General features: G+C 48.1%; 60 protein-coding genes (2 of these 60 running past the window's edge). 30 read left to right on the forward strand and 30 right to left on the reverse strand.

From position 1 onward, the window contains the following. Positions 1 to 10 carry the beginning of a hypothetical protein gene (locus RJ53_RS00930; protein WP_211529726.1) on the reverse strand. The gene continues 164 nt to the left of window position 1, outside the view, so the window shows 10 of its 174 coding nt (coding positions 1-10); the start codon lies at positions 8 to 10; the stop codon falls past the left edge of the window. 340 nt (positions 11 to 350) lie between these two features. Between RJ53_RS00930 and RJ53_RS00935 the strand changes: the two genes are divergently transcribed. The 6 genes from RJ53_RS00935 to RJ53_RS00960 all read left to right on the forward strand — a co-directional run bounded on the left by RJ53_RS00935 (position 351) and on the right by RJ53_RS00960 (position 4062). After that, positions 351 to 551, forward strand: a complete 201-nt coding sequence (locus RJ53_RS00935) for a hypothetical protein (protein WP_211529727.1) — start codon at positions 351 to 353, stop codon at positions 549 to 551. A 129-nt stretch (positions 552 to 680) separates the two neighbouring features. After that, a complete protein-coding gene (locus RJ53_RS00940; protein ID WP_211529728.1) occupies positions 681 to 872 on the forward strand; it encodes a type II toxin-antitoxin system HicB family antitoxin in 192 nt (63 codons plus the stop codon). A 278-nt stretch (positions 873 to 1150) separates the two neighbouring features. Then, entirely contained in the window at positions 1151 to 1573 is a 423-nt protein-coding gene (locus RJ53_RS00945; protein WP_343221797.1) for a nucleotidyltransferase family protein, read from the forward strand. Further along, positions 1563 to 1892, forward strand: a complete 330-nt coding sequence (locus RJ53_RS00950; RefSeq protein WP_211529729.1) for a HepT-like ribonuclease domain-containing protein — start codon at positions 1563 to 1565, stop codon at positions 1890 to 1892. Before RJ53_RS00945 ends, RJ53_RS00950 begins: the two co-directional genes overlap by 11 nt. Positions 1893 to 1976: 84 nt before the next feature. Continuing rightward, positions 1977 to 3080, forward strand: coding sequence for a DNA topoisomerase IV subunit A (locus RJ53_RS00955; protein ID WP_211529730.1), 1104 nt, complete (start codon positions 1977 to 1979; stop codon positions 3078 to 3080). A gap of 4 nt (positions 3081 to 3084) precedes the next feature. Further along, positions 3085 to 4062 (forward strand): glycosyltransferase family 4 protein, encoded by a 978-nt coding sequence (locus tag RJ53_RS00960; protein ID WP_211529731.1) that lies wholly within the window; start codon positions 3085 to 3087, stop codon positions 4060 to 4062. A 48-nt stretch (positions 4063 to 4110) separates the two neighbouring features. On the opposite strand, the gene RJ53_RS00965 is transcribed toward RJ53_RS00960, so the two are convergent. The 15 genes from RJ53_RS00965 to RJ53_RS01035 form a co-directional block, all read right to left on the reverse strand. Further along, the gene (locus RJ53_RS00965; protein ID WP_211529732.1) at positions 4111 to 5400 is read right to left on the reverse strand and encodes a hypothetical protein; all 1290 of its coding nucleotides are present in this window, start codon (positions 5398 to 5400) and stop codon (positions 4111 to 4113) included. Between the two features lie 33 nt (positions 5401 to 5433). After that, positions 5434 to 5499, reverse strand: a complete 66-nt coding sequence (locus RJ53_RS11885) for a hypothetical protein (protein ID WP_394357500.1) — start codon at positions 5497 to 5499, stop codon at positions 5434 to 5436. Beyond that, positions 5472 to 5945 (reverse strand): N-acetylneuraminate synthase family protein, encoded by a 474-nt coding sequence (locus RJ53_RS11565; RefSeq protein ID WP_343221801.1) that lies wholly within the window; start codon positions 5943 to 5945, stop codon positions 5472 to 5474. Before RJ53_RS11565 ends, RJ53_RS11885 begins: the two co-directional genes overlap by 28 nt. A 50-nt stretch (positions 5946 to 5995) precedes the next feature. Continuing rightward, complete coding sequence (locus RJ53_RS00980) at positions 5996 to 7018, reverse strand: UDP-N-acetylglucosamine 4,6-dehydratase family protein (protein WP_211529735.1); 1023 nt, start codon at positions 7016 to 7018, stop codon at positions 5996 to 5998. After that, positions 7019 to 8146 (reverse strand): DegT/DnrJ/EryC1/StrS family aminotransferase, encoded by a 1128-nt coding sequence (locus RJ53_RS00985; RefSeq protein WP_211529736.1) that lies wholly within the window; start codon positions 8144 to 8146, stop codon positions 7019 to 7021. A gap of 9 nt (positions 8147 to 8155) precedes the next feature. Beyond that, the gene (locus tag RJ53_RS00990) at positions 8156 to 8929 is read right to left on the reverse strand and encodes a formyltransferase family protein (RefSeq protein ID WP_211529737.1); all 774 of its coding nucleotides are present in this window, start codon (positions 8927 to 8929) and stop codon (positions 8156 to 8158) included. Between the two features lie 31 nt (positions 8930 to 8960). Next, positions 8961 to 10094, reverse strand: coding sequence for a UDP-N-acetylglucosamine 2-epimerase (gene neuC / locus RJ53_RS00995; protein WP_211529738.1), 1134 nt, complete (start codon positions 10092 to 10094; stop codon positions 8961 to 8963). After that, positions 10091 to 11143, reverse strand: coding sequence for an N-acetylneuraminate synthase (gene neuB, locus RJ53_RS01000; RefSeq protein WP_281412409.1), 1053 nt, complete (start codon positions 11141 to 11143; stop codon positions 10091 to 10093). The genes neuC and neuB overlap by 4 nt, the downstream gene beginning before the upstream one ends. 96 nt (positions 11144 to 11239) lie before the next feature. Beyond that, on the reverse strand, positions 11240 to 12046 hold the full coding sequence (locus RJ53_RS01005; protein ID WP_211529739.1) for a cytidylyltransferase domain-containing protein: 807 nt from the start codon (positions 12044 to 12046) through the stop codon (positions 11240 to 11242). 5 nt (positions 12047 to 12051) lie between these two features. Beyond that, the gene (locus RJ53_RS01010) at positions 12052 to 13101 is read right to left on the reverse strand and encodes an N-acetylneuraminate synthase family protein (RefSeq protein ID WP_211529740.1); all 1050 of its coding nucleotides are present in this window, start codon (positions 13099 to 13101) and stop codon (positions 12052 to 12054) included. Further along, on the reverse strand, positions 13098 to 14972 hold the full coding sequence (locus RJ53_RS01015) for a glycosyltransferase (protein ID WP_211529741.1): 1875 nt from the start codon (positions 14970 to 14972) through the stop codon (positions 13098 to 13100). The genes RJ53_RS01010 and RJ53_RS01015 overlap by 4 nt, the downstream gene beginning before the upstream one ends. Then, complete coding sequence (locus tag RJ53_RS01020; protein ID WP_211529742.1) at positions 14972 to 15553, reverse strand: HAD family hydrolase; 582 nt, start codon at positions 15551 to 15553, stop codon at positions 14972 to 14974. The genes RJ53_RS01015 and RJ53_RS01020 overlap by 1 nt, the downstream gene beginning before the upstream one ends. Positions 15554 to 15930: 377 nt before the next feature. Beyond that, entirely contained in the window at positions 15931 to 17757 is a 1827-nt protein-coding gene (locus RJ53_RS01025; protein ID WP_211529743.1) for an ABC transporter ATP-binding protein, read from the reverse strand. 165 nt (positions 17758 to 17922) lie between these two features. Beyond that, positions 17923 to 18081 (reverse strand): type II toxin-antitoxin system HicA family toxin, encoded by a 159-nt coding sequence (locus tag RJ53_RS11570; protein WP_343221798.1) that lies wholly within the window; start codon positions 18079 to 18081, stop codon positions 17923 to 17925. A 151-nt stretch (positions 18082 to 18232) separates the two neighbouring features. Then, the gene (locus RJ53_RS01035) at positions 18233 to 18466 is read right to left on the reverse strand and encodes a type II toxin-antitoxin system HicB family antitoxin (protein ID WP_211529744.1); all 234 of its coding nucleotides are present in this window, start codon (positions 18464 to 18466) and stop codon (positions 18233 to 18235) included. Positions 18467 to 18821: 355 nt separating this feature from the next. Between RJ53_RS01035 and RJ53_RS01040 the strand changes: the two genes are divergently transcribed. Next, a complete protein-coding gene (locus tag RJ53_RS01040) occupies positions 18822 to 19103 on the forward strand; it encodes a type II toxin-antitoxin system HicB family antitoxin (RefSeq protein ID WP_211529745.1) in 282 nt (93 codons plus the stop codon). 48 nt (positions 19104 to 19151) lie between these two features. Here the strand turns inward: RJ53_RS01040 and RJ53_RS01045 are convergent, their stop codons facing one another. Next, positions 19152 to 19481 (reverse strand): DUF4351 domain-containing protein, encoded by a 330-nt coding sequence (locus tag RJ53_RS01045; RefSeq protein ID WP_211529746.1) that lies wholly within the window; start codon positions 19479 to 19481, stop codon positions 19152 to 19154. 176 nt (positions 19482 to 19657) lie between these two features. Continuing rightward, positions 19658 to 20527, reverse strand: a complete 870-nt coding sequence (locus RJ53_RS01050) for a DUF4351 domain-containing protein (RefSeq protein ID WP_211529747.1) — start codon at positions 20525 to 20527, stop codon at positions 19658 to 19660. Positions 20528 to 20694: 167 nt separating this feature from the next. On the opposite strand from RJ53_RS01050, the gene RJ53_RS01055 reads away from it, so the two are divergent. The 8 genes from RJ53_RS01055 to RJ53_RS01090 all read left to right on the forward strand — a co-directional run bounded on the left by RJ53_RS01055 (position 20695) and on the right by RJ53_RS01090 (position 24983). Beyond that, positions 20695 to 21015, forward strand: coding sequence for a nucleotidyltransferase domain-containing protein (locus tag RJ53_RS01055; RefSeq protein WP_211529837.1), 321 nt, complete (start codon positions 20695 to 20697; stop codon positions 21013 to 21015). A 488-nt stretch (positions 21016 to 21503) separates the two neighbouring features. Beyond that, positions 21504 to 21731: a hypothetical protein gene (locus RJ53_RS01060; protein ID WP_211529748.1), complete on the forward strand. Its 228-nt coding sequence runs from the start codon at positions 21504 to 21506 to the stop codon at positions 21729 to 21731. A gap of 12 nt (positions 21732 to 21743) precedes the next feature. Continuing rightward, complete coding sequence (locus RJ53_RS01065) at positions 21744 to 22010, forward strand: hypothetical protein (RefSeq protein WP_211529749.1); 267 nt, start codon at positions 21744 to 21746, stop codon at positions 22008 to 22010. A 185-nt stretch (positions 22011 to 22195) separates the two neighbouring features. After that, a complete protein-coding gene (locus RJ53_RS11825) occupies positions 22196 to 22321 on the forward strand; it encodes a hypothetical protein (RefSeq protein WP_343221799.1) in 126 nt (41 codons plus the stop codon). After that, entirely contained in the window at positions 22318 to 22587 is a 270-nt protein-coding gene (locus RJ53_RS01075) for a type II toxin-antitoxin system RelE family toxin (RefSeq protein ID WP_211529750.1), read from the forward strand. Before RJ53_RS11825 ends, RJ53_RS01075 begins: the two co-directional genes overlap by 4 nt. 173 nt (positions 22588 to 22760) lie before the next feature. Beyond that, positions 22761 to 24452, forward strand: coding sequence for an IS1634 family transposase (locus tag RJ53_RS01080; RefSeq protein WP_211529751.1), 1692 nt, complete (start codon positions 22761 to 22763; stop codon positions 24450 to 24452). 94 nt (positions 24453 to 24546) lie between these two features. Beyond that, entirely contained in the window at positions 24547 to 24765 is a 219-nt protein-coding gene (locus RJ53_RS01085; RefSeq protein ID WP_211529752.1) for a type II toxin-antitoxin system HicB family antitoxin, read from the forward strand. After that, entirely contained in the window at positions 24762 to 24983 is a 222-nt protein-coding gene (locus RJ53_RS01090; RefSeq protein ID WP_211529753.1) for a type II toxin-antitoxin system HicA family toxin, read from the forward strand. Before RJ53_RS01085 ends, RJ53_RS01090 begins: the two co-directional genes overlap by 4 nt. On the opposite strand, the gene RJ53_RS01095 is transcribed toward RJ53_RS01090, so the two are convergent. From RJ53_RS01095 to RJ53_RS01105, 3 genes are read right to left on the reverse strand one after another with little or no spacing between them, the layout of a single operon-like run. Then, the gene (locus RJ53_RS01095; protein ID WP_211529754.1) at positions 24978 to 25526 is read right to left on the reverse strand and encodes a DUF2283 domain-containing protein; all 549 of its coding nucleotides are present in this window, start codon (positions 25524 to 25526) and stop codon (positions 24978 to 24980) included. The genes RJ53_RS01090 and RJ53_RS01095 overlap by 6 nt on opposite strands. Positions 25527 to 25547: 21 nt before the next feature. Further along, positions 25548 to 28184, reverse strand: a complete 2637-nt coding sequence (locus RJ53_RS01100) for an oligosaccharyl transferase, archaeosortase A system-associated (RefSeq protein ID WP_211529755.1) — start codon at positions 28182 to 28184, stop codon at positions 25548 to 25550. A 40-nt stretch (positions 28185 to 28224) separates the two neighbouring features. After that, on the reverse strand, positions 28225 to 29385 hold the full coding sequence (locus tag RJ53_RS01105) for a glycosyltransferase (protein WP_211529756.1): 1161 nt from the start codon (positions 29383 to 29385) through the stop codon (positions 28225 to 28227). A 252-nt stretch (positions 29386 to 29637) separates the two neighbouring features. Between RJ53_RS01105 and RJ53_RS01110 the strand changes: the two genes are divergently transcribed. From RJ53_RS01110 to asnB, 4 genes are all read left to right on the forward strand, one after another. Further along, positions 29638 to 30552, forward strand: a complete 915-nt coding sequence (locus RJ53_RS01110; protein WP_211529757.1) for a Gfo/Idh/MocA family protein — start codon at positions 29638 to 29640, stop codon at positions 30550 to 30552. A gap of 173 nt (positions 30553 to 30725) precedes the next feature. Further along, positions 30726 to 32183 (forward strand): nucleotide sugar dehydrogenase, encoded by a 1458-nt coding sequence (locus tag RJ53_RS01115; RefSeq protein WP_211529758.1) that lies wholly within the window; start codon positions 30726 to 30728, stop codon positions 32181 to 32183. Next, on the forward strand, positions 32184 to 33269 hold the full coding sequence (locus tag RJ53_RS01120; protein ID WP_211529759.1) for a DegT/DnrJ/EryC1/StrS family aminotransferase: 1086 nt from the start codon (positions 32184 to 32186) through the stop codon (positions 33267 to 33269). 62 nt (positions 33270 to 33331) lie between these two features. After that, positions 33332 to 35158: an asparagine synthase (glutamine-hydrolyzing) gene (asnB, locus tag RJ53_RS01125; protein WP_211529760.1), complete on the forward strand. Its 1827-nt coding sequence runs from the start codon at positions 33332 to 33334 to the stop codon at positions 35156 to 35158. Positions 35159 to 35397: 239 nt separating this feature from the next. On the opposite strand, the gene RJ53_RS01130 is transcribed toward asnB, so the two are convergent. The 6 genes from RJ53_RS01130 to RJ53_RS01155 form a co-directional block, all read right to left on the reverse strand. After that, positions 35398 to 35622 (reverse strand): type II toxin-antitoxin system HicB family antitoxin, encoded by a 225-nt coding sequence (locus RJ53_RS01130; RefSeq protein WP_211529761.1) that lies wholly within the window; start codon positions 35620 to 35622, stop codon positions 35398 to 35400. 177 nt (positions 35623 to 35799) lie between these two features. Then, positions 35800 to 36930, reverse strand: coding sequence for a hypothetical protein (locus RJ53_RS01135; RefSeq protein ID WP_211529762.1), 1131 nt, complete (start codon positions 36928 to 36930; stop codon positions 35800 to 35802). 23 nt (positions 36931 to 36953) lie between these two features. Further along, positions 36954 to 37907, reverse strand: coding sequence for a methyltransferase domain-containing protein (locus RJ53_RS01140; RefSeq protein WP_211529763.1), 954 nt, complete (start codon positions 37905 to 37907; stop codon positions 36954 to 36956). Positions 37908 to 37970: 63 nt separating this feature from the next. Continuing rightward, the gene (gene dnaJ, locus RJ53_RS01145; protein ID WP_211529764.1) at positions 37971 to 39104 is read right to left on the reverse strand and encodes a molecular chaperone DnaJ; all 1134 of its coding nucleotides are present in this window, start codon (positions 39102 to 39104) and stop codon (positions 37971 to 37973) included. 5 nt (positions 39105 to 39109) lie between these two features. Continuing rightward, positions 39110 to 40936, reverse strand: coding sequence for a molecular chaperone DnaK (gene dnaK, locus RJ53_RS01150; RefSeq protein WP_211529765.1), 1827 nt, complete (start codon positions 40934 to 40936; stop codon positions 39110 to 39112). 11 nt (positions 40937 to 40947) lie between these two features. Further along, positions 40948 to 41457 (reverse strand): nucleotide exchange factor GrpE, encoded by a 510-nt coding sequence (locus RJ53_RS01155; protein ID WP_211529766.1) that lies wholly within the window; start codon positions 41455 to 41457, stop codon positions 40948 to 40950. A gap of 280 nt (positions 41458 to 41737) precedes the next feature. Here RJ53_RS01155 and purH point away from each other — a divergent pair, with 280 nt between their 5' ends. The 8 genes from purH to RJ53_RS11830 all read left to right on the forward strand — a co-directional run bounded on the left by purH (position 41738) and on the right by RJ53_RS11830 (position 52307). Next, positions 41738 to 43222: a bifunctional phosphoribosylaminoimidazolecarboxamide formyltransferase/IMP cyclohydrolase gene (gene purH, locus RJ53_RS01160; RefSeq protein WP_211529767.1), complete on the forward strand. Its 1485-nt coding sequence runs from the start codon at positions 41738 to 41740 to the stop codon at positions 43220 to 43222. A 39-nt stretch (positions 43223 to 43261) separates the two neighbouring features. Next, complete coding sequence (locus tag RJ53_RS01165; RefSeq protein WP_211529768.1) at positions 43262 to 43954, forward strand: DUF4013 domain-containing protein; 693 nt, start codon at positions 43262 to 43264, stop codon at positions 43952 to 43954. A 159-nt stretch (positions 43955 to 44113) separates the two neighbouring features. Continuing rightward, entirely contained in the window at positions 44114 to 44755 is a 642-nt protein-coding gene (locus RJ53_RS01170) for a DUF4013 domain-containing protein (RefSeq protein WP_211529769.1), read from the forward strand. A 127-nt stretch (positions 44756 to 44882) separates the two neighbouring features. Next, entirely contained in the window at positions 44883 to 46349 is a 1467-nt protein-coding gene (locus tag RJ53_RS01175) for a 2-isopropylmalate synthase (protein ID WP_211529770.1), read from the forward strand. Continuing rightward, a complete protein-coding gene (gene ilvB, locus RJ53_RS01180; RefSeq protein WP_211529771.1) occupies positions 46333 to 48006 on the forward strand; it encodes a biosynthetic-type acetolactate synthase large subunit in 1674 nt (557 codons plus the stop codon). Before RJ53_RS01175 ends, ilvB begins: the two co-directional genes overlap by 17 nt. After that, entirely contained in the window at positions 48003 to 48503 is a 501-nt protein-coding gene (ilvN, locus tag RJ53_RS01185; protein WP_211529772.1) for an acetolactate synthase small subunit, read from the forward strand. The genes ilvB and ilvN overlap by 4 nt, the downstream gene beginning before the upstream one ends. Before the next feature lie 194 nt (positions 48504 to 48697). Further along, complete coding sequence (locus RJ53_RS01190) at positions 48698 to 50215, forward strand: sodium:solute symporter family protein (RefSeq protein ID WP_211529773.1); 1518 nt, start codon at positions 48698 to 48700, stop codon at positions 50213 to 50215. Positions 50216 to 50426: 211 nt separating this feature from the next. Beyond that, the gene (locus tag RJ53_RS11830) at positions 50427 to 52307 is read left to right on the forward strand and encodes a sensor histidine kinase (RefSeq protein WP_211529774.1); all 1881 of its coding nucleotides are present in this window, start codon (positions 50427 to 50429) and stop codon (positions 52305 to 52307) included. Here RJ53_RS11830 and RJ53_RS01200 read toward each other — a convergent pair. Continuing rightward, positions 52294 to 53718, reverse strand: coding sequence for an aldehyde dehydrogenase family protein (locus RJ53_RS01200; RefSeq protein WP_211529775.1), 1425 nt, complete (start codon positions 53716 to 53718; stop codon positions 52294 to 52296). The genes RJ53_RS11830 and RJ53_RS01200 overlap by 14 nt on opposite strands. Positions 53719 to 53752: 34 nt before the next feature. Here RJ53_RS01200 and RJ53_RS01205 point away from each other — a divergent pair, with 34 nt between their 5' ends. Genes RJ53_RS01205 through RJ53_RS01215 form a run of 3 tightly spaced genes read left to right on the forward strand, consistent with a single transcriptional unit; the run spans position 53753 to position 55897 of the window. Beyond that, the gene (locus RJ53_RS01205; RefSeq protein ID WP_246495929.1) at positions 53753 to 55330 is read left to right on the forward strand and encodes an MBL fold metallo-hydrolase; all 1578 of its coding nucleotides are present in this window, start codon (positions 53753 to 53755) and stop codon (positions 55328 to 55330) included. 31 nt (positions 55331 to 55361) lie between these two features. Continuing rightward, positions 55362 to 55571: a DUF5683 domain-containing protein gene (locus RJ53_RS01210; RefSeq protein ID WP_211529776.1), complete on the forward strand. Its 210-nt coding sequence runs from the start codon at positions 55362 to 55364 to the stop codon at positions 55569 to 55571. Positions 55572 to 55573: 2 nt separating this feature from the next. Continuing rightward, entirely contained in the window at positions 55574 to 55897 is a 324-nt protein-coding gene (locus tag RJ53_RS01215; RefSeq protein ID WP_211529777.1) for a DUF3784 domain-containing protein, read from the forward strand. 3 nt (positions 55898 to 55900) lie between these two features. Here RJ53_RS01215 and RJ53_RS01220 read toward each other — a convergent pair whose 3' ends face one another. Both RJ53_RS01220 and ftsA read right to left on the reverse strand, forming a co-directional pair. Beyond that, on the reverse strand, positions 55901 to 57565 hold the full coding sequence (locus RJ53_RS01220) for an AMP-binding protein (RefSeq protein ID WP_246495913.1): 1665 nt from the start codon (positions 57563 to 57565) through the stop codon (positions 55901 to 55903). Positions 57566 to 57610: 45 nt separating this feature from the next. Next, on the reverse strand, positions 57611 to 57671 hold the 3' end of the coding sequence (ftsA, locus tag RJ53_RS01225) for a coenzyme F390 synthetase (RefSeq protein WP_211529778.1). Its footprint extends 1295 nt past the window's final position; only the last 61 of its 1356 coding nucleotides appear in the window; its start codon lies beyond the right edge, outside the window; its stop codon occupies positions 57611 to 57613.

Consider the following 57671-nt stretch of genomic DNA (forward strand, 5'->3'; position numbering starts at 1 on the left):
CTTCAGACATAATCATATATCAACGTCAATAAAATTTAATCATCTCCTATTTTTATATATCCGGGTTTTGCCTTCCACGAGTGTTTTCCATATCTTTTCCACTATGGGGTCACCACGGTCCATCACATATTTCGGGTGCCGGCAACCCTCATATCATAGGCTGACATACCTGATCAACCAACATACGCCCGGCAGCGCTGATATTCTATCGGTGAAGGTATTCGCCCTGCTCGGTGACCGACAGGTCGTCCCCCCGCGGCGTCTGAGTGGGTTAAGGTTCAATGAAGACCTTTATGTGGAAAAAATCACCATTATTGTCAGGCTATGGGAGATGGCTGAGTGTTACTGTGATGAAATCAGATATCCAGTTCATCAAAGAAGAGCTTTCAGAGATAAAACAGATGCTCCATGAGTTGCTTCTGCGCTATGAAGCGGTAGGAATGATGAAGCTATCGAACCACTCCCTACACCAGTTTCTCCAGGATGAGCCGGATATATACACTCTTGATGATGCAAAGGTTGTATACCGGTGCAAGAAACAATACCAGTGAAGGAATTGTCTGGATCTTTTCGGGTGAGCGCATATCAGAGGATACGTTCTGCTGACATGGTGCAACCACAAAGTGTTTTTTCATCCAGACAAAAGCTTATTACTCTACAGAAAGGAGAGATCAACTATCATGACCAGTTTTGGTGTTATCATTGAAAAGGATGACAATGGCTATTATGCCCATATACCCGCAGTCCAGGGATGCTATGCGCAGGGTGACACCTATGAGGAGGCACGTGGGCGTCTCAATGAGGTATTTCACCTGATTCTTGAAGATGATTGCATCAGGTCAGCAGAACCCATACAAGATTTCACAACATGAGTGATTCGGGATCATACCTGTATTCCTGCACGAATAGAGCTGCCTTGATAGAGACTTTCTTCCCTATGATGTCCTTTTTTAAGATGAGATTTGATCGGGTCTCTTTTCACACGCAACAGTGGATGAGAAACAGTGTTTGATGGGGAGGGAGAGGAAGAGGTAGAGATATCAGTAACAAGATGTGGGCGCGATAGCGCCCTAATCCCAATGGCGGGTGCGAACAGCACCCGCTTGGTGACCGACAGGTCGCCCACCCCGAGGACGAAGCGGGGGTGGCGGTGCCCCCCGCGGAGTCAGAGTGGGTCGTATCAAATCCAGGTATCCAATCGAAGACTACTCCCCAACAGAGTTTTTATCTCCCAGTTGAATACAGATACTATGAGGACTTCCCTATGACAAATAACTCCAGGATACCCATCCCCTATAAGGAGATTGCAACCTTCTGCAGAAAGTATCATATCCGAAGCCTGGCCCTTTTTGGATCGGTCCTCAGGGAAGATTTTTCAAGGGGAAGCGATATCGATATCCTCATCGAGTTTGAGAAAGGGAAAACACCCGGATTCTTCACAATTTTCTCAATGGAAGAAGAACTGTCTGAACTCTTTGGAGGAAGGAAGATCGATATCAGAACACCGGAAGATTTGAGTAGATATTTCCGAGATGATGTCATAAGTTCGTGTGAAGTCTGTTATGCAACATAATGATACAGTGTACATTCGCCATGCAATTGATGCGGCTGAAAAAGCGATTGAAATCTCCCAACAGATTTGTAAAAAAGACCTCCATGGAGATGATGTCTATTCGCTTGCACTTATCAGACTTCTTGAGATAATTGGTGAGGCAGCTAATCTCGTTTCAAAAACATATAAATTAGATCATCCCGAGATCCCATGGAGTCAGATGATTGGTATGAGAAACAGACTTATTCACGGATATTTTGACATCAATATTGATATTGTCTGGGACACTGTAAAAAAAGATCTCCCGCTTCTGGTCGGATTACTCAAAAAGACATTATGATTTTATAAAAGTGGTATAACTCTATCTAACAAATCAATTAAGAGATAATTGCCAGCAGATTAAGATTTAACAGAGGCAACAGCATTGAAAAAACTATCAGAGAGCGATCAAAAGAAGAACACCCACACAATCGACCGCCTCGTCGGCATTGCCCGGCAGTGGTATGACCAGATCGCAGATGGCGAGATCCCCTCGATCAGTCTGCCGACCCGGACGAAGCAGAACATCACCTATGATGATGCGACCGAGGTCTGGAAGTACGGGGAGAAGGAGAGCACCCGTGCCGCATCGACCGCCCGGAGTGCGACACACCTGTTGAAGATGGCCTATACCATCGGTTTTCTTAAAGAACAGCTCCTCCAGAACCGGTCATCGACGCTGAGGGAGATGTACTATATCTCTGAGTCCTGGAAGAAGGCGAAGTTTGCTGCACAGGATGAGAGTAACTATCTCGTCGAGGATCTCGAGATCGTCACGCATGTTGAACGGGAGGCATTCCATCTTCGGCCTGAGGAGGACGGGGCGTCGATCTTTGGCCCTCTCAGACTCCGGGAGACGACCCGCCGTGGGGTTCGCGAGATCCACTGCCGGGATGATGTGGGGGAGGCCGGGTATTCCATCCCAAATAATGTCGGAAACGTTGATCTGATCGACCATGACGCGAAGTTCGTCATTGCGATGGAGACCGGCGGTATGTATGCCCGTCTCCAGGAGAACGGCTTTGATGAAGAGTTCGGTGCGATCCTCGTCCATCTCAAAGGCCAGCCGGCCCGGTCGACCCGGCGAATGTTGAAGAAGCTAAACGAGGATCTGAAGCTCCCGATTCTCATCTTCACCGACGGCGACCCCTGGAGTTACCGGATCTATGCCTCGGTCGCCTACGGCTCGATCAAGAGTGCCCATATGTCCGAGCTCTTGGCCACCCCGGCGGCGCAGTTTGTGGGCGTCCAGCCCTCGGACATCCGGGATTACGATCTCCCTGCTGATACGCTGAGCGAGCAGGATGTGGCGGCGCTGAAGGCGGAGCTGACCGACCCCCGGTTTGCCACCGACTACTGGCGGGAACAGATCAATCTCCAGCTCTCGATGGGGCTGAAGTCGGAGCAGCAGGCGTTTGCGGCGAGGGGGCTGGACTTTGTGACGGGGGAGTATCTGCCGAAGAGGTTGAGGGAGATGGGGGTTGTGTGAAGGGATGAAGCAACATCTAAATCAGGACAATATGCCTCGAATTCTTGAAATTGGTTTTTGTTGCTCGGGTATGCCAGAAAATTTTGCAGATGCTTTCGATACAGAGCATGTACGCTTTTCTACGCACCCATTTGGATATTCAGCAATAAAAGAGATCGACTTAACAAGCAAATATAATATTACTCAGCCATTGAAAAAATATGTAATTTCAATTTCAGATATGGAAAGTAGACTCAAAAATTTTTATAAATTCATAAAAATTATAAAAGACTATGATATACTACATTTCCATTTCAATTCAAATTTCCCATTATATTTTGATTTTATTATTTATAAAATGATGAAAAAGAAAATAATTCTTCACTATCGTGGAGATGATATCAGAAATAAATCCTACAAGAATTTTTTTTCATTTTTTGCGGATAAGATATTTGTTTCAACTGTCGATCTTCTAAAATATGCACCTAAGAGAGCGATTTGGATTCCAAATATAATCGATTTAGAAAAATACCAATTTATTGGTACGATCAAACGCAATAACACAGTGAAGATTGTCCATGCACCATCAAACTGGGTAACAAAAGGAACTGATATTATTCTTGAAAGTGTCGCCCTTCTCAAAGGAAAAGGATACAATATCGATTTCATATTAGTTGAAAACAAGACTCAAGATGAGGCAATCTCATTCTATAAGTCTGCTGACATCGTAATTGATCAGATTAATCCGAAAATTGGAGTTTATGGAAATGTCTCCATAGAGAATATGGCACTTGGAAAACCTGTGATCTGTACTATCAATACCGAGTATGATATTTTTTTTCCGGATCTACCAATTGTGCGTGCCACTGCTGAAAATTTAACAGAAAAAATGGAGTTGTTGATAATTAATCCGGATCTACGATTCGAACTTGGAAGAAGTGGAAGAGATTATGTTGAGAGATATCATAATATTAGAAAATTAAAGATTAATTTTAAACTATAATTGTCACCAAAAAATTTTAAATAGTGTTTAAGAAACCATTTTGTAGTCTCACTTCTTACCCCAATCTACTATTTCGTTGATAAAGGCATCCAGCTCCTGGCCGGTGGTGTCCATTGTTGGTTCAGCACGACCTTTTGCAAGGGTATGTATAATCCATTGTTTGATCAAATCAGAATCTTGAGGGATGACTTCAGCGATGCCTAGGGAGCGTTCGTGTACGTAGTAATTTTCGAAACCATCTCCATCCTTTATTCGTGGGTTTAAAATTCCACTACGGATTCCTCCCCATGCTGCTTCAATGACTATCATACTATTATAGGTAATATGCAAGTCCACGTTCCGAAGCACAAGTGGCAATGGCAGAAAACTATCATTCATCCATTTATTGGTGATTTCAGCACCGAAGGTTGAGGTTAGGTATGACGTAACCAGTTCCAATTCATATTTAACTCGCAATTGGACAGGATGTAATCTGAGAACCCAATTATATTGATCGTATGTATCAAGAATAACCCTTTCAAGGGATTCAATCATAACTCCATTTGAAACATCTTCATAAAAATCCATTAATCCCCATTGTAATGACACAAGAATGGAGGGTCTGGCTTCATCCCAAGATTCAGAGGCAGGAATTACATCCTGCACCAGTCTATCATCCTGATTCGCTTTCATAAAACGTAAAAACCAAGGATTCCCGATTTTTATAACTCGAATTCCCTTCTCAACAACCCACTTGGATAATGTGGCAACACTTTGATCATCCCAGCAGAGAAAACCAGTTGGGAGAATTTCGATAGGGGTGTCTATCCGATATTTCGCTCCATACCATGGATGATCATCTGAAATAACTCCGTGCTGGAGATCATATACAGGAATACCCAATCCATTTCCTGCTTGACATAAAAATTTATCTGGTAACGTACCGATCACAATCTTGGGATTTGCTTTTTCCAAAATTGTACGCCATAAGGCGACACGTTGGTGTTTTTCCCAACAAATAGAATATTCCTTACCTTTAATAAATTGTATTACTTGTTTAAAAATTGCCAAATAGATATAATATTGATTGAATGAAAATGGGTGGTTATATCCTCGCTCCCCTGTTAAAACAGATGGTGGTCTAGTAACCGTTTTTACGGTTAAAGAACGATTTAAAAATATATCTCCTAAAGAATCCGTTAAGTGTGCATAAGCCTTTTCATTATATGTATATCCACAATTATTATCATGACGAATCAAAAGAATATCGCATGAAGTTAAACTCTTCCATGTATCTTTAATCAAAATTCCGTGTATTATATCTCTGAGATACTCATCTCTTATTTTAATATTCAACATGTTTTCAATTTTTAAAAAAATAATATTTATAAATCATTCAACCATCCTCCACTCAACCGACTCACCTTTCCTCACATCCCTATTAACCTTCTTCCCCAATAAAACCTCATAATACTTCGGCGCAAGCCCCAGCCCCGGCCGCACGCACCGCAGTTTTCCTGTGTAAAGATATCCCCGGCCTTCATATCTTCAGCGACATACAGCGACCGGCGGAACATCAGGGATTTCTTCTCCGCCTCCGTCGGCCCATACACCACCCCGCCAAGCGACTGCCAGGCACGCTCCGTCTCCTCCCCAAGCATTTTCAGCTCAGCGGGCTCCATCGAAAAGGCGCTGTCCACCCCGCCGTCGGCGCGGGAGAGGGTGAAATGCTTCTCGATCACCGTTGCGCCATGGGCGACTGCCGCCACTGCGGCGCCAATGCTGAGGGTGTGATCGGAGAGCCCGACCTCGCAGCTGAAGAGCTCGCGCATGTGAGGGATGATGAGGATGTTGCTGTTCTCCGGGGTTGCGGGGTAGGTACTTGTGCATTTGAGGAGGGTTATGTCCTAGCATCCGGCATCGCGGGCGGTGTGGATCATGCCTCAATACCAATCTAATTGAGTAGATTAATGATCTCCTCTCTCGTCAACAACTGCGCATCCTTCGAAGAATACGAATCCATAGTTACGAGATGAAACCCATCAGGCACATGTTCATGAGGAACATAGTCCGTTGAAAACGGTTGCAGTTTGGGGACCACGACAATCATATCATCATTTTCATATACACAACTAGTTTCATCAGTTATCAGGAGTTCTTCATCGATCTTCTCACCAACCCTCATACCAATGATCTCAATGGCAATCTCTTCCGGCTTAAAGCCATACTGTGGAGCAAGGAGATCCCGCATAACCTCTGCAAGATCCATAATTCGGGCTGCAGGCATCTTCAGGATGAATATTTCATTACCCGTAGACAGCATCCCTGCTTTGAGGATAAGTCCTGTGGCAGAGGGGATATCCATAAAGAATCGTCTCATCTCCGGATGAGTGACGGTTATCGGTCCTCCTTTTTGAATCTGCTGTGTAAAGAGCGGTATGACAGATCCTCGTGAATTGAGGACATTCCCAAAACGCACACAGGAGAAAGCCGATCGCTTATGCCCACGGTACATATTTGCAGATATGGTTAGCCGCTCGGCGAGAAGTTTTGTCGCCCCCATCACATTTGAAGGGTTTACTGCTTTATCAGTGCTGATGGTGATGACTTTTTTAACACCCTGATCATACGCAGCGTCAAGCACATTCTGGGTTCCGATGACATTGGTCTTCACCGTATCATATGGATTGAACTCACAGAGAGGAACATGCTTGAGAGCTGCTGCATGGAAGACGATATCAACACCTTCCATTGCTACAGTAAGCCGCTCTTTATCGCGTATATCCCCAACAAGCAGGCGAATTCGATCTGATTGAAGAGCCTGTTCAAGATCGAAAAGGCCGGTCTCGTTATTATCGAGAACCCGGACACTCTTGGGCTCGTACTTGAGGAGTTCCCAAACCAGATAACTACCAATCGACCCAACACCACCTGTTACAAGGACCGTCTTTCCCTTATAAAAATCTGCTACATCCATCTATTCCACCGCATAGTATTCTGCTATTGTATCAACCACCCGGATTATTTCTTCTTCCGGCATCCCCGGGTAGATCGGCAGGCTCAGAATATCTCCAGCCACCATCTCAGTAACAGGAAGTGAGACTTCATATCCGGGCAGAGAACGGTAAAGGTGTGTCAGATGCACTGGATCGAAATAGATCTTGCTCATAATCCCCTGTTCTGCCAGATATTTCATGAGGACGTCCCTCTGTGGTACACGTACTGAAAATAACTGATTCACATGCATATAACCACCCGGAGGACTCATGACCGAGATCTCAGGCACTTTTTCCTGAAGCAGTGTTGTATACAATCCTGCAATAGCCTTTCGCATGGCAATGATCCCCTCCACTTTCCGAAGCTGTGCCCGGCCCAGGGCAGCAGCAATATTGGAGAGCCTGAAATTATATCCAAGCGTAATATAATCCATACTCACACATGAAGAGAAATAATCTGCGGTTTCCAGCCTGCCGTGTGAGCGGATCAGTTTTGACCTCTCATAGAGATCACGATCATCTGTGACAAGAGCCCCTCCCTCCCCAGTCGTAATCACTTTATTCTGGCAGAAACTGAGCATGGATGAGTCGCCATATGATCCAACCATTTCACCTTCGATAGAGGCACCTAACGCCTCTGCAGCATCTTCGATTAAGATGAGATTATGATCATCAGCAATCTCCCGAAGCTCCCGAATCATGCAGGGGCACCCTCCATAATGAACGGGCATGATGACACGGGTTCGTGGAGTGATCTGTGCAAGAACACTATCCGGGTCAAGGCCGAGTGTCGTCTTCTCAACATCAGCAAAGACCGGGCGGGCACCGACAAAGAGTGGGGCATTTGCCGTAGCAATAAAGGTGAATGACGGAACGATCACTTCATCCCCTTCGCCAATCCCATGCGCCAGCAGGGCTGTGTGCAATGCTGATGTGCCGGAGTTGAAGGTGAGGCAATATGAGGTCTCGATGTATTCTGCCAGCTCGTTTTCAAATGATGTGACTTCAGAGCCAACGGCCCAGTTCATGCCTGAGCGGAGAGCGGCGGAGACTGATTCGATATCGTCTTCATCGTAGTACATTTTGAAGAGAGGTATGTTCCAGGTCATTTTGAAAAATCACTCCATATTATCTTTTATTATTGAGATTTGGACACGATATCTATTCCCATTATCTTCAAAATATGCCGCTTCGTGAATGTTGTTTGTTGTAAGAGCTCGTAACACATTTATCAGGGCTTTTGGTTTAATTGGTTCATTCACATCAATTTTTTGTATACTATGAATGTCAGATTTGGTATGGGTTGTACCTCTCAATTTTTTTTGCGAAATTCTAGGTATATTTTTTGTTTTAATCATCTGCCACGCTTCTTTAAAAACTTCAATTTCGAGTGATAATACTCTTTGATACAAAGAATGAGCTGTATCATCGATATTTATTTCCAGCTCCTTTTGATGAATTATATCTCCGGTATCGAGAGAAGACTCCATAAAATGTAATGTTGCTCCATAAGGAGTATTATCGAGTATTGCCCATGTGGGTGTATGCCAACCACGGTTATATGGCAAATATGCGGGATGAAGATTCAAAACACCAATATTGACAGAATTTAAGATAGATTCAGGTATAATATAGGGAAAGTGTATACATATTACATAATCTAAGTTTAGTTCAGCAATTCTATTGACCATATCCATATCATTTAGCTGTAATCTGTTGAATATTAAATCATCAGGAGTATTTTTTACTAATTTTAATAATTCTTCAGAGTGTGGATTATTATTATCATCGGGTAAGATTAGGGTCAATGGAGTAATTCCATCATCAATAATGAATTTTAATAATTCTATGGCAATATCCCGATTACCTGCATAACCAATCCTGACTGACATGTTTTTCCCAAATTCTCTTTGTATTCACCATTTACTTTTCAAGGAGCTCATTGTTGATCGTAATAGAATGTAGTAACTGGACGATTCTTTCACCACAATGTCCATCACCATAAGGATTTAACTGTTTTTTTATTGCAATTAGTAACTTTTCATCTCCTAAAATTGATTGAATTTTAGTTTTTATCTGATTTCTATCATAAATGGCGTCAGTTACATTGATCCCTCTTTGTCGTCCTTGTTGTCTGGTACCAATATTTATTACCGGGAGGCCAAATGAGGCGGCCTCGATTATTCCACTACTAGAATTACCAACAAGAATTTTTATCTCCTTTAAAAGGCTGAGATAGTCTCTATGGCAAATGCTTTGAAATATTTGGATAAATGAGTATTGTGAATACTCCTGTATGACATTAATCATTGCCCGTCCACCCGCGTCAGCATTTGGATAAATGACAATAGTATGGCATTCTAATGATACTACAGCCTCCAATGTCTCACGAATCTGGATTCCGGCCTCCTCAACCTCTAGTGTTACAGGGTGTTGGATAACCATAACGACGGGTTTAGAAAAATCAAGGTGATATTTCTCTGCAAGTTCATCTTTAGACAGCAATCGCTCCTCAAGAATCTGATCCAGTCCTGGGGCACCAACAACATAAATTCGTGAAGGATTTTCCCCCATATTAAGAATACGCTGTTTACTCTCTTCTGTTGCAGGAAAATGTATTGATGCAAGTTTTGTGATTGCATGTCTGGCAGTGTCATCCACCGTAGAAGAGATCTCTCCCCCATGAATATGTGCGACAGGAATACTCAGATAAACACCAACAATCGCTCCAGCAAGCATCTCCCCCCGATCACCTAGAAGGAGAATAACGTCCGGTTTTATAGCAGAAACAATGGACGTAAGTTTTTCAATGAACCTTCCAATAAATATGGCCATCGCAGCTTGTGTATCATCCTCATACCGGACATCGACAGTATGGTAAGAATACCCATCATTCTGTATCTCGTCGATTGTGTGACCAAATTCATCCATCAGGTGCATTCCTGTAACCACTATGTCAAGAGATAGATCCGGATGTTCATGTATTCTCCTGAGTACTGATCGCATCAGGCCATAATCAGCTCGTGTTCCGGTGATATAGAGAATTTTCCTGGTCATTGCATCATATCCCAGGAAATAACCTGATCTTTGTAAATAGTTTCCCTTGTTTTTTTTCCTATCAATAGATCCATATATTTCGGCTCTATTCCGGTTCCAGGTCGTTTTATTGCCAGATCTTCTGATTGGATCAATGCTCCACCAGGGATGTCGATTTTCGCCACAATACTACGGCGGGCAACCTTCTTTATTGCTTTCTCCTCCTCACATGGACATTTCACACCATCCCCAAACGCCCGCTCCGAATTCCGAATCGCCTGAACCATTGCCTTCAATTCATCCGGCTCAAGAGATGCCCTATGATCTGGCCCCGGAAGTGATCGGTCAAGCGTGAAATGTTTTTCAATCACCTGCGCCCCCATGGTAACGGCTGCAATCGGAATGGTGATTCCTTCCGTGTGATCTGAATAACCTACAGGCACCTTGAATGCACAACTCATTGTCTCCATTGCCCGCAGGTTCACTGAATGGAAGGGGGCGGGATAGCTGGTTGTGCAATGGAGGAGAACAATCTCCTGCGCCCCATGCTGGCGAAGATAGGAGACTGCCTCCTCCACCTCACCGAGAGTTGCCATTCCTGTGGAAAGGATGATAGGCTTTCCTTTATCTGCAATCTTCTTCAGGAGGAGGACATTTGTGATCTCGCCTGATGGTATTTTAAATGCTGGAACTCCGAGCTGATCGAGGAAGTCAACACTCTCTTCGTCAAAAGGGGTGGAGAGGAAGATGATGCCCTTACTTCCGGCATAGTCATTTAGCTCCTGGAACTCCTGATAAGTGAGTTCGAGCTGTTTGATCATCTGATATTGGGATTCTTCAGAGCCTGTTGTTTCCTTCTGGTATGACGCTTTCTCAGCGGCGGAGGTAACAACAGCATCTGCCCTGAATGTCTGGAACTTGACAGCGTCTGCCCCGGCATCCACCGCGGCATCGATGAGCTGTTTTGCCAGTTTAATGTCGCCGTTGTGGTTAACGCCGGCTTCGGCGATGATGAAGCAAGGGTGTTCTTTACTTATGGTTTTGTCAGCGATGTGGATTGGGTACATCATTCTATCCAGCATTTTAATTCTGCACTCGACATTGTTTTGTTCTTCTGATTTATTCTTCTAACTTGAATATAAATCATATAAAGAACATCAATTCATTCAGATGTATGATCTATACACTCTTTCCTTAATATCCAAGATCTTTTGGAGATTATTACTATAATATTCATCAATGCTTTTTTTCACATCTTCTTTTATATCCAGTTGAATGCAGTTTTTATTTATATCTACAATGCCCGGGTGCATATCAAGATAATCAATGACGTCTGCAAGGTTTAACACATTGGTAAAGGGTACATTTGTATGAATAGCTCTCATCACCTCATAATCTTCCAGGTAGTCAAGGGTAAACCGTAATTCCGGACGGCACAGTTTTCCCTTTGCACTAATTGTTTTTATGGAAAAAACCTCCGGACGCCTGATCAGATATCCCCAAATTTCTGTATCCACTACCTGCTTAATCTCACAGATTGTTTCCAGTGCCTGAATCTTCATCCCATATGTTGCACTCCCAAGCGGGAGTCCGTCAACCTGTACGAAATCATAATGGCCTTTTTCAACCTCATCAATAATCAGGTTGGAATAATATATTGAGATCAAAGGATTATCGGCTGTTATTCCAAGAAAATAATCAATCCCAAAAAAACGGCCTGCATCATAAAGACGCTTGAGGACATCAACTTCATCTCCGCAGAAATAGTAGATATCATTTTTTTTTGCGATATCCACCAGAATTTTATCCTGTGGATGAGTTGAGGTACAGAGCACAATTTCCGAAATTCCCTGAATCTCTTTGATTCTATCGATGAGACGTTCGATCACAGTCTTACCATTCAGATCCATAATCACTTTGAGTGGAAGTCGGGATGACTTAAGCCGGGCAGTTATTAAAAAGCCAATTTTCATTCAAATTACCTTTTAATATTTGTAAAATCCTCTGCACTACTTGTTTCAAATATATATTCAACATCACTGAATGTAATACTATCATCTTTTTTCAGAGGATGAAGTGTCTTCAGACCAATGAACTTTGAAAAATCCATCTGCTTAATCGGACTTTCCGTTTCTGTTCTTTTGAAGGCAATATCTTCTGGAGCAATAATCTTTCCTTTTTGAATATCGTGTGCCGCTACGATAGCTTTTTTCATTGGACCAGTGTTTCCATACTTTTTCTCAGCAGCACTCATTTCAGGGGATCCATCTCCAACAACCTGTAGCGAGAGTGCCATCAACTCTTTGATCTTCTTCATCTGATCCCATCCAACAGCGGCATGATAATCAATTCTTTCAATCCCATAATCCGGAGTATAATGTTTTTCAAGGATTGGAATACCCATCATGGCACCCATACAACTGATGAAGACATTATTTGGATCGTCATAAGCAGTGTGATCGGCATATCCAACCGGCAGATCAAAGAATTCCTGTATTTTGAGCATCTTTTTCAGATTAATCTCTGCATAGTTTGTAGGATAATTCTGAAAGCCATACATGAGAAGAATATCATCTTTCCCTTCATTTTTTAGTAATTCTATAGCATAATGAATTTCATCCAGAGTTGACCCTCCAATACCAAGAATAACCTTACCTGGGAACTGTGCTGCTTCTTTCAGCATGTGATAGTCATTTAAACTTACAGCATGCAATTCGACAGCGAAAAGATCTGGAAATGTTGTATTAATGAACTCAAGACTCTCCTGGTCATCGCAAAGAGCAACAATATCCAGACCTCTCGCTTGAGCTATTCGGAAAGCCTCTATCCATTGTTCTTTTGAAAACATCCAGTTTTCAATTGTTTTTGAAAGGGGATGGTTCTCGACCATATATGATGACATATCAAAAAGAAGATGATATTTGATTGCTTGGACGCCAATCTCACCGATCTCTTCTATCATCTTCAGAAGATAGTCAAAATCACCTTCATGGTTGTATGCAGTTTCTCCGATGATGTAGGGGATCATTTATTCTCCATTTTTTTATTGAAGTGATATCTTGCCAGAACCTTACGAATAACAGGATGATAGATATGGTTCAGTGAACCCTTACCATATCCATTCCGATTAAATAGCATAAATCCATTACTTATTGTCTTTTTTGTATTATACTTCCTCATCAAATCATCAATCTTATGCTCATCATCGGGTCTATGATATGTACAAATATCCAAATATCTAATCATATTACTATCAAGAGTATTATTTGCTCCCCTAAGAAAGTTTAACTCCTGCCCCTCAATATCAGCCTTTATATACGTAGGATATGGTAAATCATATTTTTCAATCAGATTATCTAAAGAGTCAAGATGAAAGATTTCACTTGAACCGATTGTGACATGTTCTTCTTTTAAGGATACTCCTTCATTGATCAGTGTAATTTTTCCATCTAGTATCTCAGATCGAAATGTATATTTTAAAGCCTTAAAATTTGATGTGGATGGTTCAAATATGACTATATGCTTCGCTTTTTTAATCCACATTTTTGATTGAAAACCCTCTGCTGCACCCAAGTCATATATAATCCAATTCTCTCCCACATCAGAGATTGATAAATAACAATGCGGCGAATCACTTCGCTGTTCATTCATAATATTACTTAAATTTTGTTTTATTTTTATATCCTTCCAATCTATTGGATACGCAATAGAATCATTATTAACTTTTGCACATTTTAGATCATCACAATAATAAACGTTAATTTGTGGTTTAAAATCTATGAACTGAAATTCAGGATAAATACCTCCGTACATAAGATAGCGAAATAAGAAGGAATATGAAAAATTTGGCTCCTTTTTATTATTTGCTATCAACAAAATAATGAGTGCAAATCTTTTAAATAAATCCACAGTTGGTCTTAAAATATGACTTTTTACCATTTTTACACCATAAAAAATTGAGACACATAAACACAACAAGTAGAATAGTATATACCCAATTTCTTGAATAATATCCTTTCTGAACTGTAGGAGAGATTCAGATTCTTTATTATTTGAATTTGGAGGAAACAACTCCTCCTTCATAATTTGTATTCCTGTTGCTCTTGTTGACATCATGAGCGATAATTTAGCAATTAAATATCGTTGGACTGCTTTTTGTGAGAGAGAGAGATATGAGTGAAGATATGTATTTAATAATACCTTTCGCTTATATTTTTCTATGATAAAATAATGATCAGCAAAATACATCCACTTTGTTTTATTTTTTAAGGATTTTTTTCGAATTACACACTTTCCATTATCATAATAACAATCATAACTCATATCTGCAATTCTAAGGTACAGCTCTATTTCCGGAGCATAAAAATAATTTTCAGAATTATAAAAAATTTTTTGACCATTTTTATCTTTACTAATAAAAATTGTTTCTGATGGCGGCGGAACATTCTTCAATGAATAAATATGATCAAAATGTTTTTTTGCCGATAGAATTCCTGATATTGGTCGCTTCCGATTCTGATTCCCTGTGGCATATACACCAATATTTTTAATAGTGGTAACAATTAAATTTGCCCTCATTAAATGATTCTCATTAAATTGATCATCACCTTCCAACATTGCAATATACTTACCACTTGCATATTTTAGTGGTTCATTCCAATCAGCAACTCCATCAAGACGATTTGGTAGGCGAATAAAAGTATATTCAAAATTTGAACTATGATATATATTAGACTCAAAAAATCGATTAATCTCAGATACTGATTCATCATCACTACAATTATCAACAATAATTAATTCAAAATCTTTAAAGGTCTGTTTTGCTACAGACTCCAAAGTATTAAATATTGTCTTTCCTCTATTTGTGACAGGAATACATATACTAAAAGATTTACTCATTATTTCACACCTTTGTCATTTAACAAAGACTTAATATAAGTATATATACAGTCAGATATAGAGACAATAAATAGATTGTTAGATAATTGTGCTTTTTTATCCGGACCAATTACTAATGTTGGGATCTGTTTATTTGAAAAAGCGTATCCTTGATCAATTTCGTCATCAATATGCAAAACAATTTCATTTTCCTCTAATTCGTTAAATAACGCATCATCAAATTTATAATATAGCTTATCACACGGAATTCTATTTTTTTTCAACCAATTCAATGTCAAATCTTCTAATAAGGGATATTTCATTTTATTACCTATAGGACGAGATGTGACTATCATTATTAAGTAACCTTGCTTTTTCAATAATTGTAGTACATTGACCATATTCCTATTACATTTTAAATTTGCCTTGAATTCACTCCATCGGTATTTATCTTTAATATTATCATAGTCACTATGACCAATTGTACTCTTGATTTCCTCTTTGGTCAGAAAGTCTGCAGATAATTCATTATTAACATATTTAATCCAACACAATGGATAATCATTTAACACCCCATCTATATCGCATGTGATTATTTTCATCGAAATATTCTCTCCTAAATTGTCATCATTTTTATTATTTATCTCTGTTACATCTAAAGATTTTTCATTTAGTTAAGTCCGATATCTCTTTTTCGAGGAGAAAAAAAATAACCAACAGATCAAGCATCGGCTTTGGAATTGTGTGCGTTTCTTCAGCGAGGCGTGTACCAAATCCACCTGCGAGTGTGAGGGTTTTCATGAGACAATACAACTCCGGATCCCTATGAATAGCGAACAAACACATCACTCACAAGCATCAAAATAATGCAGAATCATACGCTGACAGTTTCACTCACATACTATGTGCAAAGAGTGATCATAAGTGCTTTGATAAGATTCTGTATCCCCAGAAAACTTCACACAAAGAGCCTCTCCGATCACTCCTCATCAATCTGAGGTTCTTCCGCACTCCCCTTCTCCCCCTGACCCAGATACAACCGATAATACTCCCCCCTCGCTTCAAGCAACTCCTCATGGCTCCCGCTCTCCACAATCTTCCCTGCCTTCAGGACATGAATCACATGGGCATCCTGGATCGTCGATAACCGGTGGGCAATCGTGATCACAGTCATATTCGCAGAAAGCCGCTTGACAGAATCGATGATCCGCTTCTCAGAGATATTATCAAGCGAACTCGTCGCCTCATCCAGCAGCAGGATCTCCGGATTCCGCAGGATAATCCGGGCAATCGCCACCCGCTGCCGCTGGCCGCCGGAGAGCTTCATCCCCTGGTCGCCGATGATAGTGTCATAGCCATAATCGGTTCGCATGATGAAGTCATGGGCATCGGCTCGGCGAGCGGCTGCGATGATCTCATCATCAGTGCAGTCGAGACCGAACCGGATATTCTCCCTGATAGAATCATTGTAGATGAAGGTCTCCTGGCCGATGTATCCAAGGGATCGGAGATAGCTTGTGGTGTCGAATTCATTGATATCCACCCCATCTATTGCAATCCTCCCGGAATCTGGAGAGTAGAGGAGAGCGAGGAGATTGGCGATCGTCGTCTTGCCGGATCCTGAGTCCCCGACGATTGCAACTGAGGTATTCTTTTCAATTGCAAACGAGAGATCACTGATCGTATTCCCGGCCGCATCCGGGTACCGGAAGCTTACCCCTTCAAATGCAATTGATCGATCAAAAGAGAGAGGAAGACCACCGCCCTGAATCCTCTTCTTCTCTCGCTCACTCTCTTCCTGGATGAGTTCTGCATGCACAAGCTCAAGGGCAGGGAGGTACTGAACCATATACGAGAGATTGCTCTGTGCCTGGCTTACTGCTGGTACCAGCCGGTAGAGGGCTAGCATGAATGTCCCAAAAAGGCCTATATAGGAGAGGAAATCCCCGCCTGTTGAGATGTAGAGCACAAGAGCACCAATTGCAATGACCGAGAACATCAGGAAATCATTGATGATCGATGGAAGCTTACTAAGAGCATTCACAAAAGTATATGCCTGCCTGAGCTTCGAAACAGCAGCATCATATTTTTCAGCCCAGAAAGAATGTGAACCCGTGATAAAGATCGTCTTGATCCCGGAGATGAACTCCTGGTAGGCAACGGACTTCTGCATAAGTGCAGTATTCAAAGCTGAACTGTTCCGGTAGACACGGGTGAAGAGCTGCTGCCTGATAAGATATGCATAGATTATTCCGAGGATCACCAGTGCGAAAGCTAGCCAGAAGGAGAGATAGATGATAAAAAGGAAATAGAGCAGTGCCATCAGGGAGTTCTTAACGCATTCCATGAACTGGTTGATCGCCTGGCCGGACTCTGTCACCGCTCCCTGCCCGATATACAGCAGATCGCCCTGCTTCTTTGCGGCAAAATAACTGTAATCATTGCCAATCAGGCGGGCAAAGATCCGCCTGTCAAGCGAATCCCGTACCGCTGCAAAGACATACGCCCCTGAGTAGGCAACAATCCCGTAAAACCCGGCGATGAATCCGGTTGTCAGAAGGAGCAGCAGTGCCGAGGCGAGGAACGGATGCATCGTTCCCGGCAGGATCAGGTCAAAGAACGTATCAAGGAGCCGGTGCTGGTTCTCGACATCCAGCCCGTAATTGATGATCGGGTACACAAGTGACACCCGGAAGACCTCAAGCCCGGCAAGTGCGATGACCGCCAGAAGATAGAGTGCGAGCATCTTCTTGAAGGGGCCGAAGAGATAGTAGAGAATACGACTAGCGTTCCTGATGACCGACACGAATGATCCCCGATTAGTTCCTCAGTGTTTGACGGACAGACGTATGTAGTATTCGATTGAAAGGAGGAGAGGGTCTGATCAATCATCCGGATTCGGGCATGGTGCTCAACCTTTACCGGATCCCACATGAATCTTCAATAAATTGAAGCTTCAATGCTGGTTCCTTTACAACAGGTTCCGGAATTCCTCTGGTGACAGGCCAGCCTGCGAGAGTATTGTTTGCAGGGTCTTTGGTGCCACTATTTGCCCTGAGTGGACTGGAACAGTGACCAGAAAGCCTCGTTCTGCATGATGGAGATAATGATGACTACCCCTGATATGCACAACTTCGAATCCTGCCCATCTTCAATGCCCGAATAACCGTATCTCCATGTATTATTGGGAGTTTCATATTAACCTTGACCCCTTTCTGATCGGGTAAAGCAGTCCAGCTCTATACTCAAGAAATCTGATGAGAGGATTAGATTATCAAGGATTAGAGTCCGGCATTCTCTGCATGCATTGGAACGGTAACTACAACGGGAATTGGTCTGCCGAGTTTTCTGGCAACCTCAATGTATCCGGATATCGCCTCCTCAATATGTGTCAGAGCCTCCTCCCAGGTTGACCCCTGGCTGATACATCCTGGAAGAGATGGAACAGTTACGGTATATCCGCCGTCTTCATTTTTTTCCATGAGAACAGTATAGCGAAGATCCTTCTCTGACATACGACTTCTCCAGATTAGACATTATGTATAGAACTATAAAGTGATTCTGATGAACCTCACCCTGAGGGGGAGAGGGTCTGATCAACCATCCGGATCCGGGCATGGTGCACAACCCTTGCCGGACCCATGACTTCCATCTCAAAGACCCCGCTGCTTCTGTGATTCGTATATTCCCTTCTGGTATGTTCCGGGTCTAACAGCCTACCACGGAGCTATCTCAGACACGCAAAGGAAGGTACGCTTTGAGCTTTTGTGGGGTGGCTATCAAAAGATTACTCATGCAATCACTCATGCAATCACTCATGCAATCTCTCCCCATGGTTGCCAGTCCATCAGAAGGTTATTTATTCACCAAATGCTAGAGAACACAGCTGTAGAATTATGGATAAAATGGGAGAATGGCTTGGAGTGGGCAGATTTGAATTTTAAAATTGTTCTTGAACAGGATGAGGATGGATGGTATATCGCTACAGTTCCAGCACTTCCGGGGTGCATCTCTCAAGGAAAAACTGAGGAGGAGGCAAAGAAGAATATTGTCGAAGCAATTGAACTTCATCTTCGTTCGCTTGCACAGGATGGTGTTCCACTGTATCAGAAAGATGGGCGAAAAGAGACATTTGTTGCAATCAACCTATGAGTTCTAAACTGCCAGTCCTTTCATGCGAGGTTCAATCAATCCGGAAATCTACCATTTCGGGATATACGGCCCCAGGTCTTCGATACGCTCTATATCGAGGATGTCCGCGCTCAGAATATCAAGCGTTGAGGAATCCAGGGTATCAATCGCCTGGCTGAGTGTCTGTGGCAATGGACCAAACTTCCTTGTCAACAGCTGTTTGATGACTTTTATCTGTCCCTCTTCCCTTCCTTCTTCCCTTCCCTTCTCCCTTCCCTTCTTCTCGGCGAATTTTATGACCTTCAGCATCTGTAACTCCTCCCACAGTTCTTCAAGTGTTTCTTCATCGACAATACGATTTGAGACGACAAGCGAGAGTACACATATCTTCTGGCTCACTGCCGTCTCAGGGACCTGTCTGAACGACACTGGTGAACGTGAACGATCTCTGCGCTGGCAGTTCCGCAGGCTTGCCGTTGATCAATGGATGTGTATCTGGAACAAGAATGGGGGAATGGCTCCAGAAGACATCTCTCTGTGTAAGGATCTCTGCGAGGATCAATCAATCCGGAAATCTACCATTTCGGGATATACTGCTTCAGGTCTTCGATACGCTCTATATCGAGGATGTCCGCGGTCAGAATATCAAGCGTTGAGGAGTCCAGGGTATCAATCGCCTGGCTGAGTGTCTGTGGCAATGGACCAAACTTCCTTGTCAACAGCTGTTTGATGACTTTTATCTGTCCCTCTTCCCTTCCCTTCTCTCTTCCCTTCTTCTCGGCGAATTTTATGACCTTCAGCATCTGTAACTCCTCCCACAGTTCTTCAAGTGTTTCTTCATCGACAATACGATTTGAGATGACAAGCGAGAGTACACATATCTTCTGGCTTACTGTCGTCTCAGGGATCTCCTTTGCAAGCTCAATCGTCTTCCTGAGCAGGGCATCTACTGACAGGCTGCTCCTCATCAGAGGCAGAAAGATTAATTCAAGCTCATTGATCTCTTCTCCTCTCTTCAATGCAGATTGAATCTTTTCAATCAACGCATCGCCGTCACGATTCCCGAGGATCAATTGTGTTACCGTATACTGTAAACTCCCGGTATTTATACTTTGTACACCCTTCGACCCGGTGAAGGGGGTCAGCACAATCGTATGGATCATCGTCTTATACCGGTTGTAGAGCCGGAGATCATAATGTGCAAAACGGACGAGATCATCCCGTGATAGGTGCGTCTCTTCTTCAAGATGGAGGATAGTGTTATCTTCCAGCCGGAAGGTGAGATCCATCATGTCATCATGTGTCTCCACCTCTGGAATTTCCGTCTCCATAAATCCGGTGATGCGTGGAAGATCAACCCCAAGGAAGTCCAGAGACCGGTTCTCAAAGAGAGAGAAGGCCTCTTTGAAGACGAGATCATAATTCTGATGATTAATCTGCTGCATGTCTGGTACCAGAACTGGGATTGTATCATATGAGTACTCTTCGATTCATTCCACCGTCTTCTCCAACGTATCCAGCACCCATCCAAAACCAATACATATGATGATGGACGCCCATTATGTACATATGAGACCGGGCATGCCCCCCACAGAAGACCTGGCACGCGAAGCTGTCAGGCGCATATGGATCAGTTGCAGCAGGGCAGGCAAGGGATGATTCGGATCTCGATCTCTGCCTCTGGTATGATGGAGATGCAACCGAGGCCGAACGATTCAGGTTTGCGTGTATAAAAGAGCTCTCTGATTCCCGGTATGATATCCTGATCTTTTTCCACCTCCCGCTCTACATCAGAATTGAGGTCATCCGGGGCCGCCTCCTCTATGCAAAAGATTTGCGCTTTGTGTATGACATTGCATACCGGACAATCAGGGAATTTGATTATTTCAAACACCGTTTCTATGACTATATCGGAAAAGAGGCGATGGTATGAGGGGCGATATGAGTAGTGTGGTCAGGGACACACTGATCCGGATAAAACTCAACTTCTCCAACCGTATTCAGGATCCGTGAGAAACTCGTGGTTGTTACATTTTTCGACTCTTCTCCAAAATTCTGATCGCGGGGATTCTTCCAGAATTCTTAAGAACGTGGGAAAAGATCCCGAGTAGAATTCCCGATGCAACAACCTGATTATCGGGAGTGAGTTAAAGCAGGTGAGGCGGGGATTTCTGATGCTCAATACCATAGCCCTTCTTAAAAGTAATACGAGACCTGTCTCTGACTTGTTAACACCAATAATCTTAAAGCCTGAAAATGATTAATAGTATCAAGACACATTATTATACAGCTGTATATGATTATACAACTGTATAAACACATATCGCCACATCCATGTACTGGTGTGTATTGATACACGAAGGTATAATCCAAACTATAACAGAAGGAAAAGAAAAGAATTGTCGTATGGAGAAGGGTAAAATGACGGCACAGAAAAAGGCTGATGTAGCAACGAAGCGGGTAGCCCTCACCCCGGGTACATGGGCGGCACTCTCGAATATCAAAGAACCGGGGAAGACCCTTGGTGAAACAGTTGCTGATCTTATTGCTGAACACCAGAGACGAAAGCTTGAGTTGGATCTCGATGAAATTGATGCAACCGGCACCTTCACCTCATGGGAAGAAGCAAAAAAAGAACTTAATCTGTAAACGAGGTTCTTTGTGCAGATCAAAATAGAGGATCGTGCAAAGGAATTCATCCGGGAACTTCCACAAAAAGATCGACGTATCATTGGCGAACATATCGAACAGCTTATCCACCATCCACATGCCCGGGGGAATATCAAGAAGCTTCATACAAAAAAACCCCGTTGGCGCATGCATATATCATGGAAATACACGATATTCTTTTCAGCCGATTCCGATACCGTATGGATCGAGAAGATCATGACAATTGAACAGGCGCACAAGAAATATGGGAAGATCTGACAGTAAAGAAGTAGTTCGCTCATCAAAAACTGATCCACTTTCAGCAAAATCTTTCTCCCAATACCTCCCTGTAGAATCCCATGGCGAAAACGATTCAACTTCAGCCGGAGACAAAAACCCGTCTGGATGCCTGAAAAATCCACCCCCGGGAGAGTGATGATGAAACACTCAACCGCCTTCTGGACATGGCACTTGACCCGGAGCCTCTCTCAGAAGAGACATTGCACCAGATCGAGGAGGGGATAGCAGACATCCGTGCCGGTCGCTTGAGCTCACTTGAAGATATCACGGTGGAACTGGATCTGAAATGATCTGGCGAGTCTTATTCACTCCGAAAGCGGAACGAGACTTAAAAAGCCTTCAAAAGCCCGAGGAACAGCGGATAAAAGACGAGTTGACCGCTCTCGCAGAAGAAGCGCATCCCCGTTTACACGTAAAACAAAAGGGAAACCAAAACATTCCGGCTTACTCCTATCGAATAGGGCGGTTTCGAATCATCCTCACAATTGAGGATGATATGATGGTAATCTTTGTGATCGAGATCGGGGATCGAAGCATAGTCTACCGAAAGTATTGATGTGGTGCGGGTTTTACATGGCATCACTATTTCTACAACTTGATTTAAGGAGATCGGGTACACTACACCATTTATCATTCTGTTAATTTCCATCATATTTTCGCCCTTTTTCTGATCGTGCCATGAAATGTATCGAAAGCTTTATTGTAGTGTAGTGTTTACATAACACTACAATGACCTGGATTCGGCGTATGAAAAAGGGGGACAAAGTATACCTGTGTGAATACCGGAGTGTCAGAGAAGGGAAGAAGGTCCGGAGTGAGTTTGTCAGATACCTGGGGATCGAAGGTGACCAGGAGAAGGTACCTCTCCCAAAGAAAACCATGATAGACTGGAAACCACCTGAACGATCCGTTCGGGCAGGTGATGTGACCGTTCTTTGGTCAATTGCCAGTGAGATGATGATGCCCGAGATTATTGACCGGATATGCGGCCGTAAAGGACGGAGAAAAACCAATAGTCCGGGGAAACTTCTGACATTGTGGGCGATTAACCGGGCGTTGGATCCTGAAAGTACAACCAATCTTGAAGAATGGATTGCGAGCACATCACTCCCTGAACTGGCACAGTTATCACCAAAAGGAAGTGATAGAGATGCGTTTTATGCGGCTCTTGATTGTATCTGCTCTGAGGATCCGGCAACAGGCCATCTCGTTAACAATACTCCGGCAATTGATGAGTCATTGTATGCGAAATGGAGAGATCTTCACCCAATACCAAATGGAGAATCAGAGTTTCTGGCATATGATATGACATCGACCCTCACCTATGGAGCCAGCTGCCCTCTTGCTGAAAAAGGACATAGTGCTGAGGACTGGCGACACCGACAGTTCAACCTCTCTCTTTTGGTTTCCAAATACGATTCTCAGCCACTGGCTCATATGGTTCATCCCGGAAATCACTCTTCGATGACCACTATGCAGCACGTTATTCCCCGGCTGTCCGACTTTGCAATACATAATGGGACTATTATCTGGGATAGAGGGAATACCTCGAAAAAAACGGTTGTCGCATTGGAGAGAATGGGATGGAAGGTTGTGTGCGGTGTCCCAAAGATCTCAAATGAAGTGAAAAGCATCATTATGGCAACCGAGGTTCCGGAAAATCCCGAGTCTTTGGTTCCCTGCAAGAAGACCGGAGAGTTGTATGCATGTACGGCTGTGGCTCCGTTCTATGGCCAGGAACGGAAAGTGGTTATCTATAAAAACGTCACAAAAGCGGCCAAATCGCTTATTCGGAGAAACAAAGCAATCTATGAGATTTCACATGAGTTAGATCAGCTGAGGGGCAAACGATCGTTCAAATCGCAAAGAGATCTGGCCAGTGCGATAAAAGCGATTGTCAATGGCTGGAGCAGCTTTTTTACGATACAGTACCCGGAAGATGAAAACCAGATATCCTTCTCCTGGTCGCTGAATCAGAAAAGAGTTGATGATGCTAAAGCGATGGATGGAAAATTTCTGTTGTATGCAACAGATGAGACGTTTACCGCTCAGGAGATTGTCAGGATGTATCTTGAAAAAGACTTCATCGAGAAGGTTTTCAGGACAGTAAAGACGGATGAGGAGTTAAAACCAATCCGCCACAGATTGGAGTCACGGGTCAGGGCTATATTTTTTGTCTGTACATTGGCGTACCGATTACTGGCTGCCCTTCGTTGGAGGATCAATTCATCGAATTCTCGATATGTGACGTTATCAGCAACTCAATTACTCCGAAAGCTTGGAAGGGTCGAGAAGTTAGAGGTGGATTTTGGGAAAGAATATGAGGTGTTCTATGTGAATGTGATGAAGGATCTCAGTGAACAGGTGGTAGCACTTGGTATGAACGATCTCTTTGCGACTCGAAGGTTTCTGAAGGAGTAGTGTACATAAACTCCGTAATTCAGGCTACAAATGCGATTACAACATCAGTGTAGAATTATGGATAATATGAGAGAACGGCTTGGAGTGGGCAGATTTGAATTTTAAAATTTTTCTTGAACAGGATGAGGATGGATGGTATATCGCTACAGTTCCAGCACTTCCGGGGTGCATCTCTCAAGGAAAAACTGAGGAGGAGGCAAAGAAGAATATTGTCGAAGCAATTGAACTTCATCTTCGTTCGCTTGCACAGGATGGTGTTCCACTGTATCAGAAAGAAGGACGAAAAGAGACATTTGTTGCCATCAATCTATGAGTTCTAAACTGCCAGTCCTTTCAGGTAAGGAGGTGGTAAAAGCACTGAGTAGACTGGGATATTGTGTTCATGATCAAAAGGGGAGCCATATTCATCTCAGGCACCCGATCCAAAGACCATTGACGGTTCCAAACCACCAGGAGATTGCACGAGGTACATTACGAGTCATCATCAAGGATGCAGATCTCACTGTTGAGGCATTTTTAGACTTGTTATAACCACCCATTTTTTCGTCGTACCCTTTCCCTTATCCAATCTCTTGATACGAAAAGAGATTCAGGAAAACAATGCTTCCATCTCAAAGACCCCGCTGATTCTGTGATTCGCATAATCCCTTCGATTGTCGATTCAGTTCTTCGCTCTGCCAGCACAGCCAGATCATGGAGATCTTCCTGCAACTGCTCGTATTCATCAAGAGACAAAATGACTGCAACATGCTTCCCCCGCTCATCGATAATAAACTGTTCTTTGAATACACCCATCGTTGTTTTCCTCTGTGTAGCAGAATGCACAAGCTCGGAGGTAGTAAGGAGCTTTATTCCGATCAGACTATTCTCGTCATCGTAATCAAGGATGATCCCCTGCTTTATCCCTTCTGAATCCTTAATAGGGGTATCAGACAGCCGCATATACACTGCATCAGCCTCTTTGGCGATTCTTACTTTTAATGCGCATCCCTCCTGCCAATGAATGGTGCAATCGCGTGGTGAGGGGATAAAATGGGATTGATGATGAACCTGATCACGCTTCTCACACTTCAAAAAAGATTGTGGTAGTACTATTCAGATCCTCAACCCTTCCATCACCGCCCGGTACGACACAGAAACCTCCTGCCCCGTCTCAACAATCCGATACGTCCCTGTTGCCACAACCACATCATCCGGCCCGGCCTCGGTCGGATACGGGAGCACAAAGATCCCGTCCCGGCTCTCCTGCCGGTAGGTGAATGTCCTGCCGGTATTCGTCTCAACCGGCACCTCAATCGTTCCTTCTCCTTCGAGAACTGCACCGGAGACGAACTCGAAGATCTTCACATACCGGATATCGCCGCCACTGCTAAGGACATTTGTCGGTGATTCGTAGACAAGCCTGAACCGCTGCAGGGCATCAAGGTCTGTCGATGGTGTAAACATCTCCGGTGAGAGAATCTCGGCAGAATGGTTCGCCGGGGCGGCCCGGGTGAATTCCTCGATGTACCGCAGTGCATCCTCAACCGTACCTGCCTGCTGGACGTTAGTGATTACGGGATAGGGGCTGGTTCCAAGGCCCAGTGCAGATGCCGGAGCAGACTCGACAACGAGAATCTCTCCGGCAGGTGTCGCCGAACCATCAAAGGCGTGGAGCCGCTGGATCATCGTCTGATAATAACTCTCTCGGTACAACTGGATGGTTGAGTAAGAACCTGTTGTAGCCGACTCCTGGTACAGCATCGGCTTCTGGAAGGGATCAGTCGCGTTCACCGGATCATGCCAGGTGGCCATCGCCCAGAATTTTCCGGTCGCCATCTCGATATCGGTGATCACATACCGGATGCCGAGCTCTTCCAGCATCCCGGTTGCAGCATTAACATCTGTTTCCATAAAGAAATGTGCTGATGTTGTCGCCCCCCGCTGGAACGGATTTGCATGTGGTATCCGTTTGGAGACGAAGGTGATCCAGTGGCCGTAATCCCACCAGGAAAGCACTCCATAAGCTTCAGTCGGGTATTCAAAGGTATCCCGGACTTTCGGGGAGTCATAGATCTCATAATAATCCAGACCGGGATCCGACGTGTTCTCTCCAAGCCAGACGAGTGCGGCTGTCCAGTCACTGTTTATCCCCCCACCGACATTTGAGCCCATCATGATATTTGCGGACGCACTTGACCATGCAAAGAGGAGGGCGATGATCACCGTAACTACAAGTAGTCCGGAGCGGAGGGGCTTGCCAGATGGCTCTGCCGGTGCTTTCTGAACGACCTTCTGTTTCCTCCCTTTCTTCCCGGTATCCTCAGGGACGTCATCAGGAGCTTCAGGGGGTACCTCTTCTTCTTTCAGCTTGAGAAGCCTCTCAATTCCGGCAAGACGGAGGAGGTCCCTGCCGCCGATCTGCATCACTGCACCAACACAAATGGCCGCCATCAGTGCGATATTAGCGGCAAGATAATACTCAAACCGGACCTGCCGGGTGGTTGCAACGAAGATAAGGGCAAACCAGATGAGGGTGAAGAGAGCAGGAGCGTCATTCTGTTTCCAGATCCGATAGAGAAGATAGACCACACCGCCAGCGACAAGAATCCAGCCCCAATTAAAGACAGAGACTGCATTTGCAAACTGCCAGGGCATCGCCTCCTGAACGGTGAGAACGACAGCCTGCATACCAAACACTGCAGTGAACTGGCCGATATACCCTCGTGTCAGATTTGGCAATGCCAGCAAACCAACAATCAAAGAAACGATAGTCAGGCCAACAAGAGATATTGGGTAGAAGTACCAGGGACGATCTGAAAGATACCGGGAGATACCATAGAGGATAAGTGACCCGATAATAAGCAGTCCATAAACAACGATGTTCCCGGGTCCATAGACACCTACACCAAACCCTGTCTGATTCAGTCCAAAAGGAATGATCCCAAGAATGACCACAAGGAATGTGACAACGTTTGTCAGGATGAGATAATCCGATGCCTCTTTGCGGAACTGGTCAAGGAGTACCTGGATGATCGTATAGATTACCACAATCACGCCGAAGATAACCATCGTCGTCATAGTGTAGAAACCAAGGAGGAACGCAATGCCCGCAAGAGCCGGATAGATCAGCACCGGATTCTTCAGGCTCGAGAGATCAGAAAGCCTCACCCCGCTCTCCTTCATTTTCATCAATGCAACAATAAAACAAAGGCAAAAGAGCGTCGAAAAGAGTGTCTCTCCGATATGATGGTCCACAAATCCAAAGAGCGACCGATATGCATACTGGCCGGAGACAATTGCAATAAACCCGGCAGAAACAAGCCCGGTCTTCCAGTCCACAAGCTTTGCACCAAGCCCGTACATCACTGGAACCATCGCAACTGCCATCAGCGGCGGAAGGAACGAGGCGACATACATAATCTCCGGGCGGGTCGATGCCCCGGTCAGGATCACAAGAACGACCGCAAGCAGCCGGAAGAGCGGGCCCCAGTAGATCGCCTCTCCCATCGGGAAATGCGTCATCGGATCAAACCAGGAGTACGCAGGGAAATCAAGCGCCATCTGTTCGATCTGGCGGAGACTGTACCAGGGATCATTCCCTAGGAGATTAACCCAGTCATCCGAGACGATCCTGGGAATCGGAAGGGTCCGCAACCAGAATGTCAGAAGGGAAAAAGCGATCAGGCAGGTACCGATAAATGAATATCGGATCATTCGCCTGGTTATCTGAATATTTGACCCCTTACGCATATGATCAATCTATGCCTCAGAGGATAATAATACGTATTATTTATCTCTCCTCCCCGGAGAGAATCTCTTCTATAACAGTTTCAAACTCGGCTGCCTTCCTCTTCCAGGAGAAACGGGAAAAATCAATGGTATACTCCAACCTTTCCAGGTAGATCCGCCGAACTGTATTAACGAACTCATCCGGGCTCCGATAGATATGAAGGTGAGGCCCGCCAATCGCCTCAACATCCGGGATCGGGGTCGAGAGGATCGGCCGGGAGCATGCTGAATATTCAAAGAACTTATTTGGGAGTGCTATCTGCACCCATTGCGGTGGAGAGAGCGGGATGGTGCAGACATCCATCGCATTCATGTAGAGCGGGAGTTCATCATACCGCTTTCCCCCGGTGAAGGTGACCATATCATCAAGGTTCAGAGAGGCGACCAGCACCTTCAGCTCATCAATATAATCGGTGAAGAGCGATCCCCCAACAATAAGTAAATGTACCTCAGGACAGAAGGATCGGATCTCTGGCAGCATCCTGATCAGTTGATCAATCGCATACCAACGCTCGACACTCCCTGCAAAGCCTATCACAAAACTCTCCGAATCCAGCCCGACCTGTCTTTTACACACTCCCGTATCCCGTGGATAGAAGAGATCGGTATTGACTCCGTTTGTGATGAGCCCGGCAGAAAATCCATACTCTGCCAGCTGACGAACCAGGGATGGTGATACGGTCGTCACCCGGGTGCTATGAGAGAGATTCCACCGTGTAATCTTCCAGACAGTTGACCGGATCGCCTCTTTCAGGAAACGATTATTATAGTATGCAGCGGCTGAGTCAGGGAACCAGTCCTTGAGATCAAAGATGACCGGGACATTCTGCCGCTCCGCTGCTTTAACCATCGCTGCTCCTGCCAAAACATGCGCCCCGACGACGATATCGATATCTTCCTCCTTAATGATCCGATCGATCACCCTGAAATGATAAGGGGCATTCAATGTATAGTGAAGAAGCGGGCTCTGAAAGGGGAAGAGTGTCGCCTCATGCACTTTCAGCCTCGTCTCCCGTTCTTCTCCCCGGCTGACATGAAAGTGCGGGACATGGACTTCATGCCGGAGTGCCAGCTCCTCGCAGATGTAATGATGGCGGGATGGAATCGGATGGTGGATGTAATCCTGCGTTGAGACGAGGAGGATTCGCCGTTTCGCACCCATCGATCAGATCACTCCGATAACTTTCCAGAATAATGAACATACAACCTGATCCTTCCATCCGTTAGGTCGTGCTGGATATTTCGAGTACGCCATATGCATGATACCCTGTTTGTACCCGGCACTATTAATTCTGCCACACATACAAGAGAGCCGTTCAATTTGGATTCCATGTTCTTGATCCATATTCAGAATGCAGATCCTGTTTTACAAGATGAAAACCGATAATGATCCAGAACAGTCGGGGTTAGTCAGATGGATGTCGGTGTCATCGGAGTAGGAGTGATGGGCAGAAATCATGCCCGAATTTATAGTGAGCTAAAGGAGATTGGAACAACCTATGTCTTTGACCTTGATACAAAAAGTGCTGAAGAGGTTGCTGCCCAGACGGGAGCCGTGGTCTGTTCCTCGATTGGTGAACTGCTCAGGAAGGTCGATCTCGTCTCACTCGCTGTCCCTACCCGGTTCCACTTCGAGACCGCAAAACAGGTGATCGGATCCGGGGTGCATACCTTAATTGAAAAGCCGATCTGCTCCACCGTATCCGAGGCTGAGGAGCTGATCCAGGAGATTCCGGATGGGATTACAGTTGGAATCGGGCATATCGAGCGGTTCAACCCGATCGTCCCTGAGATCCGAAGAATCGCAACCGCCCCCCAGTATGTCGCCTTCCACCGGCACAACCCGGCATCCGGCCGGATCACTGATGCCTCAATCGTCGAGGACCTGATGATCCATGATATCGACATCCTCTTCAATGCCTTCTTCCCGGATCAGCAGCATTCCTTCTCGGTACGCGGAAACAAAGATATCGCGCTTGTTCTCGGATCTGTAGATACCACCTCCTTCTATCTCTCTGCCTCAAGGAAATCCGCAAAAAAGATCCGTTCGATCTACATTGAGGAAGAAGAGCGTACAATCGAGGGCGATTTCATGACCCAGGAGATCTTTGTATACCGGAAACCGGAGACCTATGATCAGACGAACGGCTTATACCGACAGGAGAATATCATCGAGAAGGTGCTCGTGAACAAGGTCGAGCCACTGAAGGTCGAACTTCAGGCATTTGTACGGGCTGCCAGGGATGGCAGACCATTTGAGGTGACGCCAGAGCAGGGGCTTGCAAATCTGAGGATCTGTGAGGCGATCCAGCGGGGGATTTCCAGGTGATAGGAGAGAACCAGAACTGTAAGATCGAAGGGGTTCCTGCCTACCGGATCTCCTCCCTTGCAGTTGATACAAGTATTGAGGACTCGCCTTCGAGCATGACAACTACCTTTATGGAACCCCGAAACATCGCTGCCACCGTATGCAATCCAGACATCATATAAATGGAGAAGATCATGACCGACCATCGCCAAAAAAATCACCAGAACCAACTCACAAAACTCATCACTAAACGCGGACCTGTCAGCACCATCGGCGTCATCGGGATGGGGTATGTCGGCATCCCGGCAGCCGCACTCTTTGCCGATGCCCCTGAATTTCAGAAAGTCTATGGCTTTCAGCGGGATTCCAAAAGTTCAGGGTACAAAATTGAGATGATCAACCGGGGCGAGTCCCCACTCGATAAAGATGAGCCTGAGCTGGGCGATCTGATCCGGAAGGTCGTCTCAGCAGGAAAGTTTGAATGTACTTCGGACTTTGCAAAGATCACCGAATGCGATGCCGTCTGCCTTGCCATACAGACGCCATTTGCCAATCCAAAAGATCTCATCCCTGACTTTGGACCTCTTCAGGAGGGGCTCAGGCAGACAGGGAAGTACCTCACGGAAGGTGCCCTCGTCGTCCTTGAGTCCACCATCACCCCGGGCACGACCACAGGCATGGCACGGGAGATCCTTGAGGCGGAATCCGGCCTCATCGCAGGCGAGGACTTTGCCCTCGCCCATGCCCCGGAGCGGGTGATGGTCGGCCGGCTCCTGAAGAATATCCGGGAGCATGACCGGATCATCGGCGGGATTGATGATCCAAGTACCCGACGTGCCATCGAACTCTATGCACCTGTGCTGACCACCGGATCTATCATCCCGATGACGGCAACCGCGGCCGAAGTAACGAAGACCGCTGAGAATGCCTTCCGCGACCTCCAGATAGCAGCAGCAAACCAGCTCGCACTCCACTGTGAGGCGATGGGTGTCAATGTCTATGATGTCCGTGCAGGCATCGATTCGCTGAAAGGCGAAGGGATCACCCGGGCTATCCTCTGGCCCGGTGCCGGTGTCGGAGGTCACTGCCTGACAAAAGACACCTGGCATCTTGAGCGGGGTGCTCAACAGCTCGGCGGCGAACTCTGGTACCCCCACGGCCAGCACTCAATCTTCGGGGTTGCCCGTGCAATCAACGATTTCATGCCCTCCCACATGGCTCAGCTGACAAGAGATGCGCTGGATCGTGCCGGGATAGATGTCACAGATGCACATATTGCCCTCCTTGGCTGGGCGTTCATCAACGATTCAGGGGATGCCCGGAATACCCCCTCTGAACCATTTTATGAAGAGATGGAGGGGTATGGTGCCAGGATGATGGTACATGACCCGTTTGTTGCAGATGATGGTGCCGGCATCCCGATCGAAGATAATCTGGAAGTTGCTCTCCGCGGTACAGATGCAATTATTATCTTCACCGGCCATTCTGAATACCGGAATCTTGATCCTCTAACCGTTAAGTGGCTCTCAGGTGAAGATCATCCTGTGATCGTGGATGGGCGCAATACAATCGATCCCGACCTCTTCATCAACGCGGGGTTCATCTACAAGGGGATCGGCCGGGGCGATAAGAACAACCATACGGTGATCTGATTGATACCGATTGCACAACCGGATCTGGGGGATGAAGAGGTCGAAGCAGCCACAGAGGTGATCCGATCCGGCATGCTCGCCTCAGGTCCGAAGGTGGCTGCATTTGAAGAGGCATTTGCCGGATACTGCAGCACACAACATGCCATCGCAACCTCAAACGGAACCACATCGCTTCATGCCGGGCTGCTCGCCGCCGGGATCGGACCCGGTGATGAGGTGATAGTCCCTGCCTTCACCTTCTTTGCAACCGCAAGCACGATTGCAATGTGTGGAGCAACACCGGTCTTTGCAGATGTTGATCCAAAAACCTTTACCATCGATCCGGCATCGGTGGCAGAGGCGATCACACAAAAAACAAAAGCGGTGATGGGGGTTCACCTTTTTGGCCAGCCATTTGATCTCAATGCACTCCAGGAGATCTGCTCTGACCACACACTCATGCTCTTCGAGGATGCCGCCCAGGCACATGGAGCTGAATATCAGGGGCGGAGGGTAGGAAGCTTTGGTACCTTTGGTTCCTTCTCATTCTACCCGACAAAAAATATGACGACCGGGGAGGGTGGGATGATTACAACAAATGATCCAGAGATCGCACGCAAGGCCCGGCTCTATACAAATCATGGACAGAGCGAGAAGTATCTCCATACCCTGCTCGGCTATAACTACCGGATGACCGATATCGCAGCAGCTATCGGGCTGGTGCAACTTGGCAGGCTCGAACAGTACACCGATCAACGACGAGAAAACGCCAGGTACTATGATACTCATATCAGAGCACCCGGCATCATCACCCCCGCAATAATGCACGACGCCCGGCATGTGTACCATCAGTATGTTATCCGGGTGACTGACGAGTGCCCCCTCTCAAGGGATGATCTGATGGCATATCTCAGGGATAACGGCATCGGAACCGCGGTCCATTATCCGATTGCACTCCCTGATCAGCCGGTCTTTGCTGATCACAAAACCGAATGCCCGGTTGCCCGTACTCTCGCAAAGAGCGTACTCAGTCTTCCGGTACATCCACGGATCACAATGAAGGATTGTGAGACGGTATGCCGTGCTCTCAATAACCTCGCCAGATGACAACAACATCTCGCGAGCTTTCAGAGCATCATTTTTACCTATCAAAACCATAGATATACCTCATGTGCGGCATTGCAGGGCAATTTGCCATCGATGGCGATCAGGTCGACTCTGATCTCCTCCACCGGATGTCCGCAACCCTCGCCCACCGGGGCCCGGACGGCGACGGGATCTATATCAGTGACCGTATCGGTCTTACCCATCGGCGTCTTGCTATCATTGATCTCTCCGAGACCGGGCATCAACCGATGTCCAATGCGAAAGAGACTCTCTGGATAGTCTATAATGGCGAGATCTATAATTACAAAGAACTCAGGGAAGAACTGAAGAACCTCGGGTACAAATTCCGTTCAGAGTCCGATACTGAGGTGATCCTCCATGCATATGCGGCGTGGGGTCCAGATTGCATCTCCCGGTTCAACGGCATGTGGGCATTTGCACTCTGGGATAGTACCAGGGGAGAGCTCTTCTGTTCGCGGGACCGCCTCGGGATCAAGCCATTCTACTATGCGGTCATCAATGGATCATTCTTCTTCGCCTCTGAGATCAAGGCACTCCGGGAGAACCCCGCAATCGGGAGGCGACCGAATGAAGCGAGGCTCTATGATTTTCTCACATGGAGTCTTGCCGATCATACAGATGAGACCTTCTTTGAGGGTATCTTCCTGCTCCTCCCTGGTCATGCCATGAGAGTGACAGCAGCGGGTGTCGGGGAACCGGCGGCATACTGGGATCTCTCCATGAACCCGGCACTACAATCGAGAGAGATACATGATGGGGAAGCCGCCGGGGAGTTCCTCAATCTCATGACCGATGCGGTCAGGGTACATCTCAGATCAGATGTACCGGTTGGCACCTGCCTTTCAGGGGGTCTTGATTCATCGACGCTGACGGTATTGATCAACAGGGTTCTGAATGAAGAGGATCCGGAAAAAGGAAATAAACTTCAGAATACATTCTCTGCCTGTTTCTCTGACAAACGCTTCGATGAGAGCGATTATATCGATATCATTGCAGAGGATACACAGGTGAAATCACATCCAACCTATCCTGGAACAGAGACCATCTGGGAGGATCTCGATCACCTTCTCTACAGCAACGACGAGCCCTTCGCCAGCCTCACCATCTACTCCCAGTACTGTGTCATGCGTGAAGCGAAGAAACGGGTTAAGGTCGTCCTCGATGGGCAGGGGGCAGATGAGCTGCTCGGCGGATATATTGCGTACCATATCCCACATCTCCGTGGTCTTCTCCTTGAAAGACATCCTCTTCTTGCTCTTTCAGAGTTGTTTGGTATTCTCCGCCACCACCGGAGCTTCTTCTGGTCTGCTCTCCACCAGGTCCTGATTAGAAAGAAACGTCGTGGTCTGATGTGCAATGTACGTCCTGATCCCCTGCCCCGATACCAGGGGACACTTGGCGAAACGCTGCTTGTCGATCTCACCCGTGCCAATCTCCCGTATATGCTCCATTGGGAAGACAGAACCTCAATGGCCTTCTCCATCGAATCCCGGGTTCCATTCCTCGACTATCGTATCGTCGAATATCTGGCATCCCTTCCCGAGGATCAGAAGATCAGAAACGGCATAACAAAGTATATCCTACGAAAGGCAACAAAAGGTCTCCTCCCAGAAGTGATCAGGTGCCGGATGGACAAGCGTGGCTTCTCAACCCCGGAAGAGGTCTGGATGAAAGGGGCAATGCAATCCGGCATCCTTGAGATCCTCACCTCCCCTTCATTTCTATCACGCCCCTACTGGAATGCAGACGAGGTGCTTGAAAGCTACCGTGACTTTGTTGATGGACGCTCTTCCTATTCGGGGGAGATCTGGCGGATCATCTGCACTGAAATCTGGCTCAGGCAGTGTATCGACACACCCGGGCAATAATAAAAGGAAAATGATAGGTGATTAAAGAAATAAATTAATAATTTCTTGTTTTGTCATATTGTTATGGTCTGCGATATCATGGAAGATACTATTTAATGTTCGTTTTTGTTGTTCTTTTCGGAATGGAATGATAATAATATGATTTCCCCGGTCGGTTTTTTACCATCTTGATGTGACTTCCGCGTTGTTGGACAAAAGAATAGCCAAATGTTGTAAGGACTCTGATGATATCAGTGCTGCTAACAACCGGAAGATGTGGCAATGTTATGCACCTGATTTGTGGTCCGGGTCTCAATTGTGATCTGTTCGTCAGGCTTTATTTCATCTTCAAAATATAACAGTACGGCTTCTTCAATGTTTTTCAGCAGCTCTTCGAATGTTTCTCCATCGGTAAAAATACTAAATCCGATAGCGCAGGCTGACCAGTATCCATCTTCACAGGTAGTTTCAAATAGCACCAGCATAAAATATTCTCCGGTTTAGATTATGGAATCTGTATGATAAAAAAGCTTGTGAAGAAATTGTTCCACACGGATCTGGATATCAAAGGCGCACCCACACTACTCCTTAAACCCTGCAAAAGCCTCTTGAGACCCTCTTTTTACTTCCCCTTCATCAATCCGCACCACATCAGTACTTCATCACTCCCCATTACAGAGACTGAGAATCTCCTTCATCCTTCCGGTCTCGATCGATGGCTTCGTCGACTCAAGCCAGAGATAGAAACCTACCCGGCCGGGCGTGAGGCGTTCAAACTTGAATCCCCCGGACTTCTCAGGGACCATCTTATAGTACATCCGTTTCTTCTTCGGTCTGAGGTAGATGACGGGGGAGAGTTCAGGGAGATCAACGGCAAGGACCGCCTTTGAGTAGTTCTGGATCAGATCATGATAATCGAGGATTGAACTCTTCACCCGGAGACCATAGTCCTGGATAAGAGCCTTCTGCGCCGATGGGATCAGTGCACCACAGATGATCTTTTTGACAAGCGGGGAGATATCCGGATCCGCGAGCGTCTCCTGCGGGGTATTCTGCCTGGAAGCGGCAAGATTCAGGCGGGAGAGGGCAATATCATGGAAATATCGGTAGTCAAAGGGGCGGGCCCTGAGTGAGAGTGCACTGATCAGCTTCGGGTTGTTGGCTGCCTTTCGTGGGAACGGTGCAAGGCGGATGGAGCGGAGCGATGCCTTCAGATCCTCACAGCTGTGTGTCCCGACATAGGCATTTTCCTTCTCTCTGCAGAGCCTCTTGACGACCTGCGTGTTCGAGATATCGACTGAAGAAAAGAGGATAAACTCCACCGTCTCCTGCCTGAAGAGATAGCCGAAGAGCTTCTTCTTGTATTTGATCTCAGCCTCGAGATCCTTAAGATCTGCGGGAGAGGTGACGATCTCTGCAAAAGAGACCTTGTTATTGTCATCTATTAAGAGGAGATCCACCTCAGCGAGATCCTGGCCATTGCCTCTGACACGAATATCCCCCTTCTCGGCATAGTAGATGCCGTTCTGGCCGAGTGCCAGGCGAACCGGCCTCCGGGGAGCATCAGCCCCCTTCTTCACAATCTTCTTGATCGATCCGGTATCCGCTGCAATATCAAGGAGGAGTTCATAGATGAGTGCTTCATACCAGTACCCCTCCACCGTACGCATCTCCATGATATCCTCTGAGAAAAGTTTCTGGTTATCACCCTTCTTCAGATGGCGGAGGGCCCGTATGGCAAGAGCCCGGCTCGGCTCAAATTTGGCGCAGTTATCTTCTATCCAGTTTAGCAACGGCTTGTACCTCCATGTTGCGTCTATCGCAGTACCAGTATCCGGCGGGTCAGGCTCTTATGCACCCGCTGCTCGAAGGCATGCACAATCTCAAAGTATTCTGATGCGGCAGGTGAGATGTCCCGGTGGGTCACAACCACTGCTCTGCCCCCTCTTCGGAGTATCCGTCGTATCTCCGATAATGAGGCATCATAGAGCCATTCAAGGCTTGATGCCCCTATAGCAGTAGACTGCCCGTACGGGAGATCGGTTGCAATTGCATCAACTGTACCATCCCCTATCGGGAGCTGGCATGTATCAGCACGGAAACATACCGCATCGCGGATATTGTTACAGAATCCGTCGATCATCTTTGGATCGATATCGGATCCGACTGTTCGTGCCCCGACGAGTTCTGCTTCGAGGAGAATTCCTCCTGTTCCACAGAAGGGATCATAGAAAATCTCATCGGGTCTGACATGGGTGAGATTCACCATGGCACGGGCCATGAGTGGCATCATCACGCCGGGATGAAAGAACGGACGCCTCATCGGATTACGGTAGGCATAGGAGCCCCGCTCGATCCGCTGAATAACCCTCCCAAGATAGCAGGTACCCTCTGAGAAGATGGCACGATACTCTTCCTGCGGGTCTTTCAATGAGACATCTCCGTTGATCAGATCTCCCATCATCCGCTCAAGATCTCCCTTCTCTGCAGGAAGAACTGATGGATGTATCCGCTTCACACGGCAGGCAAACGACCTTTCCGTAGATAGGGAGAGATCAGAGAGGAGGGATCGAAATGAGATCAGATCCGTTTCGCACTCCCCCAGGTACTCCATGACAACATGTGTCTGGGCAAGCCTGGATACTTCTCCGGGACGAGGACAGTCTGCCACTGCAACCTGCGGTGCAGATGCCGTAATAGTTCCGAGACACTCTATCTCAGCGAGAGGAATGCCGGGGTGTTCACCAGAGAGTTCAAAGAGGAGTTTCATCCCGGTAATACTTTGGTATGGAAGATGAAATACCTGCGCAAAAAAGGTTGGTGAAAGGGCGGCTCATCGCCCCATTACCTTCTCAAAGAAGCCCTTCTTTGTCTTTGAGGTGGATCCCTTCCCTTCTGCACCAATCTCGATCTCACGGATCTTCTCATAGAGTTCCCTGAGATCGCCGTCGAGGTTCTTTGGTGTCACCACGACGACACGGACGAGGAGATCCCCGGGCCGTCCCCGTCGCCTGATACCCTCACCGGGAATCCTGAGTGCGGTTCCATACTGGATACCTGCCGGGATCTTCAGGCTCACCTTCCGGTTGTCGATCGTCTCGATCTCGACCTCCGATCCAAGTGTGGCCTGTGCCGGTGAGACTTCGACCCCGGTCTCAAGATTATCTCCTTTCCGGTCAAACCGTGTATCCGGCTCCACCAGTATCTCAATATAGAGATCCCCGGTCGGTGCACCGAAGTCTCCTGCCTCGCCGTACCCGTCCATCTTCAGGCGCATCCCGGTTTCGACGCCCGCCGGGATATGGACCGTCACCGTCCTCTGTACCTGTGTATGGCCACTTCCGCTGCATGAGGTGCAGGTCTCCTCAGGAATCTTTCCCCGCCCACCACATTCTGTACAGGTGGTCATCCTGACGAACTGGCCGAAGAGCGACTGGCTGACCGATCGCATCTGCCCGCTCCCGCCGCATCGTGCACAGGTCTTCACCCGCTTGTTGGCGCTTCCGCTGCCGTCACAGGCAGGGCATGCCTCAGTATGCATAACCCTGATGTCCCTGTCTATTCCAAAGACCGCATCACGAAGGGAGACTGAGACACGCATCAGGAGATCAGATCCACGCTGGGGTCCGCCTCTCTGTCCTCTTCCTCCGAAAAAGGAGTCGAATATATCGCCAAAACCGGCAAAGTCTGATGAGAAGCCATACCCTGCCCCACCAGCCCCACTATAACTGCCCTTTGAGGCATTGGTATATGCCTCATGGCCGAGCTGGTCATACTGGCGCCGCTTCTCAGTATCGGAGAGGATGCTGTACGCCTCATTGATCTTCTTGAATCGATCCTCTGCACCCTCATCCTTGCAGACATCCGGATGATATTTCCGGGCAAGGTTGCGGTAGGCTTTCTTTATATCCTTCTCCGATGCGTTTTTGGGAACGCCGAGGGTTTCATAGTAGCTCTCCGCAACCATCCGACTCACTCTTTCTTGACTTCGTAGTCGGCATCAACGACGGTATCGTCCTGTGCAGGCTCAGCACCCTCACCGGCTGCCTGAGCCTCTTCACTTGCCTGCTGGTAGAGCTTGGTTGACACCGCAAAGACTGCCTCCTGCAGGGCATCCATCTTCTCCTTGATGACGACGATATCCTCGCCTTCAAGTGCTGTCCGGAGACCTGCGACCGCCTCTTCGATGGCTGTCTTGTCTGCCTCCTCAATCTTGTCGCCACTCTCTTTGATCAGCTTTTCTGCGCTGTATGCAGCCATATCAGCATTATTGCGGATCTCAATCTCCTCACGTTTCTTCTTATCCTCTTCCTCATAGAGTTTGGCGTCGTTGACCATCTTCTCGATCTCGTTCTTGTCGAGATCCTTCTTGCCATGGATGGTGATCGACTGCTCTTTACCAGATCCGAGATCCTTGGCAGATACATGGACGATACCATTGGCATCGATATCAAACGTCACCTCGATCTGCGGGACACCCCGTGGTGCAGGGGGGATACCGGTCAGCTGGAATCTGCCGAGGGAGAAGTTATCGCGTGCAAACTGCCGCTCGCCCTGGACGACATGGATCTCAACACTTGTCTGGCCATCTGCCGCAGTGGAGAAGATCTGGCTCTTCCGTGTCGGGATGGTGGTGTTGCGTTCGATGACGGCTGTTGCGATATTACCAAGGGTCTCGATTCCAAGCGTGAGCGGTGTCACATCGAGGAGGACGACATCTTTCGCTTCGCCGGTCAGGACTGCCCCCTGAATGGCGGCACCAAGACCGACACATTCGTCAGGGTTGATCCCCTTGTCAGGTTCCTTTCCGAGGATCTTCCGAACCGTCTCGACGACGAGGGGTACCCGGGTCGATCCGCCGACGAGGAGAACATGGCTGAGATCTTTCGCATCGATACCGGCATCCTTGACAGCCTGCTTCACCGGCTCGACCGTCTTCTCGACGAGATCGCCGATCAGCTGCTCGAACCTGGCACGGGTCAGATCAATATCAAGGAACTTCGGCCCCGAGTCGGTGGAGGTGATGTAGGGAAGGTTGATATTCGTCTTCTGAAGCGTGGAGAGTTCAATCTTGGCCCTCTCTGCCGCATCCTTCAGGCGCTGCAAGGCGACCGGGTCCTTTTTGAGATCGATCCCCTCTTTCTTCTTGAAATCATCGACAAGGTAATCGATGATCCGGTCATCGAAGTCATCTCCGCCGAGGTGGTTAATGCCGGTTGTTGCAAGAACCTCAAAGACACCATCCCCGAGGGTCAGGATCGAGACATCGAATGTTCCGCCACCAAGGTCATAGACGAGGATGGTCGATTCGCCTTCCTTGTCAAGACCATAGGCGAGGGAGCTTGCAGTCGGTTCGTTGATGATCCTGAGGACCTCAAGCCCGGCGATCCTTCCTGCATCCTTCGTTGCCTGTCTCTGTGCATCATTAAAGTATGCCGGAACAGTGATGACCGCTTTTGAGATCTTCTCTCCAAGATATGCCTCTGCATCGATCTTCAGTTTCTGAAGGATCATCGCTGAGATCTCCTGTGGAGAGTACTTCTTGTCATCGATGGAGACGGTATAGTTCGTTCCTATCTGCCGTTTGATGGATGCAATTGTGCGTCCTGGATTTGTGACAGCCTGTCGCTTGGCGACACTTCCTACAAGACGCTCACCATCTTTTGAGAATGCAACAACGGAGGGGGTCGTCCGTGCACCTTCTGAGTTTGGGATCACCTTTGGCTCGCCGCCCTCCATGATCGCCATACAGGAGTTCGTTGTTCCAAGATCAATTCCGAGAATTTTTTCCTTTGCCATAATAATTCACCTTATTGTTTATTTCCTTTCGAGACCGCCACTTTGGCGCATCGGATCACTTTGTCATGCATACAGTACCCACGGCAGACCTCATCCAGAATGATCCCTTCTTCCTTCTGAGATGGCAGATATGCGATCGCCTCATGCTTCTCCGGATCAAAGGGGGCGTCTTCACTCCTGATCTGGGTTATGCCGTTTCGTTCCAGGACGGAGAGGAAGAGCTTATGAATCTGCACAAGCCCTGCCCTGAGATCTGCGTCATCCGCCTTCAGTGCCCGTTCAAAGTTGTCGAGGACATCGAGGATCTCAAGGGCAAACCTCTCGTTTGCAAACTGAATGATCCGCTCCTGGTCCCGGGCGGATCGCTTTCTGTAATTGTCAAAATCAGCAGCAAGACGGAGATATTTCCCATAGAGCTCGTCATATTCCTCTCTGGTAACCTCAGGGGATACCTGATCGTTTCTTTCAGTACCTTCGTCGATCACAATCCCTTCCTGTCTGTCCTTTGTCTCATCCTCCATAGAAGATCACATCAAAGTGTTACAGTACCTATTGCAATGTAGTTCTATATAAATATAACCCTTACCTCATGTAAGTGCTCCTTGAGGTCAGGAACGGTCTCCAGACGCTGTCTCTCTGGTTTTGGAGATCATTAGGAGTCATATCCTTCCCCTGATATCTTTCTCCTCCTCCGGGTGTGGGTATCTCAATGAAAAAGAGCGCATAATCAAGGATAACTCGCAACCCCTCTCTTCTCCGTGATGGGTGCTTCTATTATTGGTGAGGATCAATAGATCTGGTATGACGACAGCTCTCCTCTCTGTCTTTGACAAGACAGGTATCATTGCATTTGCAGAGGCTCTCAATACCCGGGGTGTAACCATCCTGAGCTCAGGAGGTACTGGTAAAGCCCTCGCTGAAGCCGGCATCCCCTTCACCGAAGTCTCAGCATATACCGGCTCCCCCGAGATGATGGACGGACGTGTCAAGACGCTCCATCCAAGGATTCATGGGGGCCTTCTCGGACGGCGTGGCATCGATGATGCCGTCATGGCTGAGCATAACATCCCGGGGATTGATATCCTCTGTGTGAACCTCTACCCGTTTGAGGAGATGGCAGCAAAGAATCTCCCTCTCTCCGAAATCGTCGAGTTTATCGATATCGGCGGCCCTGCGATGATCCGGGCTGCCGCCAAGAATTACCGTGATGTCACCGTCATAACCGATCCATCAGACTACGGGAGAGTACTGGATGCTCTTGAGCAGGGTGCCATACCTGAAGATATCCGTTTTTCCCTTGCAAAGAAGGCGTTTGCACGGACCGCTGCCTATGATGCCGCGATAAGCAACCACCTCTCCGGGATCGACAGCACCTTCCCTGAAACACTCACCGTCCAGTTCTCAGGCGGACGTGTGCTCAGGTATGGTGAAAACCCCCATCAGCAGGCGGCAGTTTATGGAGATGCCGGGATCGCCGGTGCAGTACCGGTGCAGGGCAAGCAGATGTCCTATAACAACTATCTTGACGTTCATGCCGCCGTCGGTCTCCTGCGGGAGTTTGACGAGATCTGCACCGTCATCGTCAAGCATAACAATCCCTGTGGTGTTGCCACAGGAACGACGCTCCTTGACTCATATATCCGCGCCCGCGACGTCGATCCGGTCTCAGCGTATGGGTCGGTCATTGCGATGAACCAGGAGATCGGGGCTGATGTGGCAGAAGCGATCTGCAGTACCTTTGTTGAGGTTGTCATCGCCCCCTCGTACTCAGAGGAGGCGCTTGCAATGATGAAGGCGAAGGAGAATATGCGGATACTTATCCTCCCGCCACCATCTCTCGCCGATGAGATCCGGTCGATCGACGGGGGGATGCTCTACATGCGGACACCCCCGTACCGTGAGCACTGGCAGGTCGTCTCCGAACGGGAACCGACGGCTGCCGAACTTGATGCGATGAGGCTTGCCTGGCGGGTCTGCAAGCATACCAAGAGCAACACCATCATCTTTGCTGACCAGAAAGAGACACTCGGTATCGGTGCCGGTCAGATGAGCAGGGTTGACGCGGCGAAGATTGCCATCGACAAGGCCCAAAAGCCCCTTAAGGGATCTGTTGCCGCATCCGATGCCTTCCTGCCGTTCCCTGATACACTTGAGGTCGCCGCCGATGCCGGCGCGACTGCACTTGTTCAGCCGGGCGGCTCGATCCGTGATGCAGAAGTTATCGCCGAAGCAAATAAGCGGAATATGGCGATGATCTTCACCGGGGTTCGCTATTTCAGGCATTGAACGAATAATGTAAAATATCTTTGACACCTATCGTATGGCATGGATATTGGAGAAATAGTAACCTCTTCCTTTTATTATGCAAAAGAGGGCCTCATCGGCCACTGGCGTCGCTGGTTCATCCTCATCATCGGGACGGTCATCTTCCCGATCCTTTATGGGTATACCGTCCGGGTGATGCAGGGTAACGGAACAGCTCCTGAGGTGGAGGGGTATCTGAGCCTCTTTTTCGATGGTCTGAAACTCGTCCTGATTCAGATCATCTATGCAGTTCCGGCAATCATTCTCACCATAGCGACTGTAACAAGCGCCCTATCATTTGATGGACCCGTTTTCTCATCCTCAGTCGCCTTCACACCGGGTCTGGCTACTGCCGGTTTGTTGCTTGCCCTGATCATCTATCTGATCGCCTATACGCTCATCCTCCCAATGGCACTCGTATCGTTTGCACGGAGCAGCCGCATCGGTGAGGCTTTCCAATTTAATAAAATACTTGCAATCATCCGGTCAATCGGCTGGATTGAGTATATCCTTGCACTCATCATCCTCTTCGTCATCATGGCAGGAATCAGCGTTGTGATTCAGATCCTCTCATTCATCGGCATCATCATTCCGCTTTTTTACATTCTCATAATGATTCTGAGTTTTGCCATATCGCCTTTAGTTTCCATCTTCCATGCACGGTATGTCCGTGGGATTTTTCTGCATGGGGAACCTGATCAGAAAATCATCTAAAAGTTTTATATTTTAAAATGATTATTTTTTAAACTCCGATCTTGATATTCCCGCCGCATATCTTTTTGATCGAGGAAAAAGCTCATTTCATGAAGATTATATGGAAAAAATATAAATACAAAGAAGTTTACAAATCTGCGTACCACAGAGGTGGTCTTTATGGAATATGGTCAAATGCTTGGGGACTCTTTTGAGTATGTAAAGGAAGGGCTGGTTGGTAAGTGGATGAAATGGATCCTTCTTATCGTCTCCACCATCATCTTCCCTCTTCTGTACGGATATCTGGTCAGGGTATACAGGGCCAAGGGTCCTGCCCCGGAGCTTGAAGACTGGGGAGGTCTCTTCATCGATGGGATCAAACTGCTGGTCATCAATATCATCTATGTAATACCTGTCTTCATCGTCGCCCTGATCTTCGGGGTCGGTGGTGCACTTGCGGGGACGGCAATGGGAACTCCAAATGCAGCAATGGCAGGAGGGGCAATGATCGGTCTTCTCGCTGTCATGATCGTATTTATCATCATCGGACTGATCATGCCCTTTGGATGGATCCGGTTTGCACGCACCGAATCGATTGGAGAGGCATTCAACTTCAGCGCTATCTTCGAACATATCGGAAAAGTCGGGTGGGTCGAGTATATCATCGCACTGCTTATCCTCTTCGTTGTCCTCAGTGTTATCCAGTTCGTTCTTGGCATCATCCCGGTTCTTGGATGGCTTCTTATGTTCATCCTTGCTCCGGCATTTGCCATCTTCTCTGCACGGTATATCACAATAATCTATGACAGTGTTCCTGCGTGAGCGGGAATCACATCTTCATTTTTTTATCTGCCATGCAGACATCACCTATTATATAATCTGAACCCCAATATGTAATCGGTGCTTTCCACTATGAGGGATTGCTTTATTTGTTAATCGGCCACGTATTTTGGATACGACCCTGCGTGATGGTGAACAGACACCAGGGGTATCGCTTAAGCCTGAAGATAAGCTGAGCATTGCAACACTCCTCTCTGACATTGGTGTTGATGTCATCGAGGTCGGCTCTGCCGCCGCATCAGATGGTGAACGAGAGTCTCTCCGACTTATATCAGATACAGGACTGAAGGCAGAGATCTGTACATTTGTTCGTGGAGTGAAGCTCGATATCGATTATGCCGCAGATTATGGTGCTGATTCAGTACATCTCGTCATCCCTGTCTCTGATCTTCATATCGAGAAGAAGCTGAGGAAGGATCGTGAGTATGTCACGAAGATGGCCTGGGACTCGGTTGAGTACGCAAAGGATCGCGGGCTGATCGTCGAACTCTCCGGGGAAGATGCATCACGGGCAGATCCGGAATATCTTCTGAATCTCTACGCAGGAGGTGTCGAAAGGGGTGCTGATCGCCTCTGCTTCTGTGATACCGTCGGTGTGCTCACACCGGAGCGTGCAGCAGAGCTCTTACCGCAGTACTGTATCGCTCCCCTCTCCATACATTGCCATAATGACCTTGGAATGGGGCTTGCAACGACCCTTGCCGGACTGAAGGCCGGGGCGACATGTGCTCATGTCACGGTAAACGGTCTTGGAGAGCGGGCAGGAAACACGCCACTTGAGGATCTTGTGATGTCGCTTGAGGTACTGTATGGTCTTGATACCGGGATCAATACCGAGGAGATCTATCATCTCTCCACCCTCGTCTCACGGCTGACCCGGGTTCCACTCCCCACAAACAAGTCAATCGTCGGGGAGATGGCATTTACTCACGAGAGTGGCATCCATGCTCATGGTATCCTCCGCGACTCAGCAACCTATGAGCCGATCAGCCCGGAGCTGGTCGGGAGGAAGCGGCGGATCCTGCTTGGGAAACATTCAGGGAGTGCTTCAGTGGAGGCAGCCCTCTCCGAGATGGGATACATTATCGAGCCGAGACAGCTCCAGGAGATTGTCGCACGGGTAAAAAAGCTTGGGGATGATGGAAAACGGGTTACAGACTCGGATCTCCATGCCATCGCCGAGGCGGTCCTTGACATCTCCTGTACTCCTGTCATCAGGATGAAACAGTATACGACCGTCTCTGGAAACAGCGTCATGCCGACGGCATCTGTGACCCTCTTTGTCAATGGAGATGAGATCACGCAGGCATCGACCGGTGCCGGTCCTGTTGACGCAGTCATTATGGCACTTCGGAAGGCAGTACAGGATGTGGGTGATATCACCCTTGAGGAGTATCATGTCGATGCCATCTATGGCGGAACCGATGCTCTTGTAGATGTGACCGTCACATTACGCAAGGACGGAGAGTTGATTACCTCCCGCGGCGCACGGACAGATATTGTCATGGCGTCTGTGGAGGCTATGATATCTGGAATGAACAGATTATTGAGGAAGAGAGATGAAGACCGGGGCTAAATTACTGGTTGAAGGACTGATAAAGCAGGGAGTAACGACCATCTTTGGATACCCCGGCGGCGTAGTACTCCCCCTCTATGACGAGCTCTACGACTCCCCCCTCCGCCATATCCTGGTCCGGCATGAACAGGCGGCTGCGCATGCGGCTGATGGGTATGCACGTGCATCAGGAAGGATTGGTGTCTGCCTGGCAACATCCGGTCCGGGGGCCTGCAATCTCGTTACAGGAATTGCAACGGCGTATATGGACTCCGTTCCGGTGGTTGCACTCACCGGGCAGGTTCCGACCTCCATGCTCGGAAATGACGCTTTCCAGGAGTCTGATATCACTGGTATCACGATGCCGGTGACGAAACATAATTATCTCGTCAAAAGAGCCGAGGATCTTGACGGCATCGTCCGTGAGGCATTTCATATCGCCGGAACGGGACGACAGGGTCCAGTCCTGATCGACATTCCAAAAGATGTCCTGACGAATCAGGCACCTGATCCCGGACCTCCTGAGGATATTGTGAGGAGGGGGTATAATCCGACCCTGAAAGGTCATCTCCGGCAGATCGAGAAGGCACTCTCTCTCATCGCAGATGCACAGCGGCCGATCATCTATGCGGGTGGTGGTGTGATCGCCTCCGATGCGTCAGCTGAACTGATTCGGTTTGTAGAGATGACCGGTATTCCGGTGACGACAACCCTGATGGGGATCGGTGCTCTTCCATGCGATCATCCGCTCAATCTCGGCATGCTCGGGATGCACGGTACCCGGTCTGCCAATTATGCGATCACCGAGTGTGATCTCCTCATCGCAATCGGCGCACGATTCGATGATCGGGTTACCGGACGGATCGAGTCATTTGCTCCAAACGCAGGTGTCATCCATATTGATATTGATCCAGCGGAGATCGGGAAGAATAAGAAGGTCGATGTCCCGATCGTCGGGGACTCACGTTCTATCCTGACATGCCTCATCGATCGCCTACCACAAAAGAAGCAGAGAGGAGCCTGGGATGAGAAATATAATCACTGGAAGGTGACCTATCCGATGTCCGTGCCGGATGACGGGCATCTCAGACCACAGATGATCATACGTACCCTCTCTGACCTCCTTGATGGAGAGGGGATCATCGTCTCTGAGGTCGGCCAGAACCAGATGTGGACAGCCCAGCATTTCTGCTTCAAACATCCAAGGACCTGGATCACCTCCGGAGGCCTCGGAACGATGGGATATGGCTTCCCAGCTGCAATCGGTGCCCACTTTGCACGGCCGGACCTTCCGGTCTTTGATATTGCAGGCGATGGGAGTATCCAGATGAATATTCAGGAGCTTGGAACGGTCGCCCAGTATGATATCCCGGTCAAGATTGTTATTTTGAATAACATGTACCTCGGTATGGTCCGGCAATGGCAGGAGCTCTTCTATGACCGCAGGTATTCGTACACAGAACTGCCTGAGGTTGACTTCGTCGGAATCGCACGTGCCTATGGCATCGACGGGATGCGTGTTGACTCGGCAGACGGGGTGAGAGAGGCACTGACGACCGCCATCGACACCGACGGTGCATTTGTCCTTGACTTCAGAATCGCCCGTGAGGAGAACGTCTTCCCGATGGTGCCAGCAGGTGCTGCCATCAATGAGATGATAGGGGGCCAGCAGAAATGAAGACTCATACCCTCTCAATCCTTGTTGAAAACCGTGCCGGTGTCCTCTCCAGGGTCTCCGGGATGTTCTCACGGCGTGGATTCAACATTGAGAGCCTTGCGGTCGGTACCTGTGAGCAGCCCGAGATGAGCCGGATCACCATCACCGTCAGGGGTGATGATCCCGTCATTGAACAGGTGAAAAAGCAGTTAAACAAGCTCATCGATGTCATCAAGGTCTCAGACATTACCTATCGGGAGCATGTCAGGCGGGAGCTGGCACTCATCAAGGTAGCTGCGAGCCCCGGGACGACCCGCGCCGAGGTGATGCAGATTGCCGATATCTTCAGGGCGCAGATCATCGATGTCGGGACAAAGACCCTCGTCCTTCAGGTCGTCGGCGATCCTGATAAGATCGATGCCCTTGAGACGTTGCTCAGGCAGTACGGGGTCAAGGAACTGGTCCGTACAGGAACGATCGCCGTCCTGCGTGGGGCAAAGACCTCAGCAGGAGACTGATCCACCTTTTTTCTTCTAACTCGATCCACTCAGTTGATTCAGATCGAGCATGTTATATGTTACCATGTCACACATTAGCACGATATGTTATTCGGACTGCCTGAACTTACCGTTTATACCGTTGGTGGTGTTGTGCTCATCATCATCATACTGCTTGTTATTTGGGGACTTCGGTTTCCGGAGGGTGATTGATCATGGCTGATCCCATAACAATCGGAATCATTGTTTTATATTGTATCGTACTCATCGGCATTGGAGGGTGGGCTTCCAGAAAGATCAATAATACCGAGGATTACATCCTCGCCGGCCGATCGCTCGGCTTCTGGGTATTTACGATCCTGATGGTTGCATCTATATGCAGTGGTATGACCCTTGTCGGTGTATCCGGGTTTGGCTATGCCTCAGGATGGCCTGGTATCTGGGAGCAGATTGCGGTTCCGCTTGCAGCTGCCTTCTGTATAACCATCTTCGGGGTGAAACTTCACCGGGTTGGTCGGGAGAACGGCTATCTCACCCTTGAAGATTACTTTGCACACCGCTTTGAGAGTGCACGGGAGCTGCGTGGGCTATCTGCTATTGCCGGGATTACCGTCTCTCTCATCTATCTCGTCGGACAGTATACCGCAATCAGCATCGTCCTCGTCTGGCTCTTTGGTATTGAGCACTGGCAGGCCCTGATCATCTCTGGAATAATCATCACCGCCTATACCGTCGTCGGAGGACTCTACGCTGTTTCATGGACGACACTCCTCCAGGGGGGTCTGCTGATCGCAGGGGTCATCGGGATCACACCCTTCCTGATAGCAAAAGCGGGTGGACTGACGCATATTAATCAGGTTCTGGCAGGTATCGATCCGAATTTGGTTCAGCCATGGTTCCCGTCGCCCGTCTATGCCCCGTATGCCTTTGCCACACCGGAATTCCTCCTCTCTTTCGGGATTCTTCTCACAGTTGGGCTTGCCTGTGCTCCGCATGTCATCAATAATGTCCTCGCCGCACGGGAGACGACATATTTCAAATGGGCTCCGCTCATCGCCTTCCTCGTCTACCTGGTCGTGATGTTCCTTGTGAAATTCGCAGGTTTTGCCGTACGTGTCCTCGTTGAGGAAGGGACCCTCGTCCTCCCCGATGCCGTGAATGCGCAGGACTTTGCTTTCATGTATGGTGTTGAGTTTGCAGCCCCGAATGTCTTTGTATGGGGTATTTTTGCCGTCATCGTCCTTGCAGCGGTGATGTCAACGACTGATCGTCTGATGCTCACCATCGGGACGATGTTTTCATGGGATATATACAAAAACATCCTCCATCCGGATGCACCGGATGCGAAGGTCCTTCGGATCTCAAAGATATCTGTCTTCCTCGCAGCCGGTATCTCACTTATTCTTGCGATTAACCCGCCTGCGATGCTGGCATGGCTGATCTGGATGGGTATCGGGGTGATGCTCTCAACCTTCGCAATCCCGATCCTGGCAGGTCTCTACTGGCGTGGGGCGACGACGAAAGGGGCCCTTGCCGCGATGAGCCTTGGACTGATTGGATCAGGTGTCTTTGGATACTACCATCAGTTCATCGACAAACTTCCGGTCCACTTCAGTCTCTATTCGGTGACACTCTCGCTCCTCGCAATGATCATCGTCAGCCTTCTCACAAAGAAGAACAAGCCCGAGGTTCTGGATGCGACGATGACAGGGTGGTATATATTTAGAAAATAATTGTGCAGTGAACAGGCCCTCTCCTCCCCTTATTTATCCTGCCACAAAAAATTCATGTTAAAATTATTTTTAAAGTATAATGTGTTATCTCCTTGGAAATCCGCTCTTTTCTGATCATTCCCCTGATACTCAAACGAGGGTAATAGCAATGTTTATCGTTTCTCTCAACTTTCTATTGTTCCGTACTATTCATTAAAGAGGGAGGATGGTTGTGGCAGGTGGTTTATTTGAAAAAGTCTCGTTCCGCTGGCTTCTGATGGGTATCATCATCGTCATCATTCTCCTGATAACCGGAGTCATCCTGAACCTCAACTATCAAAGCTCAAAGAATACTCTAGAGACGCATACCGACAATCTCCAGGAGAATACCGAATATAGTCTTCTTCAGTCGATGATCCTCACTGATCTGGGACTCCGGCTCTTTGATCAGTCTCTTGATTACCGCCTCAAGAGAGAGATGGATCGTTTTCTGACCGCATATCGTGAGAGTGGGGGCGATCCTGCCGCCATCGATCTCGAATCGCTGAAAGCGTCGTTTGGGGAAGGGTATGAGCTTTATATCATCAATGAGATGGGTGTCATTGAGTATACCACCTATCCTTCCGATCACCTGCTGGACTTCTCTGTATATCCATCCTTTTACAACCGCCTGACCAGTATCCGGGAGGGAAACGTCTTCGTCTCAGACCGGATCACTACCGAGATTAATACGGGACAGGTACGTAAATTTGTCTATCACCCGACTCCTGACAACCGGTATATCCTTGAGATCAGCTACATCGATGATGAGATCAAAATGATGCGTTCTGCCCTCCTGTACACACAGGCGACGGTGAAGGTCCGGGATATGAACCCGTATCTCACGTCCATCCGTATCTTTAACTTCCTCGGTGATGAGGTCGGAAACTCATCATATGTGCCGGAGGAGTTCCGGACTGAGATCATTCAATCTGTCCTTGAGACTGGTGAAGGGTATGTCATCGAGGATCCAGATAGAGCAACATTCACCCGGTATCTCTTCATCGATCTCACCGGCAATGACAATCCCCCTGAGATGAACCTCGTCGCTGAGCTGACCTATACGACAGCCCCTGTGCAGGAGAAGCTAAACAGCCTCTTCATGTCGCATCTGATCATCGCCGGCTTTGCCTTGGTCGTCGGCGGTGGTGTCGCATTCACCACCACCCGGTTTATTACACGGCCGATCGATCATCTCGTCGAGGATACCCTGGCTATCAGGGGAGGGAATCTCGACCACCCGATCCGGCAATCCCAACTTCCGGAGGTTCGTTCCCTCTCCCTCTCCATGTCAGAGATGGTCAACTCCCTGAAAGATATGATGGAGCGTCTTCAGGCCTCGGAAGAGGAGCTTCGACAACATAATGATGAACTGGAGGTGAAGGTGGAGGAGCGTACCGCAGCCCTCCGTGACGCCCATGATGAGGTGAACTTCTATCTTGATATCATCACCCATGATATCAACAATACAAACCATACCGCCCAGCTCTACCTGGAACTCCTCTCAGAGGAGAGTGATCCCACCCTTGCATCCTTCATTGAGAAGGTCAAACTCTCACTCAGAAAGAGTAATGAGATCATCGGCAATGTATCGACTCTGCGAAAAATTCAGGAGATGGAGAACGAACTCACCGCCGTTTCACTTCGATCAGTACTTGCAGGTGAGGCTGAACGTGATGACAGGATAACATTGACGATGAAGGATGACATCCTGGTTCTTGCAGATCCCCTCATCTCTCAGGCATTTACAAATATCGTGGATAACAGCCTGAAATTTGGTGGTGATGATGTTTCGGTCTCAATTGATGTCTCTGAAGACGATGATGAAGCAGTTATTCGATTCAGCGATACCGGCCCTGGCATCCCTGATTCAATAAAGCCGCATATCTTTGCAAGATACCAGCGTGGGACCACAGAACGGGTCCGGGGCAAAGGCCTCGGCCTCTTTATCGTCCAGACGCTCATCCACGATCGGTACGGGGGATCGATCCAGGTGATCGACCGTCTCCCCGGTGATCACACAAAGGGTGTATCGTTCATCATCAGGCTGAAGAAGGCTTCTAACGGTTTATGAGAATCGTCTTCTCTTCGGTATAGGCGTCAATGAAGGCGAGGCCATTCTCCCGGCCAAAGCCACTCTTCTTAATGCCGCCAAATGGCACCTCGGGCGGGAGTTTCATATGCTGGTTTACCCAGATGATACCTGCTTCCAGCGCCTCACTTGCACGCTCAGCAGCAGAAATATCCCGGGTCCAGATCGATGCACCAAGGCCGTACTGCGTATCATTTGCGATCCCGATGGCATCGTCGAGATCATCGGCCCGTATGATCGGAAGGACCGGACCAAAGATCTCTTCTGCATGTATCCTTGAATCCTCTGGAACTCCGGTACAAAGGACAGGGTTATAAAAGAAGCCGTTCTTCGGGAACTCTTCGTTCTTTCCTCCCCTGATGATGGTTGCCCCTTCATCGCGAAGCGTCTGCACCGCATCCTCAACTGACCGTCTGACTTCTGCATTATTCAGGGGCCCCATCATCGATCCGGGATCGGTTCCGTCACCAACCGTGACGTCCCTGAGTAACCGTTCGAGATGGGTGGTGAATGTATCATATATCCCCTCTTCGACGATGATCCGCTTTGGGGAGGTACAGATCTGTCCTGCATTATACAGTCGTAACCTGAGGGCTGCATCCGCCATCATTGCAGGATCCATATCTGAACAGATGATCATCGGATCATTGCCGCCGAGTTCCAGGGTAAGCCGCTTTATTGTTCTGGCTGTCACCCTGGCAACATGCTCTCCGGTCTCAATCCCGCCGGTAAAGGAGATCTTCCTGACATCCGGGTGTGCGATGAGGGGATCGCCTGCATCTCTTCCATTCCCGGTGATGATGTTGAGGACACCCGGTGGAAGGCCGGATCGGATCATCACCTCCCCGACAGCAAGAACCGCCATCGGTGCATTGATGGAGGGTTTCAGGACGAGGGTATTTCCGGTGATGAGAGCGGCGCCGATCTTCCATGCTGCGATCAGAACCGGCATGTTCCAGGGTATGATAGCCCCACAGACCCCAAGTGGTCTCCTCTGTATTATCCCGTATCCATACCGTGGAAGGCGGTCGGTATATCCTGCAGAGACGAGGGATGCCGATCCTGCATAGTACTCAAAGACTGCTGCGGCCCCAAGAACCTCGTCTTTTGCTTCTCTGAGAGGTTTTCCCTGTTCTGTGGTGAGAATGAGGGCAAGACGGTCTGCCTCTCTCCGAATCAGGGCTGCAGACTGCCAGAAGATCATCCCCCGCCGTGATGTTGGGAGGACTGACCATCTGCGAAAGGCATCTCCGGCTGCCATGACAGCTCGATCAACATCCTCTTTTCCGCCTTTTGGAACCTCACCGGCCGGCTTTCCATCTGCCGGATTGATAATCCGGGTGCGTTCTCCAGAGATCGATTCGGTGAATTGATCTGCGATCATCATCTGCATATACCCTGATCACCGGTATGAACAGATAATTGTGATGCTCGGAGAGGGTTCAGAAAGTATAACGGTTCATGGATTGAAAGAGTACCTGACAATGGAAGAGAAGTATTCATTCATCGCCAGGATGCCGGATGAGCCGGGCTCCCTCATCAAGGCGGCGGATCTTATCAGGCAGCAGAATGGCAATATCAACCGGATTCAGTTTGACAGGAGGATCGATAAAAATACGGTCTTCTTTGAGATGACCGCAACTAAAGAGAGGTATGAGAAAATCAGGGAAAGTCTTGGACACATCGGCTATCTCCAGTCCAGTATCCCTCCGGTGAATATCCTCCTCTTCCACATCTATCTTCCGATGCCACACCAGCCCGGCGCCCTCTATGATGTCCTCAATACCTGTGCAGAAGCAGGGGCGGATGTTGCCGGAATCGACTTCGATGATACCGGGCGGCATCCGGATCGCCTGACGATTCGTCTCAATGTCATCGACTCTCCAAAGGTCGATGAAGTGATCAATACCATCAAGAGCAGATACCGGCTTGAGATCCTCGAGTATGATACCCTCGGCGAAGCGCTGGATGAGACGGTCTTTTATATCTGTTTCGCCCAGAAGATTCGTCCTTTCATCGGAGAGATGGATGATGACTTCCTTCTGCCTTTCCTCGGCGATATCAATCATGTTGTTCAGGAGCTGACAAACCGGGGCGAGGATCCACACCTCGTCTTTGAGAAGATTCACCGGATCGGGACGTTCCTCGCTGAAACAACCGGCCCCGGATTCTATGCCGATCTTCAGCAGATCGCGGTTACCGGGGACTGTCACCTCACCTGCATCCAGCCTCCTGGTGGTGGCAGCATCTTCCTCCTTGATATCGGTGGTGAACGGCTGATGATCGATACCGGGTATGGCATCTATCATGAGGATATCGAACGTCTCCTCTTTGAAGCCGGGCTAAATGGGTTTGGGGATATTTCTCGCCTCATCTGTACCCATGCAGATGCAGATCACTGCGGAGGTTCAGGTTTCATTCCGGTAAAATCCCATCTCCATCATGGAACCGCTGCAATCATCGACTGCTCAAACCGGGGGTATGGCTCACGCAGCGAAGGCCTGATCCTGGAAGCCGTCTATACAGAGATCATCAATCTCTTCTCGCGGTTCACCCCACCTGAAGATCCGGTCCTCTTCCCATCTACAGTCCCTGGCTATCGGGGAATCTTTCCGATCATAGATAGCTTCACCCTCGCCGGTCACCGGTTTGAGGTCCTTGAGAGTCTCGGTGGTCATATCTATGGGCAGGTCTTTCTCCTTGCCCCGGATCTCGGCCTTCTCTTCACAAGTGATGCCCTGATGAATTTTGGAAGCCTGACTGAGGATCGGAAGGAGTATAATTCAATTGCCGATTTCCTCGTCACCTCGGTCAATGTGGACTCTGATCTTGCACGGCAGGAGCGGCGGGCATTGCTCGAACTGGCGGAGGAGATCGATAGCGCAATGAAACAGAGGGGAGGACGCTGCATCATCTGCGGAGGCCATGGTGCCGTCTCTATCCTCGATGATGATGGCAGAATGACTGCGTATGGAGAGATCAGGACATACCGCCATCCTGCATAATTCTTTTATCTTTGGCGGTCAATTTTCTACCATGGCATCACCCGTTCTGGCAGTCATCCTCTCTTTCTTCATCCCCGGTCTTGGCCAGTTCTATACAGGGCAGTTCTTAAAAGCAATCGCCCTCTTCATCCTTGCGGTTATCTTTGCAGGTCTTTCAACAGTTCTTATCGGGATACCGTTCTATCTGATCATCTGGATCTACAGTATGTATGACGCATATACAACTGCGGAGGGGAGATAACAATGTTTGAGGCACCCCTTCTTCTCCTGCTCATCACCGAGTTCATTGCCATCGTCTTTGTGGCACTCGGGTACCTGATCAAGGTGAAGCGGAAGACAAGCCTTATCGCAGGTTATGATCCGAAGACCTGTGCAGATCCCGAAGGATTGATAGCATGGGTTGGAAACAGCCTCATCGCACTCGGCCTGGGTGCTGCCGTCATCTTTGTTGCGATGCTCATCGCGCCGGATTACTCGGTCATCCTCTTCCTCGTCTATACGGCAGGGGTTGTGCCGATCGCTGCTATCATCACCGCAGTCGTCGCCCGGCGTTTTGATAAAAAATAGAAATTATCCGGAGCTGTATTTTTCAAGCTCCATATCCCGCAACTCTTTTCGCTTGATCTTTCCTGAGATCGTCTTTGGGAGATCAGCAACAAACTCGATGGCTCGTGGGTATTTGTACGGAGCGGTGACATTTTTCACATGCTCCTGTATCTCCCTGATCAACTTGTCTGATGGTGCACATCCATCCTTGAGGACGATGAATGCCTTGACGATAGTCCCTCTGATCGCATCCGGAGCACCCACGACGGCCGACTCCTTCACCGCCGGATGTTCAAGAAGAGCAGACTCCACCTCGAAGGGACCGATACGGTATCCTGAACTCTTGATGACATCATCGTCACGGCCGACGAACCAGAGGTACCCATCCTCATCCATCGTCGCCTTATCACCGGTATAATAGTAATCGCCAACAAAGACCTCGTTTGTTGCCTCTTCATTCTCAAGATATCCCCGGAAGAGACCGACCGGACGTGGATTCGTCCTGATTGCTATCTTTCCGACCTCCCCAACAGGGACCGGGTTGTACTCGTCATCCTGGAGTTCGATCTCCCATCCTGGAGAAGGCCGGCCGATCGACCCCGGCTTCGGCTCCATACAGGGGAATGTACCGACACAGAGCACCGTCTCGGTCTGTCCATATCCCTCAAAGATGGTTACACCCGTCGCTTCTTTCCAGACACGGATAACCTCCGGATTTAATGCCTCTCCTGCACTGACGCAGTGGCGGAGTTCCGAGAGGTCAAAGGCCTCGAGGTCGGCGAGGATCAGCATCCGGAAGATCGTCGGTGGTGCACAGAAGGTCGTAATCTCATACTTTTCAAGGAGTGGAAGAATCTCGGTCGGGACGAACTTCGTCCTGATATCATAGACGAAGACGCAGGCACCACAGATCCATGGCCCAAAGAATTTGCCCCATGATGATTTTGCCCAGCCGGTATCCGCGAGGGTCAGGTGGAGATCATTATCCCTGAGATCATACCAGTATTTTCCCGTTATGATATGGCCGAGGGGATAACTGTGATCCTGAAGCACCATCTTCGGCTCTCCGGTCGTCCCGGAGGTAAAGTAGATGACCATCGGGTCAGTTGCTTTCGTCTTCCGGAATCCGGAGAGCGGGGTAAGATGATGTGATACCGGTGCCGGATAGTCCAGTTCGACCGGGTAGCTGACCCAGTTTGGCAGCTCACCATCAACAACGAAACGGACCTTCACTGAGGGGCACTCCCGGCAAATCTCCTCAACCTTCCAGGCATTCTCCATATCGGTGATGATCATCTTGAAATGGCCGAGATTTACCCTGTATTTCAGATCCTTTGGCGTCAGCATCGTCGGGCAGGGGCAGAAGACTGCTCCGAGCTTGATGGATGCAAGTGCAAACGTCCACCACTCAGGCACACGCGGGAGCATGATGAGGACCCTGTCTCCCTTCCCGATGTCGCGTTTCATGAACATATTTGCGATCTGGTTTGAGAGGTTCATCAGGTGGCGGAAGGTGTAGCTCTTCTCGTCTCCGTTCTGGTTTACCCAGATCATCGCAAGCTTATTGCGGTCTTTCTTCGCCCAGTCATCGATTACATCAAAAGCAAAGTTATAGTACTCCGGGAGATCGATTGTATAGTTGGCATAGCCCTCTTCATAGTCGGGCATATTCGGCTCGGTTTCCACCATATATAGAAATATATCCTGAGGGGTCAAGAACCAGACGGTTTTGGATCACCGGCGGTCAATGATCCGTTTCGGCCTCCCCGGAACTTTATACAGCTCAAGCTCACCA

Origin of the sequence: Methanocalculus chunghsingensis, from assembly GCF_018132105.1 — an archaeon.
GTDB lineage: Archaea > Halobacteriota > Methanomicrobia > Methanomicrobiales > Methanocorpusculaceae > Methanocalculus > Methanocalculus chunghsingensis.

What these genes read in the sequence shown, in the direction of transcription:
- RJ53_RS00935 (WP_211529727.1), top strand. Translation starts at nt 351, where the DNA reads ATGAAATCAGATATCCAGTTCATCAAAGAAGAGCTTTCAGAGATAAAA.
- RJ53_RS00940 (WP_211529728.1), top strand. Translation starts at nt 681, where the DNA reads ATGACCAGTTTTGGTGTTATCATTGAAAAGGATGACAATGGCTATTAT.
- RJ53_RS00950 (WP_211529729.1), top strand. Translation starts at nt 1,563, where the DNA reads ATGCAACATAATGATACAGTGTACATTCGCCATGCAATTGATGCGGCT.
- RJ53_RS00960 (WP_211529731.1), top strand. Translation starts at nt 3,085, where the DNA reads ATGAAGCAACATCTAAATCAGGACAATATGCCTCGAATTCTTGAAATT.
- RJ53_RS00965 (WP_211529732.1), bottom strand. Translation starts at nt 5,400, where the DNA reads ATGTTGAATATTAAAATAAGAGATGAGTATCTCAGAGATATAATACAC.
- RJ53_RS00980 (WP_211529735.1), bottom strand. Translation starts at nt 7,018, where the DNA reads ATGGATGTAGCAGATTTTTATAAGGGAAAGACGGTCCTTGTAACAGGT.
- RJ53_RS00985 (WP_211529736.1), bottom strand. Translation starts at nt 8,146, where the DNA reads ATGACCTGGAACATACCTCTCTTCAAAATGTACTACGATGAAGACGAT.
- RJ53_RS00990 (WP_211529737.1), bottom strand. Translation starts at nt 8,929, where the DNA reads ATGTCAGTCAGGATTGGTTATGCAGGTAATCGGGATATTGCCATAGAA.
- neuC (WP_211529738.1), bottom strand. Translation starts at nt 10,094, where the DNA reads ATGACCAGGAAAATTCTCTATATCACCGGAACACGAGCTGATTATGGC.
- neuB (WP_281412409.1), bottom strand. Translation starts at nt 11,143, where the DNA reads ATGATGTACCCAATCCACATCGCTGACAAAACCATAAGTAAAGAACAC.
- RJ53_RS01005 (WP_211529739.1), bottom strand. Translation starts at nt 12,046, where the DNA reads ATGAAAATTGGCTTTTTAATAACTGCCCGGCTTAAGTCATCCCGACTT.
- RJ53_RS01010 (WP_211529740.1), bottom strand. Translation starts at nt 13,101, where the DNA reads ATGATCCCCTACATCATCGGAGAAACTGCATACAACCATGAAGGTGAT.
- RJ53_RS01015 (WP_211529741.1), bottom strand. Translation starts at nt 14,972, where the DNA reads ATGAGTAAATCTTTTAGTATATGTATTCCTGTCACAAATAGAGGAAAG.
- RJ53_RS01020 (WP_211529742.1), bottom strand. Translation starts at nt 15,553, where the DNA reads ATGAAAATAATCACATGCGATATAGATGGGGTGTTAAATGATTATCCA.
- RJ53_RS01035 (WP_211529744.1), bottom strand. Translation starts at nt 18,466, where the DNA reads ATGTCAGAGAAGGATCTTCGCTATACTGTTCTCATGGAAAAAAATGAA.
- RJ53_RS01040 (WP_211529745.1), top strand. Translation starts at nt 18,822, where the DNA reads ATGCTAGAGAACACAGCTGTAGAATTATGGATAAAATGGGAGAATGGC.
- RJ53_RS01050 (WP_211529747.1), bottom strand. Translation starts at nt 20,527, where the DNA reads ATGCAGCAGATTAATCATCAGAATTATGATCTCGTCTTCAAAGAGGCC.
- RJ53_RS01060 (WP_211529748.1), top strand. Translation starts at nt 21,504, where the DNA reads ATGACGGCACAGAAAAAGGCTGATGTAGCAACGAAGCGGGTAGCCCTC.
- RJ53_RS11825 (WP_343221799.1), top strand. Translation starts at nt 22,196, where the DNA reads ATGGCACTTGACCCGGAGCCTCTCTCAGAAGAGACATTGCACCAGATC.
- RJ53_RS01075 (WP_211529750.1), top strand. Translation starts at nt 22,318, where the DNA reads ATGATCTGGCGAGTCTTATTCACTCCGAAAGCGGAACGAGACTTAAAA.
- RJ53_RS01080 (WP_211529751.1), top strand. Translation starts at nt 22,761, where the DNA reads ATGACCTGGATTCGGCGTATGAAAAAGGGGGACAAAGTATACCTGTGT.
- RJ53_RS01090 (WP_211529753.1), top strand. Translation starts at nt 24,762, where the DNA reads ATGAGTTCTAAACTGCCAGTCCTTTCAGGTAAGGAGGTGGTAAAAGCA.
- RJ53_RS01100 (WP_211529755.1), bottom strand. Translation starts at nt 28,184, where the DNA reads ATGCGTAAGGGGTCAAATATTCAGATAACCAGGCGAATGATCCGATAT.
- RJ53_RS01105 (WP_211529756.1), bottom strand. Translation starts at nt 29,385, where the DNA reads ATGGGTGCGAAACGGCGAATCCTCCTCGTCTCAACGCAGGATTACATC.
- RJ53_RS01110 (WP_211529757.1), top strand. Translation starts at nt 29,638, where the DNA reads ATGGATGTCGGTGTCATCGGAGTAGGAGTGATGGGCAGAAATCATGCC.
- RJ53_RS01115 (WP_211529758.1), top strand. Translation starts at nt 30,726, where the DNA reads ATGACCGACCATCGCCAAAAAAATCACCAGAACCAACTCACAAAACTC.
- asnB (WP_211529760.1), top strand. Translation starts at nt 33,332, where the DNA reads ATGTGCGGCATTGCAGGGCAATTTGCCATCGATGGCGATCAGGTCGAC.
- RJ53_RS01130 (WP_211529761.1), bottom strand. Translation starts at nt 35,622, where the DNA reads ATGCTGGTGCTATTTGAAACTACCTGTGAAGATGGATACTGGTCAGCC.
- RJ53_RS01140 (WP_211529763.1), bottom strand. Translation starts at nt 37,907, where the DNA reads ATGAAACTCCTCTTTGAACTCTCTGGTGAACACCCCGGCATTCCTCTC.
- dnaJ (WP_211529764.1), bottom strand. Translation starts at nt 39,104, where the DNA reads ATGGTTGCGGAGAGCTACTATGAAACCCTCGGCGTTCCCAAAAACGCA.
- dnaK (WP_211529765.1), bottom strand. Translation starts at nt 40,936, where the DNA reads ATGGCAAAGGAAAAAATTCTCGGAATTGATCTTGGAACAACGAACTCC.
- RJ53_RS01155 (WP_211529766.1), bottom strand. Translation starts at nt 41,457, where the DNA reads ATGGAGGATGAGACAAAGGACAGACAGGAAGGGATTGTGATCGACGAA.
- purH (WP_211529767.1), top strand. Translation starts at nt 41,738, where the DNA reads ATGACGACAGCTCTCCTCTCTGTCTTTGACAAGACAGGTATCATTGCA.
- RJ53_RS01165 (WP_211529768.1), top strand. Translation starts at nt 43,262, where the DNA reads ATGGATATTGGAGAAATAGTAACCTCTTCCTTTTATTATGCAAAAGAG.
- RJ53_RS01170 (WP_211529769.1), top strand. Translation starts at nt 44,114, where the DNA reads ATGGAATATGGTCAAATGCTTGGGGACTCTTTTGAGTATGTAAAGGAA.
- ilvB (WP_211529771.1), top strand. Translation starts at nt 46,333, where the DNA reads ATGAAGACCGGGGCTAAATTACTGGTTGAAGGACTGATAAAGCAGGGA.
- ilvN (WP_211529772.1), top strand. Translation starts at nt 48,003, where the DNA reads ATGAAGACTCATACCCTCTCAATCCTTGTTGAAAACCGTGCCGGTGTC.
- RJ53_RS01190 (WP_211529773.1), top strand. Translation starts at nt 48,698, where the DNA reads ATGGCTGATCCCATAACAATCGGAATCATTGTTTTATATTGTATCGTA.
- RJ53_RS01200 (WP_211529775.1), bottom strand. Translation starts at nt 53,718, where the DNA reads ATGCAGATGATGATCGCAGATCAATTCACCGAATCGATCTCTGGAGAA.
- RJ53_RS01205 (WP_246495929.1), top strand. Translation starts at nt 53,753, where the DNA reads ATGCTCGGAGAGGGTTCAGAAAGTATAACGGTTCATGGATTGAAAGAG.
- RJ53_RS01210 (WP_211529776.1), top strand. Translation starts at nt 55,362, where the DNA reads ATGGCATCACCCGTTCTGGCAGTCATCCTCTCTTTCTTCATCCCCGGT.
- RJ53_RS01215 (WP_211529777.1), top strand. Translation starts at nt 55,574, where the DNA reads ATGTTTGAGGCACCCCTTCTTCTCCTGCTCATCACCGAGTTCATTGCC.
- RJ53_RS01220 (WP_246495913.1), bottom strand. Translation starts at nt 57,565, where the DNA reads ATGGTGGAAACCGAGCCGAATATGCCCGACTATGAAGAGGGCTATGCC.